General features: G+C 59.1%; 34 protein-coding genes and 4 pseudogenes. 23 read left to right on the top strand and 15 right to left on the bottom strand.

What is annotated here, in order from left to right; translation table 11 throughout:
• On the top strand, positions 1-218 hold a 218-nt coding region (locus GBO37_RS20485; protein ID WP_252927352.1), incomplete at its 5' end, for an IS3 family transposase.
• A gap of 32 nt (positions 219-250) precedes the next feature.
• Here the strand turns inward: GBO37_RS20485 and GBO37_RS20480 are convergent.
• A pseudogene (locus tag GBO37_RS20480) lies at positions 251-559 on the bottom strand (transposase); the annotation flags it as partial.
• 534 nt (positions 560-1,093) lie between these two features.
• Here GBO37_RS20480 and glmM point away from each other — a divergent pair.
• From glmM to GBO37_RS20460, 4 genes are all read left to right on the top strand, one after another.
• Entirely contained in the window at positions 1,094-2,458 is a 1,365-nt protein-coding gene (glmM, locus tag GBO37_RS20475) for a phosphoglucosamine mutase (protein WP_252930623.1), read from the top strand.
• 12 nt (positions 2,459-2,470) lie between these two features.
• On the top strand, positions 2,471-4,294 hold the full coding sequence (glmS, locus tag GBO37_RS20470; RefSeq protein WP_252930622.1) for a glutamine--fructose-6-phosphate transaminase (isomerizing): 1,824 nt from the start codon (positions 2,471-2,473) through the stop codon (positions 4,292-4,294).
• On the top strand, positions 4,291-5,421 hold the full coding sequence (gene galE, locus GBO37_RS20465) for a UDP-glucose 4-epimerase GalE (protein ID WP_252930621.1): 1,131 nt from the start codon (positions 4,291-4,293) through the stop codon (positions 5,419-5,421). The genes glmS and galE overlap by 4 nt, the downstream gene beginning before the upstream one ends.
• A gap of 100 nt (positions 5,422-5,521) precedes the next feature.
• Positions 5,522-6,610, top strand: coding sequence for an endo alpha-1,4 polygalactosaminidase (locus GBO37_RS20460; RefSeq protein ID WP_252930620.1), 1,089 nt, complete (start codon positions 5,522-5,524; stop codon positions 6,608-6,610).
• On the opposite strand, the gene GBO37_RS20455 is transcribed toward GBO37_RS20460, so the two are convergent.
• Together GBO37_RS20455 and GBO37_RS20450 are read right to left on the bottom strand one after the other, a co-directional pair.
• The gene (locus GBO37_RS20455) at positions 6,552-7,907 is read right to left on the bottom strand and encodes a hypothetical protein (protein ID WP_252930619.1); all 1,356 of its coding nucleotides are present in this window, start codon (positions 7,905-7,907) and stop codon (positions 6,552-6,554) included. The genes GBO37_RS20460 and GBO37_RS20455 overlap by 59 nt on opposite strands.
• 1 nt (position 7,908) lies before the next feature.
• Complete coding sequence (locus GBO37_RS20450; RefSeq protein WP_252930618.1) at positions 7,909-10,134, bottom strand: hypothetical protein; 2,226 nt, start codon at positions 10,132-10,134, stop codon at positions 7,909-7,911.
• Positions 10,135-10,416: 282 nt separating this feature from the next.
• On the opposite strand from GBO37_RS20450, the gene GBO37_RS20445 reads away from it, so the two are divergent.
• From GBO37_RS20445 to GBO37_RS20410, 8 genes are all read left to right on the top strand, one after another.
• A complete protein-coding gene (locus GBO37_RS20445; RefSeq protein WP_252930617.1) occupies positions 10,417-11,934 on the top strand; it encodes a hypothetical protein in 1,518 nt (505 codons plus the stop codon).
• Positions 11,931-12,869: a hypothetical protein gene (locus GBO37_RS20440; RefSeq protein WP_252930616.1), complete on the top strand. Its 939-nt coding sequence runs from the start codon at positions 11,931-11,933 to the stop codon at positions 12,867-12,869. The genes GBO37_RS20445 and GBO37_RS20440 overlap by 4 nt, the downstream gene beginning before the upstream one ends.
• 31 nt (positions 12,870-12,900) lie before the next feature.
• Entirely contained in the window at positions 12,901-13,668 is a 768-nt protein-coding gene (locus GBO37_RS20435; protein ID WP_252930615.1) for a hypothetical protein, read from the top strand.
• The gene (gene pelF, locus GBO37_RS20430) at positions 13,665-15,173 is read left to right on the top strand and encodes a GT4 family glycosyltransferase PelF (protein WP_252930614.1); all 1,509 of its coding nucleotides are present in this window, start codon (positions 13,665-13,667) and stop codon (positions 15,171-15,173) included. Before GBO37_RS20435 ends, pelF begins: the two co-directional genes overlap by 4 nt.
• On the top strand, positions 15,170-16,657 hold the full coding sequence (gene pelG, locus GBO37_RS20425; protein WP_252930613.1) for an exopolysaccharide Pel transporter PelG: 1,488 nt from the start codon (positions 15,170-15,172) through the stop codon (positions 16,655-16,657). The genes pelF and pelG overlap by 4 nt, the downstream gene beginning before the upstream one ends.
• A 269-nt stretch (positions 16,658-16,926) precedes the next feature.
• Positions 16,927-17,694: a response regulator transcription factor gene (locus GBO37_RS20420; RefSeq protein WP_252930612.1), complete on the top strand. Its 768-nt coding sequence runs from the start codon at positions 16,927-16,929 to the stop codon at positions 17,692-17,694.
• 27 nt (positions 17,695-17,721) lie between these two features.
• Positions 17,722-18,612: an MJ1477/TM1410 family putative glycoside hydrolase gene (locus GBO37_RS20415; RefSeq protein WP_252930611.1), complete on the top strand. Its 891-nt coding sequence runs from the start codon at positions 17,722-17,724 to the stop codon at positions 18,610-18,612.
• Positions 18,613-18,851: 239 nt separating this feature from the next.
• Positions 18,852-23,153, top strand: coding sequence for a M10 family metallopeptidase C-terminal domain-containing protein (locus GBO37_RS20410; RefSeq protein ID WP_252930610.1), 4,302 nt, complete (start codon positions 18,852-18,854; stop codon positions 23,151-23,153).
• A 262-nt stretch (positions 23,154-23,415) separates the two neighbouring features.
• On the opposite strand, the pseudogene GBO37_RS20405 reads toward GBO37_RS20410, so the two are convergent.
• A pseudogene (locus GBO37_RS20405) lies at positions 23,416-24,569 on the bottom strand (IS3 family transposase).
• A 512-nt stretch (positions 24,570-25,081) separates the two neighbouring features.
• Complete coding sequence (locus GBO37_RS20400; RefSeq protein WP_252930609.1) at positions 25,082-25,861, bottom strand: glycosyltransferase family 25 protein; 780 nt, start codon at positions 25,859-25,861, stop codon at positions 25,082-25,084.
• A 228-nt stretch (positions 25,862-26,089) separates the two neighbouring features.
• On the opposite strand from GBO37_RS20400, the gene GBO37_RS20395 reads away from it, so the two are divergent.
• Positions 26,090-26,281: a plasmid recombination protein gene (locus GBO37_RS20395; protein WP_252930608.1), complete on the top strand. Its 192-nt coding sequence runs from the start codon at positions 26,090-26,092 to the stop codon at positions 26,279-26,281.
• 21 nt (positions 26,282-26,302) lie between these two features.
• Positions 26,303-26,698: a MobV family relaxase gene (mobV, locus tag GBO37_RS20390; RefSeq protein WP_371927657.1), complete on the top strand. Its 396-nt coding sequence runs from the start codon at positions 26,303-26,305 to the stop codon at positions 26,696-26,698.
• An 85-nt stretch (positions 26,699-26,783) separates the two neighbouring features.
• On the opposite strand, the gene GBO37_RS20385 is transcribed toward mobV, so the two are convergent.
• Positions 26,784-27,026, bottom strand: coding sequence for a hypothetical protein (locus tag GBO37_RS20385; protein WP_252930607.1), 243 nt, complete (start codon positions 27,024-27,026; stop codon positions 26,784-26,786).
• Between the two features lie 110 nt (positions 27,027-27,136).
• Here GBO37_RS20385 and GBO37_RS21525 point away from each other — a divergent pair, with 110 nt between their 5' ends.
• A complete protein-coding gene (locus GBO37_RS21525) occupies positions 27,137-27,262 on the top strand; it encodes a hypothetical protein (protein WP_256481234.1) in 126 nt (41 codons plus the stop codon).
• Positions 27,263-27,381: 119 nt separating this feature from the next.
• Entirely contained in the window at positions 27,382-27,672 is a 291-nt protein-coding gene (locus GBO37_RS20380) for a BrnA antitoxin family protein (protein ID WP_252930606.1), read from the top strand.
• A 413-nt stretch (positions 27,673-28,085) separates the two neighbouring features.
• On the opposite strand, the gene GBO37_RS20375 is transcribed toward GBO37_RS20380, so the two are convergent.
• From GBO37_RS20375 to GBO37_RS20350, 6 genes and pseudogenes are all read right to left on the bottom strand, one after another.
• Complete coding sequence (locus tag GBO37_RS20375; protein ID WP_252930605.1) at positions 28,086-28,829, bottom strand: hypothetical protein; 744 nt, start codon at positions 28,827-28,829, stop codon at positions 28,086-28,088.
• A gap of 250 nt (positions 28,830-29,079) precedes the next feature.
• Positions 29,080-29,414: pseudogene (locus GBO37_RS20370) on the bottom strand (transposase); the annotation flags it as partial.
• A 169-nt stretch (positions 29,415-29,583) separates the two neighbouring features.
• Positions 29,584-30,447, bottom strand: a complete 864-nt coding sequence (locus GBO37_RS20365) for a glycosyltransferase family 8 protein (RefSeq protein ID WP_252930604.1) — start codon at positions 30,445-30,447, stop codon at positions 29,584-29,586.
• 143 nt (positions 30,448-30,590) lie between these two features.
• A complete protein-coding gene (locus GBO37_RS20360) occupies positions 30,591-31,781 on the bottom strand; it encodes a glycosyltransferase family 2 protein (RefSeq protein WP_252930603.1) in 1,191 nt (396 codons plus the stop codon).
• Positions 31,782-31,860: 79 nt separating this feature from the next.
• Positions 31,861-33,345, bottom strand: a complete 1,485-nt coding sequence (locus tag GBO37_RS20355; protein ID WP_252930602.1) for an oligosaccharide flippase family protein — start codon at positions 33,343-33,345, stop codon at positions 31,861-31,863.
• 162 nt (positions 33,346-33,507) lie between these two features.
• Positions 33,508-34,692, bottom strand: a complete 1,185-nt coding sequence (locus tag GBO37_RS20350) for a glycosyltransferase (RefSeq protein ID WP_252930601.1) — start codon at positions 34,690-34,692, stop codon at positions 33,508-33,510.
• A 505-nt stretch (positions 34,693-35,197) separates the two neighbouring features.
• Here GBO37_RS20350 and GBO37_RS20345 point away from each other — a divergent pair.
• The 6 genes from GBO37_RS20345 to GBO37_RS20320 all read left to right on the top strand — a co-directional run bounded on the left by GBO37_RS20345 (position 35,198) and on the right by GBO37_RS20320 (position 41,795).
• Positions 35,198-35,752: an IS5 family transposase gene (locus tag GBO37_RS20345; protein ID WP_252930624.1), complete on the top strand. Its 555-nt coding sequence runs from the start codon at positions 35,198-35,200 to the stop codon at positions 35,750-35,752.
• Between the two features lie 186 nt (positions 35,753-35,938).
• A complete protein-coding gene (locus GBO37_RS20340; protein ID WP_252930600.1) occupies positions 35,939-37,090 on the top strand; it encodes a glycosyl transferase in 1,152 nt (383 codons plus the stop codon).
• A 7-nt stretch (positions 37,091-37,097) separates the two neighbouring features.
• Positions 37,098-38,087: a glycosyltransferase family 2 protein gene (locus GBO37_RS20335; RefSeq protein ID WP_252930599.1), complete on the top strand. Its 990-nt coding sequence runs from the start codon at positions 37,098-37,100 to the stop codon at positions 38,085-38,087.
• Positions 38,084-39,058 carry a glycosyltransferase family 2 protein gene (locus tag GBO37_RS20330; RefSeq protein WP_252930598.1) on the top strand — a complete coding sequence of 325 codons (975 nt, stop codon included), beginning with the start codon at positions 38,084-38,086 and terminating at the stop codon, positions 39,056-39,058. Before GBO37_RS20335 ends, GBO37_RS20330 begins: the two co-directional genes overlap by 4 nt.
• On the top strand, positions 39,058-41,484 hold the full coding sequence (locus GBO37_RS20325; RefSeq protein WP_252930597.1) for a GNVR domain-containing protein: 2,427 nt from the start codon (positions 39,058-39,060) through the stop codon (positions 41,482-41,484). Before GBO37_RS20330 ends, GBO37_RS20325 begins: the two co-directional genes overlap by 1 nt.
• 74 nt (positions 41,485-41,558) lie before the next feature.
• Complete coding sequence (locus GBO37_RS20320) at positions 41,559-41,795, top strand: hypothetical protein (protein WP_045983803.1); 237 nt, start codon at positions 41,559-41,561, stop codon at positions 41,793-41,795.
• A gap of 99 nt (positions 41,796-41,894) precedes the next feature.
• Here GBO37_RS20320 and GBO37_RS20315 read toward each other — a convergent pair whose 3' ends face one another.
• From GBO37_RS20315 to GBO37_RS20305, 3 genes and pseudogenes are all read right to left on the bottom strand, one after another.
• Positions 41,895-42,980: a mechanosensitive ion channel family protein gene (locus GBO37_RS20315; protein WP_252930596.1), complete on the bottom strand. Its 1,086-nt coding sequence runs from the start codon at positions 42,978-42,980 to the stop codon at positions 41,895-41,897.
• Between the two features lie 616 nt (positions 42,981-43,596).
• Positions 43,597-44,357, bottom strand: a pseudogene (locus tag GBO37_RS20310) (IS110 family transposase); the annotation flags it as partial.
• Positions 44,358-44,364: 7 nt separating this feature from the next.
• The coding region (locus GBO37_RS20305) for a transposase (protein ID WP_252930595.1) at positions 44,365-44,596 on the bottom strand (232 nt) is incomplete at its 5' end.

The following is a 44,596-nucleotide window of genomic DNA, read 5'->3' as shown; positions in this document are numbered from 1 at the left end:
TGAGCAGAGCGGGCAATGTCTGGGACAACTCGGCGATGGAAAGTTTCTTCTCAACGCTGAAAACTGAACGCACCGCCCGAAAAGTGTATCGGACCCGAAATGAAGCCCGCGCCGATATCTTCGACTACATCGAACGCTTCTACAACCCGCGGCGGCGCCATTCGAAACTGGGCTATCTCAGCCCCATGGAGTTCGAGGCCCGCGCTATGCTAGCTTAACCTGCTGCCCACAAAACCGGTAGCAGCTCATTTTTCGCACGCAGGCTACAAGCCGTGCGGTGCGCCTTCAGATACGTCGCGTCGATCATGATCGTCTTGAGATCAGTGTCCTTTGCGGCCAGTCCGGCCATGATCCGTGCAAAGACCCCGTTATCGCCCCAACGCTTCCAGCGATTATAGAGCGTCCTGGCCGGTCCATATTCCCTCGGTACGTCGCACCACCGTAAGCCATTGCGATTGATGAAGATAATGCCGCTCAGAACCCGCAGATCGTCCTCGCGTGGGCGGCCATGGCTCTTGGAAAAGAACGGGCGAAGGCGCGCCATCTGCGCTTCGGTCAGCTAGAACAAGTTGGTCATCAATCAGGTCTCCTTGCGGCGGCCTGAATCACGCTAAAGACGTAAAATCAATAGGTCTGGAGCCTAGAGAAAGACGGGATCAACTCCGAGCCTCTATTGTATGGGAGGTGATAGCTGAACGGGTAGGGAGTATACCGACGACTACTAGCCACCACAACGATTGATCCTGAATAGGGCCACGCGGGATAGTCAGGCAGCTGCGAAATGCCATTTCCAATGTCTGCTCTCAAGCAAGCCATTCAGAAAGATAGATCATGTCATATGTTGATCGGCCGATGGAGCACCGAGCCACAACGCGATCACCTGCAGACCTACCTTCGAGCGCGCGAACGGACGTTCGCTTTGATAGGGCGATCAAGACAGCCCCTGAGCTACGGCCATACCTCGCCATGAGTGAGTCGATCACATTAGCACAAGCCGCTTCTGCGCCGGATGAAGGCAAACCGTTGCTGGTCCCAGTCATCGTTTGCACTCGTTCGCTTACCCCCTTGTAACCCTTGAACGAAGGTTTTGAAGATGCGTGACAAGTTTTTTGGCACCGATGGTGTCCGGGGATGCGCGAATTCATGGCCGATGACACCGGAGGCCGTCTTACAGCTGGGTCGGGCAGCGGCTCGTCATCTGACCCGGTCCCGGCATGCCCATACTGTATTGATTGGGAAAGATACGCGGCTGTCGGGCTACATGGTCGAAAGCGCGCTGGTGGCAGGCTTCACTTCAGCCGGGATGAATGTTCTCTTGACGGGCCCGCTGCCCACACCCGCAATCGGAATGCTGACTCGGTCGCTGCGCGCAGATCTTGGCGTAATGATATCCGCCTCGCATAATCCATTCCATTATAACGGAATAAAGTTCTTCACTGCCGATGGATACAAGCTTTTGGACGAGCAAGAGACAGCTATCGAAGCCGCCATTGGCTATTGTGGGGACCTAGCTAAGCCGTCCCAGATCGGCCACGTGCGGCGCATTGAGGATGCAGGCGAGCGCTACATTGAATTCGCCAAACGCACTTTTCCGCGGGGCCTGCAGCTTGATGGATTGCGCATTGTCGTAGACGCGGCGCACGGGGCAGCACATCGCGTTGGGCCGGATCTAATCAGGGAATTAGGCGCCGAGGTGATTCGCATAGGGACAGAACCCAATGGTGTAAACATTAATGCGGGTTGCGGCTCGACGGTGCCGCAGGCGTGCATCGAAGCAGTCGTCTCACATGGAGCGGATCTAGGCATTTCGCTGGACGGTGATGCGGACCGGGTCCATCTGATTGATGAAAAGGGGCGTATAGTCGACGGTGACCAGTTGATGTGCGTGATCGCGGAGCGCGCTCATGCTTCTGGCAGGCTTGCCCGCAATACTCTGGTGACCACTGTCATGTCCAACTTTGGGCTGGAACATCACTTGGCGGGCCAGGGCATCGCTTTACTGCGCACTAAGGTCGGTGACCGTTACGTCGTCGAGGCGATGCGTCAGACCGGTTGCTCTGTGGGAGGAGAGCAGTCTGGCCATATCATTCTATCCGATTTCAGCACCACCGGCGATGGCCTGATCGTTGCCCTGCAGGCGCTAGCTGCCATAAGGGAGGCAGATCGTCCCGCCTCGGAAGTGCTGTCGCGGTTCACCCCGCTACCCCAGATCACCCGAAACGTCGCGGCCCAGCCAGTAGCCGGGCTGCTGGACAGGCCGGCCGTCACTGCGGTGATCGAGCGCATGACCGGCAGGCTAAGCGGCATGGGCCGTGTGCTGGTCCGACCTTCGGCGACCGAACCGCTTGTCCGGGTCATAGCTGAGGGCGAGGACAGCGACTTGCTGTCCGAGATCGCCGAAGAGATCGTCCACGTGCTTTCGGCCGAAAGTTGCCCCGAACTTTCCCGTACCGCCTGAGGAGGGCGACCAATGTGTGGAATCATCGGCGTCATCGCCAACCGCCCCGCAGCGCCAATCCTGATGGCCTCACTGGGGCGTCTTGAATATCGCGGCTATGATTCCGCGGGAATCGCAGTGTTGCAGGGCGGCGTCCTGGACCGCCGCCGCGCCGCAGGCAAGCTGTCGGTTCTGGCGCAACTTCTGAGCGTTCAGCCGCTGCCAGGAACGACCGGCATCGGCCATACGCGATGGGCGACCCATGGCGCGCCGACCGAGGCCAATGCCCATCCCCACCGCTCCGGACCGGTCGCCGTTGTCCATAACGGCATCATTGAAAATTACCAGGACCTTAAACGTGATTTGGCCGCCGCCGGTTACAGCTTTGAATCGCAGACGGATACCGAGGTGATCGCCACGCTCTGTGCGTCGATGCTGGCGCGTGGCCTGTCATGCGAGGATGCGGCCGCCGCGACCATCGCCAAGCTGCGCGGCGCCTATGCGCTGTGCTTTGTCTTTGACGGCCAATCCGACACGCTGATCTGCGCGCGGCGCGGCTCTCCGCTGGTCCTGGGGCTGGGCGAGGGCGAAAGCTTCGTCGGTTCGGACGCCATCGCCTTGGCGCCGTTGACCAACCGCATCTGCTATCTGGAAGAGGGTGATTGGGCAGTCCTGAGCCGCGGCGCGATCCGCATCCATGACGCAGAAGGCAACCTCGCTCAGCGCGAGGTCCAGACCGTCGCGATTGACACAATCCTGGCTGATAAGGGCCAATACCGCCATTTCATGGCGAAGGAAATCAACGAACAGCCCAGTGTCATCGCCCGCGCCCTGGGCGCTTGGATCTCTCCGGAGCGCGACCGGGTATCCTGCGCAGCCGAAGCGGTGGACTGGCGCGCTGTGCCGCGCCTGACCATCGTGGCATGCGGCACGGCGCATTATGCCTCGCACGTGGCCAAGATCTGGATTGAGCGCGTTGCCCGCCTGCCGGTCGAAATCGAAATTGCTTCCGAATTCCGCTATCGCGAGCCGCCCCTGCCGGGGGGCGGCGTGACGATGGTGGTCAGCCAGTCCGGAGAAACTGCCGACACGCTGGCCGCGCTTCGCTACGCCAAGTCGATGGGCCAGATCACCCTTGGGCTGGTCAACGTCACGACGTCGACCATCGCGCGCGAGGCTGACATTGTCCTGCCGATCCATGCTGGTCCCGAGATCGGCGTCGCTTCGACCAAAGCGTTCACGGCAATGGTACTGTGCATGTCGGCGCTGGCGGTCATGATTGCTCGCAAACGCGGCTTAATCGACGATACGCAGGAACGCGCGCAAGTGGACCTGCTGTCCACCGTTCCCCGCCTCATGGCCGAAACGATCGCCCTTGAGTCGGAATTCCAAGCTTTGGCGCAGTCGATATGCGAGGCCGACAACGCGTTGTTCCTAGGGCGAGGCCTGATGTACCCGCTGGCCCTCGAGGGCGCACTGAAACTCAAGGAGATCACCTACATGCATGCCGAAGGGTATGCGGCAGGTGAGATCAAGCACGGTCCTATCGCTCTGGTTGACGAGACGACACCCATCATCGTGCTCGCCCCGTATGACGGGGTGTTTGACAAGCTGGCCTCGAACATGCGCGAGGTCATCGGTCGCAAAGGCCGTGTCGCCATGATCGGGGACGCCTATGCCTGCGCCGAGATGGCCGATGAGGTCTGGCGCTGCGTTACGCTGCCACGTGTTGATCCGCTGATCACGCCCTTCCTGTATGCCGTGGCGATCCAGTTCATCGCCTATCACGCCGCCGTGACCAAGGGGACCGACGTAGACCAACCCCGCAATCTTGCCAAATCTGTGACGGTGGAATGATGATGCAGAGGACGAATGATCACCGCTCTTCCGGCACGGGCAAGACCATCCTTGCCACGGGTGGGGCGGGTTATATCGGGTCCCACGTGGTGGTTTCCCTTCTTGAAGCGGGACACCGGGTGGTCATTTTAGACAACTTCGAAAACTCGGACCGCTATACTGTCGCACGCATCCCCCGAATTGCCCCTGGCTTGGTCGTCCTGGTCGAGGGCGACGTGCGTGATCAAGCGCTGGTCACTGACATTCTGCACCAATACCACGTCGATGCCGTCATCCATCTGGCGGGCAAGAAGGCCGTCGGCGAATCGGTCGCGGATCCGCTGCTCTATTTTAATGACAATATCGGCGGGGCCGTATCGCTTCTTCGCGCCATGCAGGCAAGTGGCGTGTCAAAGCTGATCTTCTCATCTTCTGCCACGGTTTACGGCATGACCGAGATCATGCCGATAGACGAGTCTGCACCCACCTCTGCCACCAATCCCTATGGCCGCACCAAGCTGATGATCGAAGAGATCATCGAGGATCTGACCCTTGCCGATTCTGACTTCAGGGCGATCTCACTGCGGTATTTCAACCCGGTCGGCGCGCACGCCAGCGGCCTGATCGGCGAGAACCCCAAGGGCGCGCCGAACAACCTGTTCCCCTATGTGGCCCAGACTGCTTGCGGGCTGCGGAAAAAGGTCCAGGTCTTCGGGTCCGACTATGCGACCCCGGACGGCACGGGCATCCGCGACTACTTGCATGTCGTGGACCTGGCGCGCGGGCATGTGGCGGCCATAGCTCATATCTTCGGTCCGGCACCCCAGAACCGCCACCAGAGGATCAATCTGGGAACCGGCACTGGCTACAGCGTGCTTCAGGTTCTGGAGGCCTTCTCGAAAGCATGCGGCTTCCGCATTCCTTACGACTTTGCCCCCCGCCGGCCCGGTGACGCCGCGCAATCCTTGGCCGATCCTTCGCTGGCCCATAGATTACTGAAATGGAAAGCCATGCGCGACCTGGACCAGATGTGCGCCGACCACTGGGCATTCCAGATGAAGGCAGCGCATGATGCCCGTCCCACCCTTATTTCACGCAGCGCCCCAGGATCCTCTCTGTCTGTCTCAAGGCTCAGTCCCGCACCCTAATACGCCGCCGTGCGATAAAGGAATTCTGACTGACAATTTTTTGTATTGCAAAAAGGGTACTTACAATATTGCAAATGTTGCTGTCCCAAAAGGAATCGCCTTGCCGATCAAGCCTCTTTCCCTGATCGCCGCGTTGTCCGGACTGGCTTGCGCGCTGCTGGCTGGCGCGGCAAGTCATGCAGGGTCCATCGCCATCCAGCCCCCCTTAAACAGCTCTGGTGGCGATTGCCGCATGGACGGTAGCCGCGCCGTCAGGTTGTCGACAGCATTAACAAAAGGCTATGGGGTGCAATATTGGGGCGCGTCATATAACGCTGAGGCGCTGTCGCATCTGCCTCATGGCATGCTGATCATCGAGGCGACGCGCATCGGTGCGCCTGACAGCGCAACAGGGTACGAGGAACGCTTTTCGCCGGAAGAGATAGCCCTTATCAACCACCACGGGGAACGTCCGGTCCTGGGTTATTTGAATGTCGGCGAGGTGGAGACCTACCGAGATTACTGGGCGCACCGTCCAGATGGGAATCCCGAATGGAATGGTCCTGTCGCAGGGTCTGGCGATCACCTGTCAGTCTTCTGGTCGCCAGACTGGCACGCCATCATGTTGGACCGGGTCGACCAGTTAATGCAGACTGGAATGGACGGGCTATTTCTCGACGACGTGCTGCACTACTATACGCATGCAATGGATGCGGACCTGCGCTGGCCTGCCGGTCACCGCCCAGAGGGACCGGCAGATGCACCCGCTATGGCGCGTGAGATGATGCATCTGGTCAGATTGATCGCGGACCGAGCTCGGCTGTGGAACTGCAACGCCTTTATCGTTGTCAACAATGGTGCCTTTATTGGTCGGGACGCAGCCAGCGACGCGACTCTGGACGGTCAGCAAGATTTTTCCGCGTATCTGTGCGCCATCGACGCCATCCTGATCGAGAACGTGTCAGCCCCCGGCACCCACGGCCACACGATCGAAGCCCTGCAACAGGATTTCCGCGACAACGGTGTGACTGTTATGTCGCTGGATTTCGCCACTTCGTTTCCGTTCGCGGCGCCTGATGATCTGGACCGCATCATCGTCGATATTGCAAGAGACCGGGGCTTTTACCCCTCGCTCGCCCATGATGGCAGCTTCAACCGGGCTTCTGAACCGATCCTGTTGCCGAAACGTCCAGCTGTCGCGCAGGAATGACACTGTCGCGAAGGCGTTGGCGCAGGCCAGGATGGTCAATGGCCCCAGCCAGAAGTTGGCGGTAGAAGGGGGTACCCTGCAGGCCCTCGGCCAGTGACATCCAAATCAGCTGATCCCAGTTAGACAATGGCTGCTGTGCGGCGGACAGCATGTGATGATAGCCCGTCACTCGGTCGCCGCGCCACATCGCCCAAGCCGCCCCAAGCAAGGGCGCGTGATCTGTGACGGACCTCTCCAGAAGGCCGCGATAGGGCAGTAGCGCCTCGGGTCCGCGATAGCGCAAGACCTGCATCAGCGCATCCGCAGTTGCCTCCGGGCTCGCTAGCCCTTTACCGGAGGCGAAGGCTGCATGTAGGCCGTTCAGGTCGCCTGTGCTTTCGGTGACGGCAGTGAGTGTGCCCCAATCGTCGGCACTAAGGCGTTGGCGGTGTGCCAGCCACTCTGCCTGCAACATGCGTGCGACTCCGCCATGCCCGCTTCGCGCGAGGGCGGGGAGGGCGACATGCCCATCGGCGGGTGCGATCGCAAAGCCTATACGAGCCAAGCGAATGGCGGCGTTGATCGCACCGCGGCCGATCAGCGCCTGGATGGATGTCTCCAGCACGGCGGCAGCATTGGGACCATTTGCCCATCGCGACGCGGCGGTCACGGCATCGGCCGGTCGACCACTTTCGACCAAATGTTCCAGCCAGCGCCGCTTGAAGATAAGGTGGTCGGGGCGGTCTCCGTCGGCTAGTCCTGAAAGGAGATCCTGATATTCGCTGACGCGCCCGGTCTTAATCAACAGCAGGGACAGACGGTCAATTTCCGGGCGCGACAGTACGGTCGGCGTTACCGAGGCAAGCAGCGCGCATTCGGCATCGGTCATCCGAAGTGCGCCATACCACCCTGCCAGGCGCGACCGACGTTCGGCTGACGGTTCGGCATTATAAGCGCTGCGTAGAGCGACAATGGCGCGGGGCAGGTCGCCGCCAACCATCTCGATCTCGGCCAGCATATCCAGCGTTGCCACCGAAAACGGGCTGCGCGCAAGCAGGCGCATGGCGGATTGTCGCGCGCCTTCAAGGTCGCCATCTGCCAGCAGAAGTCGTGCATAGAGTAATTCAAGGTTATCGGAAAACGTGATGACCCCCTGTGCCTCATGCAACTTCAACAGGGCGGCATCAGGCTCAAGCTGTGCCAGTCGAGCCTCGAACCGGACCTCGGAGGAGGGGCGCATGGCCACAAGCCCGGCTCCGACGCCGCAGCACAGGATAAGGGCCCCGATCGCAACATCGCGGCTCAGGCGTTGCTGCATGCTAGCATCCTCCGCTGATCGAAATGCCGCGCATTGCGCCGGGCTCCACGGGAACCATGATTTCCAGCATACCCTCGGCATCGGCCGTCATGGCCCGGGGCTGCCCATCATCGATGCTGGAAATGGCGACGTCGTAGTGCGCGCCGGATCTGGCTTTCAGCGTCACCGGTCCCGGTGCAAAGCCCGATACCTGCAGATCGAGCGTACAAGCGGCGCGCGTCCATGTAACGACCACTGGTCGGCTGGCGACCAGCATGGGCGCACCGTTACCCGGTTCGATCCCGCTTGGGTCCTTACCCTCCTTTAAGGCAATCAGCGGCGCATCGGCTCCTGGGGCCAGTGCAATATAGAGACTTGCCTCCACGCGGCGTGCCCCCATCACGCCCTCACTGCGTGTCATATCCACCACCTGGTCGCGGGCATCGTCCAGGCGTAGGGTCCGCAGCGCCCCATGATCGCGGATCCGCCATAGGCCCGGTCCCTCCGGGATAATCCGCATCGTGGCAAAGCCTTTCACGGTAGCAACATAGTCCGCGGCATAGACTGGCACGACCTCGGATTCGCGGGCCAATTGAAGTGCGTTCTGGACAGCGCGCAGCGTCTGGAAATGGACCATCGACCGCGCCGAGAGTACCAGGTGAAAAGGTTTAAGCCGCCGAGGACGGTCCGTACGCCGCAGGGTCTGTGGCAGGGCATGCAGGCCGGCGAGGGGCTGGGTCCAATAGCCGGTATAGGCCGCGTCCCCGCCAAGCGCATCGTAGATTTGGCGCTGATCGCCGACTTGGACCGACATGGGCCAGAGGCCTGTCATCGATGGTTGCGCGGCATCCATGATCCCGCCGCCGCCGCCGATCGCCAGAACGCGGTCGTCGCCGATCTTCCGTAGGGCCGTTTCGGATGGTCGAGCATTGCCGCTCCAGGTAAAGAGACGCGCGGGACGGGTCGGGGGCGCCATAGCCGTGACTTGATCCAGTGACCCTTCCAGCTCTAGCGCCAAATCAAACGGTACGCCGGTATAGCGCCGGGGAGCGCCATTCCACTGGGCCTTGGTGGCCCTGGCGGGATCGGACACCGAATCGCGCAGCATCTGGAACGCCGAGGTCACCAAGGCATCGCCATTTTCCGTTTGGTCAGAGGCCGACATCATCAGCACCTCCAGATCGCTGTCATAGCGGTCGAAGAAATCCCAGTCCCAAATGTCACTATACCCACTTGCTGCAGCCTCGACATTCGGGGTGGCAAAAGCCTGCATTGCCGCCTGCCGGCCGCGCGCCGCGTAACGGCCACCCAAATTCACCGTCAGGTCTCCGGCCAGCACGGCGACTGATAGGGGAAGGTCGCGAAATTCGTCGATGACGCGATTGACCAGCACTTCGGAGGCCAGGCGGTCTGGCTCTCCGAAGACGAGAGCCGGCATCAGGTCCAGCCAGCCCGTCGGCAGGATCGTCGCGAAGAATATGCGCAGCCCTTGAAATGTGGTGGGATCTGGCCTTGGAACACTGTCTTGCCGCAGCACTGCCTCGAAGAAGCCAAAGGGGTCGATGACCCAGGCTGCCTTTCCCTCTGGTGTTGTCTGGACTGCGCCGCTGGTATGGACATATCCACCGCCCGGGCCGAGCGTGGCCAAGGTCAGCGGCTGCTCGGGTAAGCCGATCTGCAGCAAGATGCGCGCCGATGACGTAGCCGAGACAGAGCTGTAATCGCCGGGAACCAGAAGGAAATCCGCTTCGTGATCCATCAACGATCGGTCCCGTGCGATCACGGGGGCGGTCACGCTGATGGCCCGGATGTGCGGATCCCACTCCACCCCCATCGCGGCCATCATCTGGCCTGACGGATCGATCGCGGCCCATGGGGCCAAATCGCCGAAAGCCACGATACCAGGCCCATCCCCGCAGAATGCCTTGTCTTGCGCCAGCCATGCCCCCACGGCCGAGACATCGCCGACAGGCGCGTCCAACCAGGACATCACCAATCCGACCGATGCCGGATTGACCGAGGGCGTCGCGTTTCGGGCAAGGTCGTGATAGATCACAACGTGGCCCAAATAATTGAGCACCAGTTCCGCATAGCGATGGATGCGAGTATCGCGGGGCGAGGCCTCGCGCGCGCTGTCGTAGAGGGCCAGCGTGGTGCGCGGTACCGCTTCGCAGCCGGCCAGCGCTGAGGCACCAGTCAGCACTGCAAAGATAGCGGACAGCAAAAGTTGGTGGCAAGGCGGCATCATTTGCAGGCATGCTCCCTGACAGGGGCGGCGCATCCGACCGATGCGGGACGCTTATGGTTGCGGCCGCAACGCTAGCCTTGAGAGCGCTCCGAATCCATTCTGCCTTCGGGATAGGGGACGTTCACCTTTGGTGGCAAGATTCACCCTTTGGACAGGAGCGGCGCAGTAGGAGAGCGTCCAGGACTCTCCGTCAGTGCAATTGCACCAATGATCTGATTTCCCGTATGCCAATACCTAGGATTTTATTGGTTTCGCGGTTTTTAGGTCGACGGGAGCGCCGGGATGTCCAGCGATAAAAGCGGCTTTCTTGTCAGTGCGGCCATCGTCGCGGTGGGGATTGGTGGCCTGTGGGCCTTCCCGACCATGCAGGAGGAGGGGCTGCAGGGCTTTCTGGTGCGGCTGTCGGGCTCGACGGCGCAGAAGGGCAGCGTGGTGCCCGACGGCACTGCAGGCGTGCCGCAGCCCGACGGGGCCTCGATAGCGGAATCCCTGGCTCCGGGGCATGGGCTCGCGGACCCCTCGGTCCTGGTCGCAACCTCGGCGCCTGATATCGGGGCGGCCTGCGATGAGCGACAGTCGGAAGACCCGGCGGTGGTGGGCGACCGGCTGCAGCTGCGTTTTTTTGAACGCTCGGCTTTGGCGGCCGTGGAGGGGCCCGGCGGGATCATCCCAGCCAGCGATATCGTATTCGAACGTCTGGACCTATCGGGCCTCTACGAAATCGACGCAACCAGTTCGACATCGCTGCCCGCGATTGGGCATGTGGCCCTGGCCGGGCGCAGTCTTGCCTGCATTGAAGCTGTCGTGGCCCGCGCGGCCTTTGACGCGATGGGGGTGCAAACAACTGTCACCGCAGCGTTTGCCGCCCGTCCTCCCGTCCTTGTCCGCGGGGCGGTGCGTGCGCCTGGCAGCTATGGCCACAGTCCGGGACTCACGGTCGAGCGTGTCTTGGCTCAGGCTGGTCTGCTGGACAGTCGCGATTCCGCCAGCCAAGCGCGTCTCATTGCCCTCAAGGCGCGGCGTACTGATTTGGAACGGTCGCGCGCCGCGGCGGCGCTGGAGCGGATGCGCGTCTCCGCGATGATTGCGGGCATGCGGACGCTGCCGGAGGATGACCCGCTTCTGCAGGAGATTTTGCGCGCTATGGGCGCCGAGCGCTTGGCGGCCGAAGAGCGCGCCCTGATCGAGATGCTAGACGCCGAAGATCAGCGCGCCGCCTCTGCGCGCGAGGGCCTGGCAGACCTGAACGAACGCATCAACATTGCTAGCAGGCAGCAGACCTTGGCCCGGCAGCAGATGAACCAGTACAACGCCCGTCTGGAACAACAGAGCTTGCGCCTGCGCAACCTGCAGGTTCGTGACCAGCGGCTGGAGAACACCAAAATGCGCGCGGTCGATTCCGAACGGATCCTGCTGGAAAAGCAGGATCTGCTGCTGCGCCTTCAGGCCGAGCGCCGCCAGTCCCAGCTTGAGTCCACTCTGTTTGCGACATCGCGTGACCGAGACCTGACGACCGAATTGCGACGCCTTGAGACAGCCATCGCCTCGGCCGAGACCGAGCTGATGGCGATTGCGGCCGAGGAGAGGCTGTTGGATGCAGACACGGCTAAGATGGTCGTGACCATTGCCGGGCCGGACGGATCGTCGGTCATGGCCGAAGCCAACACGCCGGTGCGACCAGGCGACTTGGTCACCGTCAGCGTGACTTCTCCGCCCCCGGCCGACAACCAATCCGCAACGTTGGTATCACCCTACGCCACTGCCATCCCCCATGACATCCAGAGCGCGTCGATCAAATGACCCAGATTGCCGAGCCTACTTCCAACGGCCTGATCCCTGCGCGTGTTAACGGCGGCCTGTTCCTGCAGGGTTTCGCCGGCAGCGCAGTGCTGCTGCTGGCGATCGACGCGACAGCGCCGCTATTTTTCGGGCCCGGCTACTTCGCCGGGCTGACGTATCATCCGTTTTGGATCGTTATCCTGTTGGCCGCAGTTCAGCATGGGCTCTTCGTGGGACTTTCGGTTGTCGGACTTGCGGCGCTGTTGATGGACTGGCCGACCCGCCCCCTGGGCGTCGACATCACGGCACATTATGCCGATATTGCCACAGCCCCTGCACAATGGCTGTTGGTCGCGCTGATTGTCGGGCTGTACCGTCAGCACCAGCTCCGCAACGAGCGCGCCATTCGGCAGTCCAACGCGCGCCTGCAACAGGTCAATCAAACGCTGGTCGGCGAGATCCGGCGGCTGGACAGCTATGTCACGCAAACTGAACAGATGGTCGCCATCGCAGGATCGGCCCCAAATTCGGCACTATTGTCGGCGCTCGATGCGCTTGCCCGCGCTGATGCATCGCGCCGAGGGGAATGCTTCGTGGCAGCTGCACGGCTGTGCCTGCCGGGGCCGGGCGCATGGCTGGCGATGGATGGCATAGCCTGTACCGTTGCTGCTGCAACGCAGCCGGATTTGCACGCTGAGATCATCCCGCCCGACGCCGTGGCGGGTGATAACAATTGGCATACGTTGGCGCAGGATCCGCCTGCTTTGTGCGCGGCGATACGGGCCAAAGATACGATGGTTGGATTGATCATGGTGCAGACGGCCGATGCTGGGGGATATGAGGTGACGATGGATGCACTGCGCCGTGCGTTGCAGGACAGCCTACGCAATGATCGCAATGTTCCGGTCCTGCGCCTTGACCGGCCCAAACGGCAGCTGACCTATGCCGTCAACTGAGACCACCTTAATCAGCGCGCAACCGGTTGGTATGCGGATCGGTGCACTGGTCGGGCTTGCAGCCTTGGCTGATATTACCCTGGTTTGGGCCTATTCGATGCAGGGAATTTCGATCGTCGCCGTCATGGCCTTGCATCTTGGCATCGTGGGACTGTTTCCCTTCCTATATCGCGTTCTTATCAGCCGTACCGGTCCCCTGACGTGGGTGATGACTGCGATCCTGGCGCTTTTCGGTCCCTTCGGTGGCCCAGCCCTGATGCTGATCGCCCCTTGGGAGGCCAAAAGCGTGTCCGCATCTGACCAGAAGGTTCAGACAGACGCTGCGCTGCGACGTGCCGACAGTGCCGAGGGATTGGCTGACAGCATCGTACAACGACGACGCCATCCCTTGCCCATGACTGGCATGCCGGGCTTCGTTCAGGTGTTTCGTACCGGCACACTGCGGCAGCAACAGGGCGCCATCGCCGCGATCTCTCGCCAGTACCACCCTGCCATGCGGCCGGCATTGGCGACAGCACTTGCCTCGCCAGTTCCCGCGCTACGCGTCCAGGCGGCGGCAGTCCATGCCAAGCTGCGCGGCAAATTCGAGGCGCAGGCCAAAGCGATCTTGGCCGACCCGGCTTCGGTGGATGCGGTGACGATCCAGGCCGTTGCCAACTCGGGATTCGTCGATGCTCAGACGTGTGAACAACTGGCAGCGCTGGACGGCGGCAAGGCCCCCCCCAAGCCCGTCGCGAGCCGGTCGGCGCTTGAGCCCGGTCCCATTCTTAAACGCTATTCGTGCGGGGGGTTGGCATGATGGACGATGGGCGGAGTGTCGATGTCTGTATCGTCGTCGAGGGCTGTTATCCCTTCGTCGCGGGTGGGGTTTCGTCATGGTTGGACTGGCTGATACGCACCCAGCCCGAGACCCGCTTTGCCGTAGTGGCAATCGTCGCCGACGAGCGTCCGAGGGAGCTCCGCTATATGCTTCCGCCAAATCTCGAGGCACTGCATGTATTGCCGCTGGCACCCCGCATCTGCAAACCCGGCCTGCGCCAGCCGGTACTGGATGGGCAGCTGCTGGCCGACCTGCTCTATGACGTGCTGCATGACGGCAACCTGAACAGTTTTGACGAATTGATGGCCTTTGTCGCGCGTCCCGTCCGCAAGCAACCCATGGGGTTCCTGGACCGGCCAGCAATGCCCGATTACTCGACGCTGACTGCTTCTCCAGCGGCTTGGTTCGCGCTGACGGAATGCTATCGCCGGATCTCCCCCGAGGCCGCGTTCAGCGATTTCTTCTGGGCATGGCGAAATCTGGTGGGCGGACTGCTGGCCGTTGCCACGGCGCCCGTGCCGCAGGCGGCGACCTATCACGCGATCTCGACCGGCTATGCAGGCCTGTTCGCGGTGCGCGCGGCGCGCCAAACCGGGCGCACTGCCGCCATCACCGAACATGGGATCTACACGAACGAACGGCGCATCGACCTGATCATGGCCGATTGGATCGTTGACACGATCGATGCGGGGATGTCAGGCGTCGATCCGCGCATCGATGTGCGGCAGTTCTGGATCGACTCGTTCGAGTCCTTTGCGCGCATCGCCTATCAAGGCAGCCAGCGCATCACCACGCTCTACGGTGCCAATCAGTCGTTTCAGCGGCAGCTGGGGGCCGAAGAAGCGCGCCTGCAGGTTATTCCAAACGGCATTGTGCTGGAGAAGTTTGCGGGCATTCGGCCAGAACCCGATCACCCTCTGACCGTCGCCCTGATCGGCCGCGTCGTCCCGATTAAGGACATCGAGACCTATATTGCCGCCGCTGCCATTGCGCGCCGAACGCTTCCCGCCATCCGCATGCTGATCCTCGGGCCGATGGATGAGGATGAGGATTACGTCGCTCTGTGCCATCGCCGTGTCGTGGAATTGGGCCTTGAGGATACGATCCAGTTCACGGGCAAGGTCGATATCGCCGAATACCTACCGCGTATCGATATTGTCGTGCTGACCAGCATCAGCGAGGCACAGCCCTTGGTCCTGCTGGAGGCAGGCGCGGCCGGCATCCCCTGCATTGCAACCGATGTCGGATCCTGCCGCGAGATCATCGAGGGCGCTCCGGATGAACTGCCCAATCTCGGCATGGCCGGCCGTGTCGCACCGCCGATGGATGCCGATGCCGTCGGTGCGGCCATCGTCGAACTGGCTGCTGATCCTTCCCTGCGAACCGCCTGCGGTAAAGCCCTGCGTCAGCGGGTTCGCACATATTTTACATCCGACTTATCGGCCTCGCGCTACCAGGCGCTTTACCAGGATTTGATGGCATGAGACCGCGGCAGGAGTTCTTCCGCCGCCACACCGAGGCCGGGCTGACTGAAATCGAATGGGTTGCGGCAGATCCCCTCTTGAAGGCCGCCGGGCGGGTCGGCGCAGCGGTTATTGTTGCTGCGGGGCCGTGGCTGGTCTCGGTCGTGGCGCTGGCGCTGATCTCGGTCACCATGACTCCCGTTCTGGGCTACGCCGCAGTCGAGGATTTGCGTCTGACTGTCGTCTATGCCTTTTGCATCGCGCCTCTGGCTGCGGGGCCAGTTGGTGCCATTGCAGCACGGCAAATCTCGGCACAAATAGAAATGGGCGAGACCGGGCCTGTCGCGGAACTGTTCCTATCAGCTGCCCTTCTTTCCGGCATGACCGCGCAGGTCCTGGCCTTGGTGGTAAGTCTGACGCTAGGGATCGGACCGGCCAGCATCCTTGTGGGATTCGTCAGCCTGACCGTGGCCGCGGCCCTGCTCTGGACCTGTTTCTCAGTCCTGGCAGCGATGAATTCCTACACATTTTTGATCGCGGCCTTCACGGGCGGCATGATCCTATCGGTGGCCTGTATGACAGTCGTGGACATTCCCACAACCGAGGTATTGATCTGGTCCTTCTCCGCTGGCATCAGCCTGTGCGTGGCGCTGTCGATGCGACATATCCAACGGCGTTTTGCCTGCGATTACCAAACCATAGTTCCGACATTTCGTGAACTGCTAGCCTTGCTGCGCCGGCATGCGGTGCTGTGCGCAGGCGTATTGTTCGCCATCTGCGGCATTTGGGTGGACAAGTGGGTCTTTTGGTTCAGCCCTAGCGCAGCTCGCTCCACCGCGGGTTTCCTGCATTCGAGCGGGTATGATAGTGTGATGTTCCTCGCGCATCTATCGGCGATCCCGACCTATGCCGGACTCCTCCTGTTTCACAGAAGCGACCTTGTCGCGGCCATCGAAGGGTTCCGCAAATCTTTGGAGGATCGTGCTACTTACGGCCTGCTGCGCCGACGTATCGATCAGCTGGAGCGCGTTTCGTGGTCAGGTATCGTCACGATCGCCTGCGTTCAGGCTGGCGTGACGATCGGTTTTGTCATGATGTCGCCCGTCATTGTGGACAAGTTCGATTTCAACTTCGATCAGCTGTTGATCCTCAGGGTCGGACTGATCGCCGTCTTCTTTCATTCGATCCTGTTTTTGTTCTGCACGCTTCTTCTGGTTGCCAACCGTATCCGACATTTTGCCCTCGTGCAGGGCGGCTTTCTCGTATCGAATCTGCTTCTAAGTGTAATCCTGCAGTCCACGATCGGCATGTCAGCCTATGCGATGCTGGCCAGCGCGATCCTGTCTGCTGTGATCTGCTTCCGTTTTGCATTCATGTCAATTCGGGCTTACGACTACCAAGTGTTTGTTACCGAGAATGAAGCGCTCTACGTGCCGCGCTATTATGTCGTGGCATGGTTGTTAATGCGATGGAACGTCATAAAACGGTCATCACTTCAAACTTGACTGTACGATATATGAGCCCTGGGAATATTCCTGCCATTTGAAAATAGTATTCAATTTATTAGGTGATATCATTAAAAACGTCAAATTACAACCTGTATCAGATAGTAAATACACCAGCATGCCATGGAGGCGATAACACTGTACTAAATGCCATAGATAGAACCTGTATAAAAAGGCACATTTCAAAAATTATCTTGCGAAAAATTTAACGTCTTATTACCGTTGTATTAGTAAATATGTAATTATTTCGTTCGTATCGGATGCTCAGCATGTCCACTACTGTTCTGCTGCTTCTTGATCCAAACGCGTTTCGCGGATCAGCATTTGCCGCACTTCTTGCGCCTTGGGCCCTTCGAACTGGTGTAGAACTGCGCGTTGTCCAGGAGGCCAACGATGAAGGTTTAGCGACTGACGTCGATGTCGGTGCATGCGTAATCAACGTTGGTGGTATGTCACTCTCGGACCCGGACGTAATCAGGACAACGGACAGGTTGCACAACCTGTACGCAGGCGCTCCTTTGATCGTTCTGTCCGATAACACTGACCCAATGGAAGTCGACATTGCCTTCGACAATAAATTGCAGGGATTCATTCCAACAACCATGCCGGCACATGTCGCGCTTGCTGCCGTTCAGTTTATTCTGAATGGCGGAACCTACCATCCCCACACAGCGCCTGTGAGCAGGCCGACACCGGTGCGTAATCATGGCGTTGACCGTTACTCTGCGCCGGAAGGATGGCTGTCTCTGCCTTTGCACGACGGCCAGAAGGGACACACGAACCTCATCCCCCTGAAAAAGGAGCGGCATGTCGAAGTCCTTCGTTATCTTGCGCAGGGAGAGACCAACAAGGAGATCGCTCGACGGCTAAAACTGACGGAGGCAACTGTCAAAGTCTATGTCAGGGAATTAATGCATCATTTTGGCGCAAAGAACAGGATGCAAGTCGCGCTAAGCTCTTTAGCGGCAGAGTCGGCAGATTCGTCGTATCAGCACGAGGAATTTTATGACGCAAAGGTGTGCCGCCCTAATCAATGACTTTATTATTAGGACTGATGTGTCTCTGTGGACGTCCCATTTCTCTATCAGCTGCAAGAAGCGAACTATAGTAAGTTAGAAGCTGTCAAGTTTTGCGTCGCTGTTATAGATCCGGACGACAGCGGTCTGACACCTAGTCAGATTACTGCTTTGCGCAACTCTCACGGGAAGGTTCTCTACGCCTATACCAGTATTGGCGAGGCAGAGGACTACCGCTCTTATTGGGACGAAACGTGGGATGTATCTCCGCCGAAATTTGTCCTCGATGAAAATCCCCAGTGGGACGGAAATTTCCCTGTCGCATTCTGGAATGCCGAATGGCAAAATATTGTCTTTGACAGGGTCGATAAGGCTATTGCTACCGGATATGCTGGCATATACCTCGACATTGTCGACGGTTATGAAACGCCAGTCGTAAAAGATGCCTACTTTGGCACAGACGCCGATTTGCGCGAGGAAATGGTGGATTTCGTCAGGGCAATTTCTGCTCGCGCAAAGGCCGCAGACCCGGATTTCGCAATCATTCCACAAAATGCCGTCGGGTTGCTGTCGCTTGGTGAAAGTCGTCCTGAATCTGGCCCGAATCGTGCGTATCTTAACGCAATCGACGGCATCGGTGTCGAGGATCTCTGGTATGATGGCGATACACAGTCCGAATGGACGCAGGACGACCTGAAGTTGATTGCCATCGCGCAGCAGGCAAACAAGTTCGTCCTGGCGACGTCTTACCCAATGCAAACCAGAAACCAAGTGGATTTCATTGCCAATGCCGTATCATCGGGCTTTATCCCATTTGTCACTGATCTCACCCTGAGCGGCATGATCGTACCAGCGAATGCCAAGATCTGGGAATTGATGGGGGGCCGAAAAATCACTGCACCGTGGAATGACAGCTCCGACAAGCCCATGGGGCGATAACAGCGTTGCTTACTCTACACGGTTCTGACGCTGCCTAAGGCGGACCAGGTCCAGATCGGCCGATTCGATTATCGGCATCAGTAGAACCCACGCCGGATTAAACTTTCGGCGCGATATACCAACAGATACCCACCCTAAGATATGTTGCGAGATCGCCGTCACCCTGCGCGATATCGGACCAGAGACCGGCCAAACCCAGTATGCCGGCGATCCCTCCAACGATGAGACGGGTGCTTTCCATGGTCACTTTCACTGGTTCCCTCAGCGATTTCCCAAGTGGCGTACGGCTGGACGGTCCCGGCCAGGGGGTCGAAGGGTATGGCCTGTACGGATACAGAGACGGCGACGCCTACGCCTTTGCGTTCATCTCCGAAAGCCAGGCCATTGGGGTAGGCACGACTTTATGGCTGGATTCAGACTTAGACCGTAGCACCGGATATCAAATCTTCGGGTTTACAGGGGGCGCGGAATACAATGTCGACGTCGGCGCAGACGGGATCCCTCGACTCTATACCGGGGGCGCCGGCGAAACTTTGGTATCAGAACTGATCTACGCTTATTCGGCCGATGGACAGGTGCTACAAGTACTGATCCCTGCCGCGCTTATCGGCGGCACTGATCAGGTGCGGGTCTTCGCGGACGTGAACAATCAGGTCTTCCTGCCCAACGATTACGCCAATATTAACATCCTCGTCGGCGGCCCATCCGAACCGCCGCCGCCCCCGCCGATCGAGGTTGACGGCAAGGTCCTAGACGGCACCTTGGGTGATTGGACGCCCGAATTGCGTCTGGACGGACCCACGACCGGCACGGCGGGCTATGCGATCTATGGCGATAAAGGGGACACGACATTCCAATTCGCGATCACCTCGGAGGGGCCGGCCATCGGTGCCGGCACGACGATCTGGCTAGATACAGACACGGACCGTGCCACGGGGCATCAGATTTTTGGATTTGCGGGTGGGGCTGAGTACAACATCAATTTCGGCGCGGATGGGTCGGCCGCATTGTATCGCGGCGGTGCGGGCGAGATCTTCGTGGCCGATATCGATTATCGGTTGTCGGCCGATGGGCGAGCGCTGGAACTTGCGATCGACAAGGCCCTGCTCGATGGAACCGAGCGCTTACGCGTCTATGCCGATGTGAACGACCAGGCCTTCCTGCCCAATGATTATTCCAACGTAAACCTTTTTGTCGGTGAGGAGGTCGTAACGCCCGCGATGGACAATCCTGCCCTGAGGATCGGCATTGTCTTCTCAGAGACAACAGCAAGGAACTTTTATTCCGAGACGGCCTATCACCAGTTGTTCATGTCGGCGCAGAACCAAGCGATCCAGGCAGGCATTCCATTCGACCTGCTGTCCGAGCAAGACTTGAAGAACACAGCCGGCCTTGCGGGCTATGATGTGCTGGTGTTCCCTGGCTTTTCGCATGTCAATTCGGTCGATCTGGCAGCGATTACCGATTCTCTGGCGGCTGCGCAGAAAGCCTATGGGATCGGCTTCGTCGCGGCCGGAAACTTTCTGACGAACACCGAGACGGGGGCGCCGATCGCCGGAGATTCGTATGCCCGGATGAAGACGCTTTTGGGCGTGACGCTAGAGGGTTTCGGCCAGACGGCCGGGATTGGGATCGAGGCGCGCGATGGTACCAACCCCATCTTGGACGGCTATGCAACCGGGGAGCGCGTTGGCGCCTATACCAACACCTCGTACTTGGACTTCACCGACGTGACGGGCAAGGGTACCGTCCTGTTTGATCAGGTCGTCACGGCGCCGGGTGGCGGGACGACGCACGTGGACGGGGTCATCGCCACCCAGACCGCGGGCCGCAACATTCATTTTGCCAGCGACGCAATCATCGGCAACAGCAATATCCTGAAGGATGCAATTGACTGGATCGCGTCCGACACGCAACCGAACGTCTCGTTGTCCATGACGCGCGGCTCCTCATTGTTCTATTCGCGCAATGATATGGACCAGTCGCAAGAGGCCTTTGACGTTATCGACACAAGGCCTGGCATCTATGATAAAATGCTGCCGATACTGGAGAAAGCCTTTGCCGATTACTGCTTCGTCGGGTCCTATTACGTCAATATCGGTGCGAACAGCCCGGACCAGCGAACGGATTGGGCCGTCTCTAAGGCTTACTACGACCGCCTTCGCGCCATCGACAGCGAGATCGGGTCGCATTCCTACACCCACCCTTCGGACACCAACCTGCTGCTGGAGGATACCCCCCAGATCCTGGCTTTGATTGCACGGGTCGATCCTTCAAACCCCAACGCCGTCGATCCCACGACTCTGACCGCCGCCGAGAAGGAACTGCTGTTCTCGTCCTACCGGTTCCAGTTTGAGACTTCGCGCGCTATTCTTGAGGCTAAGTTGGGCTACGAGATCGGCGGCGCTGCGGTTCCCGGCATGCCCGAGCGCATCGAGACGACGCGTGAGATTATCAAATATTACGATTACATCAGCGGCGGCTTTTCAGGCCAAGGGGCAGGCTATCCCGGTGCCTTCGGCTTTCTGTCGCCTGGCGAGACGGACAAAGTGTACATCGCGCCGAACATGTCCTTCGACTTTACCTTGATCGGGTTCCAGAACCTGACGGCCGAGCAGGCCACAGCGAAATGGATCGCCGAATACGACGCGCTGATCAGCCATGCCAAGACCCCGATCATCGCTTTTCCCTGGCACGATTACGGACTAACCAATTGGAATGTGGGCTCTCCGGATAAGGTCTATACTGAGGAGATGTTCCTGACGATTATCCGCAAGGCTTATGCGGACGGCACGGAATTCGTGACCGGGATCGATCTGGCGAACCGGATCAAGGCCTTCCAGGCCAGTACGCTGGAGGCGACGCGCGACGGCAATGTGCTGTCGGTCAATGTCACGTCGCAGGATGCCGGGCGCTTCGCGCTGGACGTGTCGGACGAGGGACGCGTCCAGTCCGTCGCCAACTGGTACGCCTGGAACGACAGTAAGGTCTTCATCGACCGCGATGGCGGGCGCTTCGATGTGACTTTGGGGCCGATCGCTTCGGACGTCACCCGGGTAAGCGACCTGCCGCAGCGTGCCGAATTGTTGTCGGTTGCAGGTGACGGCAAGAACCTGGCTTTTGCCTTCGAAGGGCGGGGCGGGGCGGCGGTCACGCTGAAAACCCAAGGCAGCGACGTCGTCCAGATCACAGGCACTGATGACGGCTCGTTAGAGGCAGGTGGCAGGATAACGTTGAAATACACCGCGGCGGGCCGTCATGACACAGCCGTCACCTTTTTCGCGGCAGGTGCGATCCTGACCGCCACTGCGGCGGGGGACATGCTGCTCGGGGGCACAGCGAATGACCGGATGAATGGGGATCTTGGCGCTGATCGGATCTATGGCGGCATCGGTGATGACATCGTGAATGGGGCTGCGGGCAATGACCGCCTGTTCGGCGACGCTGGACGCGACACGATGGCCGGCGGGCTTGGTAACGACCAGGTCCTTGGAGGGGATGGCGACGATCGCATGCTCTATGTTTGGGGCGACGGCACGGACAGTGTCGATGGGGGAGGGGGAACCGACCGGTTGCAGATCGATGGAACTCAGGCCAGCCAGACCCTAGCCGCAACATGGAATGGCGCAGCGCTGTCGGGACTGACCAATTTCTCTTCGCTGACCTCCGTTGAGGAGATTCAGATTAACCTTCAGGGTGGCACAAACGCGCTGAGCTATGCGGCGGGTTCGACGGACGTCGTGGTCAATTTGACCACCGGTCAAGCTTCCGGCTTTTTGTCGATTGCCAACATTGCAAACGCAAGCGGTGGCACTGGGAACGACGCGCTGACTGCGAACGAGCGGGCGAACGTCCTAAACGGTGGTGCTGGAGACGATCGATTGGTCGCTACGGTGGACAACGTTCGCGACACGTTCGATGGTGGTGCAGGCGGGGACATCCTGGACCTGTCAGCCTATGCTAGCAACCTTTCGGTCAACATGTCCTCCAGCACGGCTGTCATTGTTGGCACCGGCTCGAACCAAGGGCAGTCCGATATCGGTCTTAACATCGAGACCTTTATCTTTGGTTCGGGCGCAGACAGCGCCATCGGCAACGCTGCGGCAAACCGTTTCTCCGGGGGCGCAGGAAACGACCTGCTAAGCGGTCTGGGCGGGAACGACACGCTGGACGGCGGCCTTGGGAATGACAGGCTTATCGGCGGCGTCGGCCTGGATGCGCTGACAGGCGGATTGGGCGATGATCAGTTCGTCTTCAACTCGGTCACTGAAAGTTCAGCTTCTACATCGGATGACATCATTGACTTTCAGGGAGCAGGCTTCACGGGGGGTGATGTTATCGACATTAGCGGAATCACGCTTTTGCCTTTTATCTTCATCGGCTCTTCCAGATTCACGGTCGGCCTGACGAACCAAGTGCGGGTCTTCAATGATGGTACAAATACGTTTGTGCAACTCGACACCGACTTGGATTCTACCGCCGAGGCCCAGATCAGATTGGCAGGCATCCACACCCTAAGCACAGGTGACTTCATTTTGTAACACTTGTGTGAAGTTGTGTTTTGGAATTAATGAGATGTACCAGTCGAAGATAAAGGCGACCTGCATGTAATCCGATGGAACTTGATAGTGGTACGTCTTGGAAAGGTTACCTCGGCTCCAGATTCATTGATCGTAAAAGCCGGAATATGTCGGTTGGGGCGAGAGCGATGGCGGAGAGGAAGCCCTTCGGGCATCTGTCGTAGCGGGTTGCGACACGTCGCCAGTCCTTCAGCCCGTGACCTGCCCCCCGATCGTCCCTCATTCATAATGAGGGTCTGCCGGTTTGAGATTGGTAGTCGGGGGGTGGTTTCATGGCAAGCGCGCCGGGCGCGGAGCCATCAGGGAGCGCAAGCGTCCGGCGCGCTTCGAGCGGCGTCAGGTTGCCGAGCGAGGAGTGCGGCCTGACAGCGTTGTAGTCGTAGCGCCAGAGGGCGATCTTTCGGCGCGCGTCGTCCAAGGTGTCGAAGATCTCCTTGTTCAGCAGCTCGTCGCGCAGGCTGCCGTTGAAGCTTTCGATGAAGGCATTCTGCTGCGGCTTGCCGGGATCGATGTAGTGCCAGGCAACGTCGTTCTGATCGGCCCACTTCAGGATGGCCCGACTGGTGAACTCCGTCCCATTGTCACTGACGATGCAAGCCGGCTTGCCATATATCCGCACCAGGGCGTCCAACTCGCGCGCCACCCTCGCGCCCGAGATGCTGGTGTCGGCAACCAGACACAGGTTCTCGCGGCAGCAGTCGTCGATCACCGCCAGGATGCGGAACCTGCGCGACGCCCCGAACGTGTCCGCCATCGAGCCATGGGAACGCCACTGGTCCGAGTGACCATGGCGAGGGTCCAATGACCAGCGCTGGTTGGGCATGAGGGCCAAGGGCATCGGCATGCGTGTGCCACGGGCGCGCTTGCGGCCGCGCCTGCGCCGGACCGACAGCCCCTCTTCGCGGTAGAGTCGATACAGCTTCTTCGGGCTCATCAGCATGCCCCTGCGCTCCAGCAGTAGTCCGATCCGCCGATAGCCGAACCGGCGACGCACAGCCGCGACCTCCTGCATGGCCTTGCGGATCTCCGGATTGTCGGGCGGCCGCTCGCGACGCACCGTCTTCGGATCGACACCGACCAGGACGCAAGCCCGGCGTTGCGAGATGACGTGATCCCGCATCGCCTTGAGCACTGCGTCCCGCCGCGCTTTCGGTGTCGTCAGGCCTCAGCCATGGCCCTTGGACCAGTGGCGTCCCATGGCTTCGATCCCAGAAGATCCTTCAGCACGATGTTGTCGAGCATGGCATCTGCCAGCAGACGCTTCAGCTTGCCGTTCTCGTCCTCGAGCGCCTTCAGCCTTTGGGCATCGGACACGTCCATGCCGCCATACTTGGCCTTGAGCTTGTACTGCGCCTCGGTGAAGCGGCTTTTTCTCATGTCGTCTGCTCCTTCGTGATGAAGCAAACTCTACATTAAACCGAGGGACGTTCCGGGGGGCAGGTCAATGGCTGAAGGCACCGCTGAGCGCACGGGCGCAGGAGGACAGGCGCCAGGCAGATCGCTATCTCGAAGAGTTGCACGGTGTCTGCCTGGCCCTTGCCACCGGGGGAATGGTCAGTCGTCCGGTTGATCTGCGCCCCGGAACCCGCAAGGCGCGGTCTGGCTCATATAGGTGTATGTCCGGGAAGGTGCAGACACTCTCGACGTGATCCGCATTCTGCATCAGCGCCAGGACGTCGAGCGCCACTTCTGACGGTCCCTAACTCAACCCTGAGCCTGCCCTGTTGCCTGTATGGATGTTATGCGGCGGAGCTGGAGGAGGGTGGGAATCAACACAGGGCTGTGGGGCAAGGGGGCAAGGGGGCAAGGGGGCAACGAAAAGCTGGCAGGCTTGGTTAGGGGCAACCAGCTTTACAACAGACGTATCGTCCGCATTGGGCAGTCCAGTATCATGAAAAACATGATGGTTCGTTTGTAAAACGGACCTCGCGGCTACGGTTCCGTAAGATCCACCGACGACGTAGTGATCTAAGGGAATTAAATACTAGTCTTCGCAAAGTATCGACAAGTAGCCCCCGAAAGTTAGTTCGAGCCCGGTTAGAATGAGTAATTGTAGACTCAAAAGCCTTCAGCATCACGGGAGACGGAAAGGCCACACGTGCCGTGGACAAACAGTCCTTCTGGCAAAAGTACTCCCAGTTATCGGCCGTAACGCGCAGTGGAAAGTTGATCTGCAAGATCCTTTCAACGGCTTGACGATCAATCAGATAGGCGCAGGCGCTTCCAAGAGATGTTGCATTTAGTGGATGATAGAGGCTCAGCCCTGCGATCTCGGACATCGATACTCGGCTAAGCAAACAGTCCCCATCCTTCCAATTGTTCAGTTGAATGACCTCACCGCGTTTTAGCACGGGTGCAAGGGCATGAAGAATTCTGTGTATGTCAGCGGGCAGGACGACATCATCCTCAACGATCAAAGCACATTCCAAATCCTGCTCAATCATTCGACGATAGATGGCCAAATGCGACATGGCACAACCGATCTGTCCCGGGCTTAAACGGATGCCTTCGGCGAGAACTGAGGCGCTGCAGTCCTTTCCCATGACCCCAAACACTTCGAAGTTTGGTCCAAAGTGAGACTTCATATGCGCAACAATGTAGTCATAACGCTGACGAAACTGCGGCAAGGCCACGGCAAATATTCCCATACCGGGATAGACAACCACCATATCATCTCCTTGTGTATCGTCATCTGCTACGATGAATTGCTTATCGGTTAAAGCATGCTCTCGATCAGTTTCCCTTAAACCCAAACAGCAATCAGCTCAGCAAACTGGCAAAAATCACCTGATTTCGTTAGTACACTTAAACCTTCCTTCGGAGATCGGTTCATGGGCGCGCGAGACGATGACGGTTATGCCTGACGGATCCGACTGGACCGCAGCATCGGCGGCCGGATGCTCCATGTCACCACCCCACGCAGCTTCGCCATCCTCCGCTGTGCCAAGATCAAGACCATGGGCAACACGGGGTCAAGCCTCCAGCATACCTTCCGGGAACGCGACACGCCCAATGCCGATACCCGGCGCACCCCTGACAACACCGTCCTGGTCGGCGGCGATACCAGCCTTGCCGTCCTCGATGCCTAGAAGGACCGCGCCCCCGAGAAGATCCGCAGCAATGCCGTCCACGGGCTGGAATACTTCGTCGGCGGGTCTCCCGAGACCCTGAAGGCCATGAGCCGGGAGGAACAGGACGCCTATTTCACCGATGTCCTGGACTGGCTCAAAGCCCGCCACGGGGCCGAGAACGTCCTCTCCGCGGTGATCCACCGCGATGAGTCCACGCCCCACATGACGGTAATGACCATTCCCCTGGACGAACGCGGCAAGCTGAACGCCCGCGCCATTGTCGGTAGCCGGCAACAGCTCTCTGCCATGCAAACTGACTTCGTGGAGCGGGTCGGAAAGACGCATGCCCTGGAACGCGGCCTGCAGGGTTCTACAGCGCGCCATGAGCGTGTCAGAGGGCCTATGTCCATCTTACCGACTCTGATGCCGCCGTGAGCCTTCCGGAGCGCCGCAGAGGCGCCATTCTTGGCTTGGGCGGAGACCGGAGGCAGAATGGCGGGAAATGGCCTCACAGGACGTCTCAGACGCTCTCAGGGGCGGCCTGGACGCCCGGCATCGCGAGAACTGCGCTCATGTGGTCGAGCTCTTCACCTTCAAGCAGCAGGTCACCGGTACCCCGAAGGTGCAGAGGGAGCTTTCCAACCTCCAGCATGAGAACAGCAGGCTTCACCGCGAGCTGAAAGCCACCGAGACCAGGGCCGAGCTGATCGCCAAGGAGAGACGTGTCATCTGCGCGTTCCGTCAGCCAGAAAAGGTCGCTCATGTCATCGCTCCGTTTCCGGAGCCGTGAATCACGCACCGCAACGGAAATCAATGCATCCTGACCCTAGGGCACCTTGAAAGACCGCTAGGTTTTAGTATGTACACAAACTCATGCTGATGATCACTTGGGACGCACCAAAGCGGCAGACCAACCTCGCCAAGCACGATCTGGACTTCGTCGACCTAGACGATGCCTTCTTTCTGGCCTCTGTCGTGGTTCCGGCAAAAGTAGGCTGACACATCGCGATCGGTCGCCTTGCGGACGGGACCGTGGCCGTGGTCTTTACAGCAATGGGCATCGAAGGGGTGTCGGTGATCTCGATGCGCCCTGCCAGTGCCAAGGAGAGGAGCCTGCTATGAGTCGAAAACACCTGAGTGAAGACCAGATCCAGCGCATGATCGCCAGTGACCCCGAGGCGCCCAAAGCGACGGACGACCAGCTGGCTCAGGCTCGGCCCTTCTCCGAAGCCTTCCCGGCTCTAGCCGATGCCATGCGCCGGAACATGGGCGGACGGCCCAAGGCCGAGAACCCAAAGGTTGCGGTTTCCCTGCGTCTTGATCAGGATGTGGTGGCTCGGTTCAAGGCAAGCGGGCCGGGCTGGCAGACCCGGATGAACCGCGCCTTGCGCGAGGCAGCGGGGCTTTGAGCGGCAGCGAAGAGCCCTTACTGGGCCCTCGCATACATTCGGCAGTCTCGCGGAACCTCGGAGATATTGAGATGCAGGAAATAGCATCTAGTACACCCTCGAGTGCCATGTCTGTTTTCTTTGGCATCCTTGCTGATGCACCGTTCTCCACATCATAAAAGGCTTCGGTACAGTGAATTTGCGGACGGCTCAAGGAATGGTCTAAAAACCAATGCATGACCGTCACGGGTACCTTCCTTCTGCTGGCCTATCTAGTGTTATCATAGCGGCCCGTTCTGCCCCTTTCACCCAACCCTGACCCTTTGCTCCAGCCGGTATGGGTATTATGCGTCGGAGAAGGACAGGGGGTGAGGACCAAGGGAAGATTGTGGGACATTCGGAAGAATATTTCCTCCACAGTAAACATTCCAAATTCATTTATTTTTGTAAATTTTATCAGCGCCATTCAGCACGGCTAGCGATGCTGCTACCGCTGCCGCAATAGAAATCATTTCACCACCATCCTCTAGAACAGTTAGGATAAGATCCGCCCAATATCCCTTAATTATAATATGAAGAATATCAAAAACAACGCCACAAAAAATAAGAGCTGCGATTGGTTTTGAAAGAATAACAACAATATTAAGATCGCCTGGCTGCTTTCCGTTGTATGCCCATAAAGCCACAGCAAGGAGCATCACTGCAATTGACGCCCAAGCAATGAGCTCTCCAAAATCCTGCCCCCGCAAACCAAATAAAGAAGGAATCCGTAAAGATTCTGATACTACCCCTCCCACGCGCTCGTGATACTGAGCAGAATCGTCAAGCCACGCGAAAATAAAGAAGACATTGAAAAACAGCATTACTCGCGCATAAGTTTTAAAAAAAATATATAAAAATATAGCGGCGCAAGAAAAAAGCATGCCGTGGTTTAAAGTCTCAGATAAAGATGTATCGTTCCCCAAATTTATAAATTCGTGTATTTTTATTAATAGCATATTTTCGTAATTGGAAATATTAATTGCTTGATGCGTCACTATATGAACTAAAACGAGGACAACTACTAAAAATGACAGCGTAAAACCAACTTTGAGAGCCGCCTTGTCATCTCTTAGGCAAACATAACCATGCTGTGAAAACAGAAGTCTCCGCAAAAAATTGATTTCTATTAGCGCCACTTGCTTACCCTCGTCACTTAAAAAATTTATCCTAACTTTTAAAATGGAGGGGCCAGGAATGCAAGCTATATTAAACTTTACTTATTTTATTAAGAATTATTCTAATAAAAATTCAGTTCCGCCTTTTCATCAATATGTCGGCTTATGGTGGACCTTACATCCGTCAGCACGAGCACGGTGTCCGTGCATCTAATGTATATCAACCTCCGCTTAGACAGCATCTGCGTGGCAGAATTGGCCAGGCGTCCATGCCTCCCTTTTTCACGCCCATGCTGGTTGCTGTTCGGTGAGCCTTGAGATTGGTTGTGTCGATCATGACGGTCTTCTGTTCACCGTGCGCGGCCGCCAGACCCGCCATTATCCGGGCGAAGACGCCCTTATCGCTCCACCGCTTCCAGCGATTGTATAGTGTCTTGTAGGGGCCATAGGTTGCAGGCGCATCACGCCCTCGCAAGCCCTTGCGATTGATGAAGATAATCCCACTCAAGACACGCCGGTCATCGACGCGAGTCTGCCGTGGGATTTCGGGAGGAAGGGCTCAAGGCGCGCCATCTGCGCATCCGTTAGCCAGAAAAGGTCAGATATGTTCACCGCTCGATTTTCCAACCGTGAATCACGACCCTCGGCGGAAATCAAAGGTCCTTGGCCATAAAATTAATAAATATAATTTTTTGGATTTCAATCAATAGAATGTTTATAGGAACTCATCAATCTACCATTTACCCATAAATCTCAAAATCCTTTGAAGTGTAGATCAAAACCTAATTTTTCGTATCAAAGTTAGCCGGTACTTAAGCCAGAATTTCGCAAGGCGCGGTAGGCTGATGCTATCGCGCTGCCGTACAATGGAAAAAAACGGCGTATTCTTCAAATTATGCCAATAGAGCCAAGCGTAGGGATGCCATTCTTTTGATTTCCATGGTTTTTCCGATTCAGTAAAATGAATCACCTCAGGAACTCTGTTTTTAGGGTCTGCGGTGACATATCGTTTTGGCTTGTAGAGATGTTCTCGCTGATAGTTCCATTTTGGATCGAGCGGGAGCCAGTCCTGCCACAACACCTCATTCAACGCATCCTGATCCGCAAATTCGTATTGTCCCGGGTTCGCAATGAGCTGATTAAGAGCCTGACTAAGAAATCCGTTTTGGTGGGCGGCCTTCATGTCAATTAGAAGCATGCCAGCGTTGAAGTACAGTCCTTCCCGTTTCAGTCCATAGGTTTGTGCAAAAATAGCAGGATCGACACCCGGATCTTCGACTGCGCCACAGGGGCGACCCTTCAGGTCAGTTCGCCAAAGGGGCAACAGACTGCGGGTAACGATCATGTCAATATCTAGATATATAATACGGGCAATGTCATCGGGCAGAACTTCGGTCATGATTAGCCGAAGGTAAGTTGCACGACTGATCTGCAGCAGTGGTGGCAGGTCCAGCGCCGGATGCCCTGCTACATGATAATCTAAAATATCCAATTTTGGTACAGCGCTGCGGATCTGGCCCAAGAGGGTGGCATTGACTCCGTCAAGGATGGCATGAACGCGCACATGCTCTGCTCCTTTGCTTGTCTCGATTGATTTCAACAAAACAGCCAAATGAGGTGCGTAATTTGCATCCGTCACACATACTAGTTCTATCGTCTCAGCTTGTATCACTGCGAAAAACTCCAAAATAAAGCAGAGAGAAACTAAAAAATTTTCCTCCGAAGCTATTTTCAGTTATACCCAAAAGACAATTCTGCATGTTTTATTTTTTTGATATGTTATTAACGGTCATGCTTGCGCAGCAAGGCCATTATTCCGCTTAGTCCCGTAATACGGTAGAAAATAATAAAGCAGGTGGCGGACTGTCTGTATTCTCCATCTCGCGCTAAATTTCGGATAAGCCAGAGCAGAGGGCGCAGAAACCGAAGAATAAGACGTTGCCCGTTTGCGGACCGGCGAAAAATTTTTGATAAAGACGCTACGGCCAATTGGTTCTGTTCCAGTGTGAGCCATACCTCGTGTCCGTGAACGACCGATTGCAGCAAGTCAAGGTCGTTTTTAGCGAGAGGCTCAGCACTGCTTGCCTCCGCGGCAGACAGATCTTCTGCCGCCTCCGACCACAAACCGCGCTTGGCCATTATGAGCGCACGCTGAATATAAGCTGAGCGATGCGCCCAAGGTGATCCTATTGCAAAGGTGGGCGTAAATTCGGAAAGACTATAAGTCTCTCTTATCTTGGTGAAAATTACTTGGTCATATTTTCGCCATTGCTTGTGGTTATCATTGATATTGAATTTTTTTTGGGAATTTCCGCGTGGAGCGTAATGCTGCCGATAGTAGAAAATGATATAAGGCACATAAATTCCCACATAGCGGCGACTTACACGAAGCATCATATCGTAATCCTGAGACCTTATGAGGTTCTCATCATACCCGCCCAAATCGTCATAAATTGATTTTCCGACAAGGCTGGCATATTGTAGCATGAACATGTCTTCCAAAAAATTTATTTTAAGACTCGGTTCTTCCAATCTTCTTGCAACAAATGGGTCAGAAATTGACTTTTTGCCATCAGTTGAAATTTCAAAAACTTTATAATCCCCAAATACATAATCACTGCCAGGATTAGCCTCGAGTGCTGTTAGCATTAACTCTAGGCCATTTTCGGCTGCAATGTCATCATCATCGCAGATCCAAATAAGGTCTCCGGTAGCATAAGTCAGGCCTAAGTTCAGCGCGCTTGATTTTCCTCCATTTATTTTTTTTATGTATTGGACTTGATCGCCATACCTGCTGACAATACTTTCCGTTTCATCAGTTGAACCGTCGTCAATGACAACAATCTGATCTGGTTTTCGACTTTGTTTTAGTAGGCTGTCTAGACACTCAGGGAGATACTGTGCGCGGTTATAAGTAGGAACCAATGCCGTCACGCGAACTGGATTACAGGTGAAAGTTTTAGTTTTGCTCATTATACTCTTTCTTCACAAAGGCTCAGTGTGTTTTCGACAGTATATCAGTTTAGTGCATGGAAGCAGGCTTGGAGCGACATTACACTTTGCGTGAAAATCGTAATACGAGGGCGGCAATTAGGGCGGCGGCTTCTTTGATCGTGTCGCGGCCTTGTTTAGAAAGCATAAAAATCAGGCAGAATACCCCGTAGGACAAAAGCGCGGCCGCCAAAAGTCCGGCAGTCCCCTTCGCCGCGAAAACATCGTGAAGCAAATAGATCACTGCCAAGGCGACGTGAGCCGCAATGACAGCGGGTCCGCATGACCTGACTGCATCGCCAACCTTCACCGGGCCTCGGCGCGCAATATACATCCATAGGATTGGCGTCTTAAGGTATTCGCTAATTGCATAGGCCGCTGCTATGCCCACTGCGCCCCATGGCAAACCTATGGCGAAGGCTGTGACGGCTACACCCGCAGTGACGAGCCCCCAGATCATGAAATCGGTTGATCGACCTTGGCTGATGAACAGCCATCCGGTAGGATTGTTGAGCGGCTGCAGCATACCCGCAAAGCCCAGAGCCATGAAGATAGGAGCACTGGGGCTCCATTGTTCGCCCAGCATAAAAGGAATTAAAACATCAGCCATCCCAATGGCAAAAGCGACCCCAGGAAGACTTACCAGCAGCGATAGCTTTACGACGCGAAAAAATGCGTGGCGATAACGGTCTGGCTCTTCGCACATGCGTGACAGTGCTGGGATCATGACGCGTGACAGGGGGTTTGCGATCTGACTGAGCGGAAGCAGCAGCAGTTTGTAGGCCCGGTCGTAATACCCTAGCTGGGCCTCGCCCCAGACCCGACCGATTAAAACATTATCGAGATTTCGTGCAAAGAAATTGGCAAAGTTGAATCCAGTAATACCCGCGCCAAAACCTAGCAGAGATCGCGCCTCGCTGACACGCCGCGGCATCCCGGGCCGCCATCGTGAGAATATCCACGCGATAACAGTCGACAGAACCGCACCTACTAAGCTGCCGCCGAACAATGCCCAGTATGACGGGCTAACTAAGGCCCAGACAATTGCGGTCACCAGAGTGGATATGGCTGCCACGACAGTGATAACTGCCATTCGTCCAAATTCCATCCGCCGGTTTAGCAGCGCCATGTGCTGCGCACCGAGCGCACCGATGATCATCGGTAACGCCATGGCCGCCGTCAGCGCTAATGCACGTGGTTCTTGATAAAAAGCCGCCACCAGCGGCGAGATAGCCACCAGCAACAAGGCTAGACCAACGCTTGCCGCAACGTTGACCCAAAAAAGAAAATTAACCTCATCTCGACGCAGCTGAGCCTTCTGTACGGTTGCTTGGACAAGGCCGAAGTCTTGTAGCATTCCCAACAATGCCACCACCGGCGCAATCATCGCCATCAGTCCGAAATCGCCGGGCGCGAGCAGCCGCGAGAGAACTAGGACAGACACGATCTGCGTTGCGACCTGAACGGCTTGTGCAATTGCGGTGGCAACAGCTCCTCGCCCTACAGAACGTCGCAACGATCCCTCTGGCGGATCAAATTCATTCACTACTGAAACCATTTGGCACAATTTTCAATCATAGGCGCATCAGGCGTGGTGCCCAATCTTGGCGTTGTCATAGAGCAAGGTGGTCAGAGGCGCCATCCGCTCCGTTGTCGGCGATGGGGCAGCAGCGCGTCTCTTTCCAGCACTAGCTTCGCTGCGCAGAATTTAGCCGTCAAATTCGGCAACTTTCCCTTTTCCACACAGCGTCTTAATGCGGTCGGCTAGCTGGTCGTTCAGCAGCTGATTGTTGAAGTCACGCTCGATTGTCTGTCTCGCCGCGCGAGCCATACGATCACAATGGTCTGGATGATCGATGACGTGCCGAATGTGCTGGGAAAGCCGATAAACGTCCTTTTCGGGAGCCAAAAGTCCCGTCCTCTCGTTTTCGATAAGCTCAGGTATCCCAGAATGATAAGAGCTGATCACTGTCAAGCCCGCAGCCATCGCCTCCATAAGTGCGACAGGAATACCTTCGACGTCGCCATCCTCTGCCGTGATGCTTGGTAAGATGAACGCGTCTGCGCGCGCGAGCTGTTCCTTGACGTCGCCATGCGGGCGGCTTCCTAAAAAGGTGACCTTCTGGGCAATACCCAGTTTATAGGCCAACGCCGTCAGCTCCGGCAGTAAAGGTCCATCACCAATGATGGTATAGAACCAGTCTTGCTCACCCTCAAGCAAAGCGAATGCCCTCAACGAATACTCGACCCCTTTCTTTTCCGTTAGGCGGCATACGGAAATGAACTTGATAGGAGCGGATACTCTCTCGCTGCGGCAATAGGGAATCGACGAGATATCAACTCCCATTCGGTGCACGTCTGTTTTTTCTGGATCCGCACCGACTTCGCAGAGCTTTTCACGAAAGTATCCGTTTACGGTCAAGCAGAGATCGCCGCGGCGAAACAAATCATCGTACTGATTGAGCCGCCCTTTCTTCAGTGGCATGCCGACGTCATAGCCATGAAAGATTGTAATCAAAGGTGCATGGATATGGCGTCGCTTCTTAACGCGTGCAATCCTGGCACCACTCTGTCCAAAATGAGCAATAATCACATCAAATTTTTTGAGCTTACGAGAAAAAGCAATGTCAAGACTGACTGATATCTTATCTCGCGCCCCGTTGGGCAGACGCTCGATTACAGGCTGCATCTTCTGGACTGGTCCCCACCAATTCCGAGCGTTTTTTATTAAGGTTGAGATAGGCTCCTCGTCTTTATCGGCATACGGATAGCCCACAACCTTGTCGCAAATAATTCCAATTTTGAATCCCCTCTTCATCAATCCCGCCATCTGCGAGACCACGAACGTCTCCGACAAAGTTGGAAATCTGCTGACCACAAAGCCGACGTTCATCTAAAGCCCCTTTCCCTTAACCGCTGACAATCCTGTCACAGCGGATTGCGATAAATAGCTTCAAGCTTCGTAGAAGCTTTCACATCTAAACATTTGCTGTCGTTCAAATTCGGTGTGCAGCATAATCCTTTACTCGCATGCCTGCGCTTCGAGTTATAGAGCATCTCGATGTAATTCAGACATGTCTCACCTCGCTGGTGACGGCCCAGCAGGCCTATGGCTACCAGCCCATCACCGCGATCCGGAACCGCCAGCTGCGGTCAGAAGATCTGGCACCGATCAACGCCCATGCCCACGAAATCAACTCCTGGCGCGCCAGGGGTGAATGCCGAGATCAGCGGATCCGATAGCGCTTATAGAGGATTCGCGACGTTAACGACTTCCGCACTGGTTCTTCGATTGCAAAGTGGAACGCGAACCCGGCAACCTTAGTGATACCTAGGGTCAGGATGCATTGATTTCCGTTGCGGTGCGTGATTCACGGTTCCGGAAACGGAGCGATGATATAAGCGACCTTTTCTGGCTGACGGACGCGCAGATGACACGTCTCGCTCCCTATTTTCCGAAGGCCCACGGCAAGCCACGCGTTGATGACAGACGTGTTCTCAGTGGGATTATCTTCATTATCCGCAATGGCTTGCGCTGGCGTGATGCACCCACTGCCTATGGGCCTCACAAAACGCTGTATAGCCGTTGGAGGCGATGGAGCGAGAAGGCTAAACTATTCATCACTGCCGGGCAGGTGAGCGATTATATTAAAGCGCGGGCGCTTCTCAGCAGCCTGCCGAAGGTCAAATGGCTGCTCGGCGATCGTGGTTATGACGCTGACTGGCTGAGAGAGGCGTTGCAGGACAAGGGAATACGCGTTTGCATCCCCGGTCGGAAGCAACGCAAGACGCCGGTCAAGTATGACAAGCGGCGCTACAAGCGGCGAAGCCGCATCGAGATCATGTTCGGCAGGCTGAAGGACTGGAGACGCGTCGCAATCCGTTATGACCGCTGCCCAAAGGTCTTCCTCTCCGCTATCGTGCTAGCGGCTCTCGTCATCTGTTGGTTGTGAATCCTGACCCCAGTGGCTCACGCTTCCTTGTCGGCAGATCGCAAAAGTTGTCCTATTAGGCTGTTTTCCCGTGCGGCGGAATTGTCTATCCAGTGCCGACATTTCCTGGGCGGCCCAAGTGCTGTCTGCATGTCCTGTCCCAAGACCCTTTGTAACGATTATCCTGCCGGAGACCCTTTTTTGCGCGTGACCTATCTTGCCCATGACCTTGACGACCCCTCGATCTGGCGACGGGTCAGGATGCTGCGCCAGGGCGGGGCACAGGTTCGGGTCGCGGGGTTCCGGCGGGGGCAGGGGGCGTTGCCCGAACCTGCGACGGTGCTGGGACGGACGTCGAACGGCCGCATGATCCAGCGCGTCCGCGCGATCGCCGAGGCATGGCCCCGCATCGCGCGCCTTGTCCCGCCGCAGGACGGCGGCCCCGAGGTCATCCTGGCCCGCAATCTGGAAATGCTGGCCCTGGGCGCGCGGCTGGCACGCGCCAGGGGCGCGCGGCTGGTCTATGAGCTGCTGGACATTCACGGCATGATGCTGGGGCAGGGCATGCCCGCCCGTATCCTGCGTCGGGTCGAGGCCGGGCTGATGGCGCGCACCAGCTTGGTCGTCCTGTCCTCGCCCGCGTTCCAGACGCGCTATCTACGCCATTTCAAGCAGCCGGACGTCCCGGTCCTGCTGGTCGAGAACAAGCCCTTCGCCCGGCCCGTTCCGTCGTCGCCGCAGGCCGTTCCCGCCCCCGGCGGGGCGGAGCAGGGGGGCCCGCTGATCGTCGGCTGGTTCGGGATGCTGCGTTGTCGCTGGTCCCTCCAGGTGCTGGATCAGGTCACCCGTGCGCAGCCCGGACGGTTCCGGGTCATCCTGCGCGGGCGTCCGGCCCTCGACGTCATGGAGGATTTCCACGCGGTCGTGGATGCCAATCCCGACCTGTCCTTCATGGGCGCCTATGACTGGCCCGACGATCTGCCCAAGATCTATGCGCAGTTGGACGTGGCTTGGCTGATCGACCGGTATCAGGCGGGGCAGAACTCTGATTGGTTGCTTCCCAACCGCCTGTACGAAGGATGCCTGAACGGCGCCGTTCCCGTGGTTCTGGATGGGACCGAGGTTGCACGCCGTGTCGCGGCTTGGGGATGCGGTTTCACCGTCGCGGCGCCCGATGCCGCGGCCGTCGCTGCAGCCCTGTCCGCCATCGATCCCACGGGTCTGGCCGCGCGCCGTGCCGCGGTCGCGGCTCTTCCCCGCGCCACGCTGGAGATGGACGAGGCCGAATGCCGTCACCTGACGGCCGCCATCTGCGGGGCAGGGGACGCGGCCTCGGTCGCATCCGCCGCCGCTGCCTGAGGTCACGATGTCAGAACCCCATGTGCTGATCGTCATTCCGGCCCTGAACGAGGCGCGCCACATCGATGGCGTCCTGACCTTTGCCGCGGCCTTTGCGGCGCGGGTGAACGGGCTGGTCGTGGTCGCCGATGGCGGATCGCATGATGCGACCTGCGACATCGTCCGCCGCCGAGCCGCCGCCGATCCCCTGTTCCGGTTGATCGACAATCCCGGCCGGCTGCAATCGGCGGGGGTGAATCTGGCCGTGGACCGGTTCGGGAACGGGGCCGAATGGCTGCTGCGGCTGGATGCGCACAGTGATTATCCCGCCGATTATGGGGACGTTCTGCTGGCCGAGGCGCAGCGGACCGGTGCCGACAGCGTCGTCGTCACCATGCATGCCGAGGGCCAGGGGTTTCTGCAGCAGGTCATCGCCGAGGCGCAGAATTCGCGCTTGGGCAATGGCGGGTCGGCACACCGGCTGGCGGGCGGTGGAGCCTGGGTGGATCACGGGCATCACGCCCTGATGCGGATCGACGCCTTTCGGGCGGTGGGCGGCTATGACGCGCGCTTCAGCCACAACGAGGATGCCGAGCTGGACCACCGGCTGACAGCCGCGGGCCATCGTATCTGGCTGACCGGGCGGACCCGGCTGACCTATTTCCCACGGGCGCGCCTTGGCCCCCTGATCCGGCAATATTTCAATTTCGGGCGCGGGCGGGCCCGCAACCTGCAAAAGAACGGGACCCGCCCCGCGGCCCGTCAGGCCGTCGTGGCCATGCTAGCCCCGGCGGCGGCATTGGTCGTGCTGGCGCCGTTCGGGGCGGTCTTTGCCCTGCCGTTGCTGCTGTGGCTGCTGGCCTGTCTGGCCGGCGGCGTCATGATCGCCCTGCAGACCGGGCGGCCCCGCGGGCTGGTTGCGGGATTGGTGGCGGGGACCATGCACATGGCCTGGTCTGCCGGGTTCTGGCGGGAATGGCTGTCCCGCAAGCCCGCTGCGGAACGGACCCCTGCATGAGCGCGCCGTTGTTTCACGACAGGGTGCTGATCGGCATCTGCACCTTCCGGCGCCCGGAACTGGCAGCCACGCTGGCATCGCTTGCCGCGCTGACGCCCTGCGGCCTGCCGGTGGCCGTGGCCATCGCCGACAACGACGCGCAGCCCTCGGCCCGCGACCTGGTCGAAGGGATCGCCGCCGACCATCCCCTTGAGATCAGCTATCTGCACGCGCCACAGGCCAACATCTCGATCGCGCGGAACGCGCTGCTGGATCACGCCCGCGCCACGGGCGCGCGGCTGCTGATCTATCTGGACGATGACGAAACGGTCGAACCCGACTGGCTGATGCATCTTGTGGCGGCGTGGCGCGATGCGGATGCAGGCGCCGTCCTGGGGCCCGTGCGTGCCCATTACCGTCCCGACGCGCCGGGCTGGATGGATCGCGCGCGGGCGCATGATACGCTGCCGGTCTATGGCCCGGATGGCTCGATCACCAGCGGCTATACCTGCAACGTGCTTGTCGACCTGGCCGACCCGGCGGCGCGACGGCTGTCGTTCGACCCGGTCCGGGGCCGTTCGGGCGGCGAGGACAGTGCCTTTTTTGCCGGTTTTCTGGCCGCTGGCGGGAAAATCTCCTTTGCGCCCCTGGCTGTCGTGCACGAAACCGTGCCATCGGACCGCGCGCGCCTTGCCTGGTTGCTGCGGCGCCGCTATCGGATGGGTCAGACGCATGCCAGCCTGATCGCCCAAGGACGCCCGCGCGCCGGGCGCATCCGCGCGGCCGGGGTGGCGGTGGCCAAGGCCCTGGCCTGCGGCGGACTGGCCGTGGTCGGGGCGGCACGTCCGGCCTGGCGCAACCGCCAGCTGATGCGTGCGGCGCTTCATGTCGGGGCGGCCGCCCATCTTGGCGGCGCACGGCAGATCGAAATTTATGGAACGGCGCCGGATCGGTCGGATACCGAACCCCGCTCGGGACCCAAGGAAAGCTGATGGGACGCGAACTCAAGCCCTATGACGGGAACATGGCCTATATCGAGGCACCGGCCGCGCCGGCCCAGACCATCGATCTGCGGCGGCTGATGGTGGCATTGCGCCGGCAGCGCACGACCATCGTGCTGCCCGCCGTGCTGCTGGGGATGCTGGGCCTGACCTATTCCATCGCCAAGCCTGAAACCTACACCACCTATTCCAGCCTGCTTCTGGACAGCAACGTCAACCGGTCCGTCCAGCAGGCGGGCGGCATCGCCAGCGCCGCCCTTCCGGTCGAGCGGATCGAGAACGCACGCGTCGTCCTGGAATCGAACAAACTGGCCGACGACGTGCTGAACCTGACCGGGCTGCAGGAGAACCCGTCGTTCATGGACCCGCCGCGGTCGGCCTTCACCTCGGCCATCGGGGGCTTCCTGTCGACGGTGTTCTGGCCGGTGACCTGGATCCGCGACCAGCTGGTCGCGCTGACCACCCCCGCCGATGTCATTAATCCGGACGACCTGATGGCGTCCGACGCGACGATGGCGCAGGTCGACCCTGCGCGTCGCCTGGCCGCCGCGCGGCTGCGGGGCGAGATCCGGGTGGACCGGATCGGCCAGAGCTCTGCCGTGGCGGTCAGCTATTCCTCGCATGACCCCGAGATCGCGGCGCAGGTCGCCAATGCCTATGCCGATCTCTATGTCCAGGACATCCTGTCCTCGAATGCCGATTCCGTCGGCCAGACCAATGCCTGGATGCGCACCCGCCTGGAAGAGCTGCAGGCGCAGGCGCAGGCTGCCGCCGGCGCGGCCGAACGCTTTGCCGCCGAGAACAGCTTGGTCGAGTTCTCCTCGGGCGGGCTTCTGACCGAACAGGCGCTGAACGAACTGAACTCCAGCCTGACCGAGGTCCTGACCGAGGCCGCGCGGGCGCGGGCGGTTCTGGACACCTATGACCGCGCCGTCGCCGGCGGGGTCGAGGGGCTGACCAACAGCAACAGCTCGCTGGCCATCGGCGGCGAGGTGTCGGACGAACTGCGGGCGCGGCTGGATTCCTACAACGATGTCCAGGCCCGGCTGCAGCGCCTGCTGGCCTCGTCGGGACCGGACCATCCGCAGGTCCCCGGCCTGCAGCAGACCCTGGTCAGTACCGCCGAACGCCTGTTCATCGAACTGCAGGCTCAACGCGCCGAGGCCCAGAGCACGCTAGACGTCGCCAATGCCCGCGTCGAGGCCTTGCAGGAAAGCGTCCAGCAGGCCTCGGCCCGCAACAGCGACCAGGCCGCCAACTTCGTCCGGCTGCGGGCCCTGCAGGAAGAGGCCGCGACCCTGTCCGCGATCTATCAGCAGACCCTGACCCGATCGCAGGAGATCGAGCAGCAGCAGTCCTTCCCGGTGTCGAACGTGCGGATCCTGTCCTATGCCCAGGTGCCGACCACGCCCTCGGGCCCGGCGGTGCTGCGCACGGCGCTTGCCGCGACGCTGCTGGGGATGTTCCTGGGCATGGCCATCGCCGCGCTGCGCGAATGGCGCGAACGCTCGCTGCGGACATCCACCGACCTGACCGAATATTCGGGCCTGCGGTTCCTGGGCCACCTGCCGGTGCTGCCCGCGGTCCGTCGTCCCCGTGCGGTGGGCGCGGCACCCGCGGCCACCCGGACGCCACCGGCCACGGCCAGCGGGCAGACACTGCCCGTCCTGTCCAGGCTGCGGCCACCGGTCATCCAGGTGCCGGTCCCGGTGCTGCACTATCCCGATTCCGTCTATGCCGAAACGCTGCGCCATGTCCGCCTTGCGGGCGAGGCGACGGGCCGGGCGCTGCCCGTCACGGGCGTCACGTCGTTCCATCCCTTTGATGGACGGTCCTCGGTTGCCTTCAACCTGGCGGGCCAGCTGGGCATCGGCATGCATTCTGTCCTGCTGATCGACGCCGACAGTCGCGGCCGCACGCTCAGCCGGATGCTGGGCCTGGACCGCAAGCCGGGCCTGACCGACGCAGTCAGCGGCGGTGGCAACTGGCAGGACATGCTGGTCGGCATCGCCAACACCAACTTGGTCGTGCTGCCCTGCGGGCTGGACCAGGGCGGCCCTTCGGACGACCTGCTGACCGGCCAGATGCTGGGCCAGATCGCGGCCGAGGCGCGCAATGGCGATTTCAGCCGCGTCATCGTCGACGTCCCGCCGCTGTACCCCGTGGCCCAGGGCCGGGCGATCCTGCACGAGCTGGCGCAGTTCGTCATCGTGGCCGAATGGGGCCGCACCTCGCGCGCCATGGCCGAGACCGCCCTGGCCGAGGATTCCCTGCTGGAATCGCGGTGCCTGGGCGTCGTCTACGACCGCGTGAACCTGCGCAAGCTCAAGTCGTTCCTGCTGCCCGGAGAGATGGAGAACTATCTGGCCGGCCCCAAATCCTACATGTCGCTTAAGCGTCGCATGACGGGTCGGTAAGGTTTTCTTAACCTTTGTCGCTCACCTTGATGTCTCCCGTGCTATAGCGGGAGCAATCTGATGAGAGATGCGGCATGTTTATCATCTGTTACCTGCTGGCTGCCTTGACGACGACCGCGGTGGCCCTGATCGGGGGCGCGGCGGCGGGATATTCGGCTTGGGAAAGCCTGGGCATGGCGTTGCTGGCTGTGGTTTTCCTGCAGATGGTGATTCTGGGCTATGTGATCCTGGCCACGATCCGCAACACCCGCGGATCGCGTGCCACCCGGCCAAGAACCGCACGCAATCAACTGTCCATCCAGCCCAAGTAGGGCTTGCCCGCCCTTTCTGTGCCGAGAGCCGATCGACAAGGACGTCACGATCCCTGCGACAGGCCTTCGGAAGGCATGCCACGGTGACAGCCGCAGGACCTAGCCCTTGACCTCGATGATCCCCTTGTCGGCCAGACCTGCAGATCGATCGGGGCGGTCGTCCATCTGGATGCTGCCCCGGTGGCGGGGCATGGCATGGGGCTGGTCCGTCTGCAGATAGGCCAGCAGGTGCTCCCTGATCTCGCAACGCAGATCGAAGGCACGTCCGGCGTTGCGGGCACTGGCCAGGATGCGCACCTCGGTCACGGTCTCACGGAAATCGGTGACCTGCAGGGCAAAGACGTCGCGGTCCCACAGGGGTGACGCCCGAACGATGCGTTCCGCCTCAAGGCGCAGGTCGGGAATGCTGACCGCGTAATCGACATAAAGCATCACCACTCCGATCAGCGTCGCATCCGCGCGCGTCCAGTTCTGGAAGGGCTGGTCCATGAAGTAGCTCAGCGGCACGATCAGGCGGCGCTTGTCCCAGATGCGGATCACCACATAGGTGCCGCCGATCTCTTCGACATTGCCCCATTCGCCCTCGACGATCACTGCGTCGTCGATGCGGATGGGCTGGGTGATGGCCAGCTGGATGCCCGCGAACAGGTTGCGCAGCACCGGCTGCAGGGCCAGGCCCACGACCAGCCCCGCCGCTCCGGCCGAGGCCAGCAGGCTGACGCCGTATTGCCGCACGCTGTCAAACGACATCAATGCTGCACTGATGCCGACGGCAACGATCAGCAGGCTGCCCACCTGCTGCAGGATGCGGGACTGGGTGACATGCTTGCGCGCCAGCAGATTGTCTTCGACATCGATGCGGAAACGGCGCAGATGCAGCGCGACCCAGATCTGCAGCGCGGTGCGCGCCACAAGGGTCATGCAGGCGATGAAGCATAACAGCAGCACGTGGCGCAAGGTGGCGGTTTCCTCGACCGTCAGGGGCGCGATGCGGGTGGCAATGGACAGGGCGGCAATGATCAGTGCCAGCTGGACCGGCCCGCGGGACCGGGCCAGCAGTGGACGCCAGAAATCACTGCGCTGCGCGATCGGGCGCAGCAGAAGACGGTCGATCAGCATCCAGCCCAGCCATGACAGCGCAACGGCAGCGACGAAGATCAGGGCGGTATCGGTCCAGCGGGTCATGCAGTCCTCGGAGGTTTTGACAGGCCTGATCAACATCATTGCTTCGTTCAGAACAATGATCCCCCCGAATGTTTCCGTTGCAAGCGAATGCATTGACCCTGGTCAGCGACACTGGCTCGTGAGGCGCTGTCATTTGCGGAATCAGGACGTGGAAAGGATGCGGTTCTTGGTGAGGGCAAATGGGAAGCGGTAGAGCCACCACCCTCCCACCCTTTCGGCGAAGATTTTTAGCCCTAAAGACAGTAAGATGGTGGCGGTAGTCACAAGAGGCACGCCCAGTATCGAGGTGACCCTTCCCTCTTGAGTCGGGGTCGTCTCAGTCAAGCAGTTTCACGCATGCGCCGTTGTCCGCAAAGTAGCGGTTTCAAGTTTGGTCTGATCGTCGCACGTCTGGCACAGCACCTTCGTCTGAGATCACCTGGGTGTATGCTTCGGTCTGTGGTCGGCGCATAGGCCGCCAACATGATGCTGGTTCAATGCAGGTCCGATGTGCCCATCTTGTTGGCGTGCTCGATGTGGTTCGGCAACAGTCCTGACCACGGCATCATCGGAACCGCGTCCCATGGGAACCTCGAAGGCCTGCGGTCAGGCAGGCAACGGTGGGGCGCCTGGCCGATCAGGTGGCATGCTTAACCCGAACCTCGGATCGGAAGGTTGTGCCGTCAGTCCATATCCGGTGCAAGATCACGCTGATGCGCCGGGCAAGGGCGACTGTGGCCCGTTTCGCGCCACGACGGCGCACGACCTGCAGGGCCCATGTTCTCAGCCACGTCAAGCGGCCACGATGCATCATGACTGTTGCCGCCTGGCACAGCGCCCGCCGCAGGTTGACGTCCCCTGCTTTGGTGATCCCGCCAGAGATGTCGCATTCGCCTGACTGGTTGCGTGAAGGTGTGAGGCCGACCCATGGTCCGACCTTCTTCGACGATGTGAACCGCGAGGGATCATCAACTGCGGAACGATAGGTCAGCGCCACGACCGCGCCCACGCCCGGCATCGACATCAGACGGTGGCAGACAGTAGCGGATTGTCTGCCGTCAGCTCTCGGATGCGGTGCTCGAACCTGCCGTGGGAGATCGCGCCGACCTTCAGTCCGAAGTTCCGCAGCAATCCACGCAATGACAGCTAAAACGTGATAAAGCCCTGCTGCACGGCTTTGCGAGCACTCAGCAGAGCGCGCACCTCCTGTGCCAAGACGGATTTGCAATGAACGGGCTGGAACCAGCCAAGATGAAGCAGGCGCGCAATGCCTTCGGCATCCCGTCGGTCCGTCGTGATCGGCATCGCCTTCAGAGCACCCTTCACCTGCCGGGTCTCCATCAGCACGACACTCAGGCCCGCCTCGGTCATGCCACGATGCAGCCATTGCCACTGGGGTCAGGATTCACAACCAACAGATGACGAGAGCCGCTAGCACGATAGCGGAGAGGAAGACCTTTGGGCAGCGGTCATAACGGATTGCGACGCGTCTCCAGTCCTTCAGCCTGCCGAACATGATCTCGATGCGGCTTCGCCGCTTGTAGCGCCGCTTGTCATACTTGACCGGCGTCTTGCGTTGCTTCCGACCGGGGATGCAAACGCGTATTCCCTTGTCCTGCAACGCCTCTCTCAGCCAG

The sequence above is a fragment of the Paracoccus sp. 08 genome (assembly GCF_024105395.1).
GTDB classification, from domain to species: Bacteria; Pseudomonadota; Alphaproteobacteria; order Rhodobacterales; family Rhodobacteraceae; genus Paracoccus; species Paracoccus marcusii.
This window is presented reverse-complemented; position numbering and strand designations above follow the sequence as displayed.

What these genes read in the sequence shown, in the direction of transcription:
- GBO37_RS21525 (WP_256481234.1), top strand. Translation starts at nt 27,137, where the DNA reads ATGCTGATGATCACTTGGGACGCACCAAAGCGGCAGACCAACCTCGCC.
- GBO37_RS20330 (WP_252930598.1), top strand. Translation starts at nt 38,084, where the DNA reads ATGAGCGCGCCGTTGTTTCACGACAGGGTGCTGATCGGCATCTGCACC.
- GBO37_RS20395 (WP_252930608.1), top strand. Translation starts at nt 26,090, where the DNA reads ATGCTCCATGTCACCACCCCACGCAGCTTCGCCATCCTCCGCTGTGCC.
- GBO37_RS20335 (WP_252930599.1), top strand. Translation starts at nt 37,098, where the DNA reads ATGTCAGAACCCCATGTGCTGATCGTCATTCCGGCCCTGAACGAGGCG.
- GBO37_RS20450 (WP_252930618.1), bottom strand. Translation starts at nt 10,134, where the DNA reads ATGATGCCGCCTTGCCACCAACTTTTGCTGTCCGCTATCTTTGCAGTG.
- GBO37_RS20350 (WP_252930601.1), bottom strand. Translation starts at nt 34,692, where the DNA reads ATGAACGTCGGCTTTGTGGTCAGCAGATTTCCAACTTTGTCGGAGACG.
- GBO37_RS20440 (WP_252930616.1), top strand. Translation starts at nt 11,931, where the DNA reads ATGACCCAGATTGCCGAGCCTACTTCCAACGGCCTGATCCCTGCGCGT.
- GBO37_RS20320 (WP_045983803.1), top strand. Translation starts at nt 41,559, where the DNA reads ATGTTTATCATCTGTTACCTGCTGGCTGCCTTGACGACGACCGCGGTG.
- GBO37_RS20325 (WP_252930597.1), top strand. Translation starts at nt 39,058, where the DNA reads ATGGGACGCGAACTCAAGCCCTATGACGGGAACATGGCCTATATCGAG.
- GBO37_RS20445 (WP_252930617.1), top strand. Translation starts at nt 10,417, where the DNA reads ATGTCCAGCGATAAAAGCGGCTTTCTTGTCAGTGCGGCCATCGTCGCG.
- GBO37_RS20380 (WP_252930606.1), top strand. Translation starts at nt 27,382, where the DNA reads ATGAGTCGAAAACACCTGAGTGAAGACCAGATCCAGCGCATGATCGCC.
- glmM (WP_252930623.1), top strand. Translation starts at nt 1,094, where the DNA reads ATGCGTGACAAGTTTTTTGGCACCGATGGTGTCCGGGGATGCGCGAAT.
- GBO37_RS20315 (WP_252930596.1), bottom strand. Translation starts at nt 42,980, where the DNA reads ATGACCCGCTGGACCGATACCGCCCTGATCTTCGTCGCTGCCGTTGCG.
- GBO37_RS20400 (WP_252930609.1), bottom strand. Translation starts at nt 25,861, where the DNA reads ATGGTGGTTGTCTATCCCGGTATGGGAATATTTGCCGTGGCCTTGCCG.
- pelG (WP_252930613.1), top strand. Translation starts at nt 15,170, where the DNA reads ATGAGACCGCGGCAGGAGTTCTTCCGCCGCCACACCGAGGCCGGGCTG.
- pelF (WP_252930614.1), top strand. Translation starts at nt 13,665, where the DNA reads ATGATGGACGATGGGCGGAGTGTCGATGTCTGTATCGTCGTCGAGGGC.
- galE (WP_252930621.1), top strand. Translation starts at nt 4,291, where the DNA reads ATGATGATGCAGAGGACGAATGATCACCGCTCTTCCGGCACGGGCAAG.
- GBO37_RS20360 (WP_252930603.1), bottom strand. Translation starts at nt 31,781, where the DNA reads ATGAGCAAAACTAAAACTTTCACCTGTAATCCAGTTCGCGTGACGGCA.
- GBO37_RS20455 (WP_252930619.1), bottom strand. Translation starts at nt 7,907, where the DNA reads ATGCAGCAACGCCTGAGCCGCGATGTTGCGATCGGGGCCCTTATCCTG.
- glmS (WP_252930622.1), top strand. Translation starts at nt 2,471, where the DNA reads ATGTGTGGAATCATCGGCGTCATCGCCAACCGCCCCGCAGCGCCAATC.
- GBO37_RS20420 (WP_252930612.1), top strand. Translation starts at nt 16,927, where the DNA reads ATGTCCACTACTGTTCTGCTGCTTCTTGATCCAAACGCGTTTCGCGGA.
- GBO37_RS20435 (WP_252930615.1), top strand. Translation starts at nt 12,901, where the DNA reads ATGCGGATCGGTGCACTGGTCGGGCTTGCAGCCTTGGCTGATATTACC.
- GBO37_RS20385 (WP_252930607.1), bottom strand. Translation starts at nt 27,026, where the DNA reads ATGAGCGACCTTTTCTGGCTGACGGAACGCGCAGATGACACGTCTCTC.
- GBO37_RS20410 (WP_252930610.1), top strand. Translation starts at nt 18,852, where the DNA reads ATGGTCACTTTCACTGGTTCCCTCAGCGATTTCCCAAGTGGCGTACGG.